The sequence below is a fragment of the Candidatus Falkowbacteria bacterium genome, from assembly GCA_016699775.1.
Classification (GTDB): Bacteria; Patescibacteriota; Patescibacteriia; order Patescibacteriales; family Patescibacteriaceae; genus Patescibacterium; species Patescibacterium danicum.
Window position 1 is genome coordinate 863,548 of sequence record CP065010.1, and the last position, 57,671, is coordinate 921,218.

Sequence of the window (57,671 nt, forward strand, 5' to 3'; positions counted from 1 at the left end):
TAAGGCGGTATTTTCTGACATTATTCGTGACGTTGAATCAAGAACCCCCAGTTGAGTTTGGGAAAGCAATAAACCAACTAGCAACAAGAACATCACTCCAAATGGCGAACCAAGCACCATCGCAATATGCTGACTTTGATTTTGTATAAAGGCAATACCTTCACTATTATCAGTAATACCAAAGGTTGAAGCATAGGCTAGCATCATTAATAAAGCCATAGCTACAAAACCAAGAACACCAAAAACCAAACCATGCTCCAAGTTAATCCGCTTCCACCAACTTTTATAATTTTTTATATTCTGTGGCGTACTATTAAATTTCTCACCTTCTAATTTTATTTCAGCATCAGTTTTTTGTTGATGAAATAATCCGCTAATTTTTTGACTATAAGCTCCCATACCATAGCCTTTTTCTTTAATATAAATAGATTGGGCTAAATTCAAATTTCCACCAGCACCGGAATAAGCAAAAGCAGCCAGAAAAGTTGCAAGACTAATGCCTTCGGGGATAAAGCGATAGCCTGGTCCAAAACCTTGCAACCCTTTCCAAAATTCTACAATATTTTCAAATCTGATTATCATTAAAACCAAAAATAACAAAATAAAAACTGAAAATAAAATAATTACTTTGGTTATTTTTTCCATTAAACCATAAATAGATTTACCCGCACTCAATATCAAACCAAACAAAATTAATAAACCAATTGCTAACCACTTAAATTCTTCAAACCCAAAAGCAAAAGAAAGACTTTTGGCTGCTGCCGCAATAATACCCGGCAAACCAAAACCAATAAAAGTTGAGGCAATAAACCAGTACGTTGCTTTTGGCAGATGGCGATGTAAACCAACAAAAACACTTTCACCTCGGACCAAAGCATAGCGTTCAATTTCCATATTAATAAAATACTGGCACATCAAACCAATCATAGCCGCCCAAACAATACCCAGGCCATAATTAGCTGTTAAATATGGCCATAGAATTAACTCACCTGAACCAAGGCCAAAGGCCAAAATAATAAAACTAGGGCCAATAATTTTTTTAAAAATAATTGGCTTTGGAAAGAGTTTAGTCGGGTTAGGCTTAGGCATAAAGAAAAATAATTGTTATACTAAAATTATAACATATCTCTGTATATTCACTCCTAGACTATGAATTTTTTTCAAGCTATTATTCTTGGGATTATTGAAGGATTAACTGAGTTTTTACCAATTTCTTCAACCGCCCATCTTATTATTGCTAATCGCTTATTAGCCATCTCAATCACTGACTTTGTAAAAAGTTTTGATATTATTATTCAACTGGGAGCAATCTTGGCTGTGGTAGTTCTATATGCTCGACGATTATTGTTAGATCGTCCGACCTTACAAAAAATAATTGTCGCCTTTATTCCAACAGCCATTATTGGTTTCTTTTTGTATCCCTTTATTAAAAATAACTTGTTAGAAAATATTCCTCTTATGGCCTATGCCTTGATCATTGGAGGAATTATAATGATTATTTTTGAATACAAAAAACCAACCCAAAAATTAGAAAAACATATTTCTTATTATAGAGCGTTACTAATTGGTTTTTTTCAATCTTTGGCCATCATTCCTGGTGTGTCACGTGCCGGAGCAACTATAATTGGTGGACAGTCACTTGGTATCAGCCGAAAAACGATTGTTGAATTTTCTTTTTTGCTAGCCATCCCAACCATGATTGCTGCCAGTGGGCTTGATGTAATAAAAAGTGATTTTAAGTTTACAACTTACGAATGGAGCTTACTTGCCGTTGGCTTTGTAACTGCTTTTATAACTGCCTTATTAGCCGTTCGCTTTTTTCTTCGTTATATAGAAAAACATTCTTTCTCTGCTTTTGGATGGTATAGAATAATTATTGGTTTGTTAATTTTATTTCTTTTGATGTAAAAATTTGTTGATTTTTCAAAAAAAATTAGCCCGATCTCTTCTAAAGACCGGGCTTTGCTCATATTTCAATTACTTCACATATTATATCGATCAATTTATTTTGATCAGCTACAATGTTTTTTTTACTTATAGAAGGCAGATTATTAGCGAGACTGCCATTTCCTAAAAGAGTAATAACACGCTGACCTGAACATAGCTTCTGACCAAACCAGTCATTACCATCATCTGAATTAACCAATGTTTTACAGCAGATGATAATATCATATAACTTTTTTGATAGTTCATTTTCCGCCTCTTCTAAAGTTTCAGAAAAGGCACCTTCAAAAATCTTATAAGGAAGTAATATATCCTCAATAATTTCCAGCCACTCTTCATTCTCATCAATTACCAAAATAGATATCTTCTTTCCTTTTCCCAGTTCAATTCTGACATACCAAGATAGAAACTGATTCAACACTGAATCAATATGTGGATTTTCCGAACAGCTTTCTGTAATAATTCTATGTGCGGTTGTTCGAAATGATTCAACTGATGCATCAGTACCGGAGAAGTTTATATATAATGAATATATTAATGAGAAAGCCTCGTTAAGATTCTTATCTGGAAAACCAATAAAAGCTACTAAATAATCACCATATAAAAAGCTACGTCCAAAATTATTAACAACCACACCTCCGTTAGATCTATGATCTAACGCTCTGAGTATTGATTCACTAATCAGCTGATTAACTTCTGAAAGATATTGAAGTTTATTACTCTTTGGAATTAGCCCAATGGGCTCAGTAATTAAAGTAAGCTGACTGAGATTAAATACAGAGAGAAAGCCACCCTTAATACCTTGTAATGGATTATTCGGCAGTTCCGAAATAATCTTAAAAAGTCTTTTTATAGCTCTTCCGTTTCGAAAATAAATAGATTGACAAGGATCCATTCCCCCTCCTTTTTGATTTTTATTTTTTTTACTGTTTAACTATTATATGGACAATTATTTTATAAGGCAAGGCTTTAGTCCGGAGTATAGACAAACCTTTGACAAACACCTTTGTATTTGCTATAAATATAATCTAGGCATTAACATCCCGTGCTGCCAAAAAGGCGGCTTTTTTATATGAAAAATCTAAGAAACATCGCAATTATCGCTCACGTTGACCATGGTAAAACTACCTTGGTTGATGCTTTGCTCAAACAATCAGAAACCCGTCTTAATAAAGAAACGGCTGATTCAACCTTGATTATGGACTCCAATGAATTGGAACGTGAACGAGGAATCACTATTTTTTCCAAAAATGCTTCTGTTGTCTATAAAGGCACAAAAATTAATATTATTGACACCCCTGGTCACGCCGACTTTGGTGGTGAAGTTGAACGTGTCTTAAAAATGGCTGACGGTTGTTTGTTATTAATTGATGCCAAAGAAGGTCCAATGCCTCAAACTCGATTTGTCTTAAAAAAAGCTTTGGCTCTTGGACTTCGTGTTATTGTCGTTGTAAACAAAATTGACAAACCAGGTGCTCGCACTGATTTTGCTTTAAATAAAACTTTTGATTTATTTGTTGAACTTGGTGCAACGGATGAAATTATTGATTTTCCAATTATCTACGCATCAGCAAAAAATGGTTTAGCTGGCGAATCAGATAATCTAAGCGACATGAAAGATATCACTCCAGTCTTTGAAATGATTCTAAAGCATATTCCCGAACCAGTTGGTGATGCCAGTAAGCCTTTACAAATGTTAGTCACCACAATTTCTGGTGATTCATTTAAGGGACGACTTGCAACCGGAATTTTATTTAATGGAAAAATAAAGATGGGCCAACAAATTACCCGAATTAAACATGATGGCACAACCACCAATCATCGTTTAGTATCTTTGATGACGTATCAAGGCCTTGAACGAGTTGACACTGAAGATGCACACGTTGGTGACATCATCGCAATTTCTGGAATTGCTGATATTAATATTGGCGAAACAATTGCTGATCCAAACAACCCCGAAGCACTGCCAATTCTTACAATTGAAGAACCAACAGTTCAGATGGTATTCACAGTTAATGATTCACCCTTTGCTGGCAAAGAAGGAAAGTTTTCTACTTCACGTCAAATTCGTGAACGATTAATGAATGAATTGGAAAATGATATGGCCTTGCGAGTTGAAGATCATTCATCTGGTGGTTGGGTAGTTTCTGGTCGTGGTGAATTACACTTAGCAATTTTGATTGAACGCTTGCGACGTGAAGGTTTTGAATTTCAAGTTTCTCGCCCACAAGTAATTACAAAAAATATTGAGGGCAGAACTCATGTTCCTTTTGAACAAGTCTTTATTGAAGTGCCGGAGGAATATTCTGGTACTGTCATACAAAAACTTGGAAGTCGTCATGCGGAAATGAAAGATATGCGCAAAGAAGGGATCACAGTTTTTCTAGAATTTATTATGCCAACTCGTGGTTTGTTTGGGTATCGCAGTGAATTTTTATCAGATACTCGCGGACTTGGATTAATTAACGCTAGCTTTCTTGACTATCGTCAGGATAGTGCGCAGTGGCCAGAGCGTGATCGCGGATCCTTGGTCGCTTTTGAAACCGGCACTTCAAATTTATATGGCTTGTTAAACGTTCAAGGACGAGGAACACTATTCTTTGGGCCTGGTATTCCAGTCTATAAAGGCCAGGTTATTGGACAAAATGCTCGTAGTGAAGATATTGAAGTTAATATTTGTAAAGCTAAACAATTGTCTAACATGCGCTCAAAGGGTGAAGGTGTCAGCGAACATTTCAAAGCTCCAAAAACTATGGACCTTGAAGAGTCTTTGGAATATATTGGCGATGATGAATTAGTTGAAGTAACTCCATTAAATATTAGAATACGAAAAATGACTCTTGATAAGGCATTAGCTCGAAAAAAAGAATTAGGGATTAAATAAAGTTGAAAGTAATGATGTTGTAAAGTTCAAAAAGTGAAATGATATACTTGAGTCATAATTATTAAAAATTATTTCAAATAAAAAACGGCCGGACTACTAGAGTCTGGCCGAGTTAAGATTAAGAAATTTATTTTTTTGTGTAAAGTTCGCGATACACACTTTGCACCGCGACACAAAGACTATTTACAAGCACCTTTGTTTGAAATTTAGGTGGACCTTTTGGGGTTCCAGTTGCGATTAAGTGATCACAACAATACCAAAATTCACCCTTTTTCTTGATCACTTCCATAATTCTTGGGTGACTAACTGGAAAATCCGAACCGGGTCTTCTCTTTACACCCATCATTTCATTGCCTTTTATTTTTTGCCCATAAAATACCATAACCTCTGCACCTCTTGCAAAAGCAAGATCACAAATCTCAAAAGGAGCATCGGTCATTTTAATACATACCGGGCTTTTTTTATCCGGAAGTAATGAAACTACCCGAGAGGAGTACATCTCCTTGGCTCTTATTTTCTGTTTTGCAATCTTTATTTGAGCGAGAAAAGGGAGTGCATAATGGGCAATTAAATCTTTCTGACCTTCATGACCATATCGTCTCAAATAAGATTTAACACCTTGTATCTGTGATTCTAAACTACCGGTTCTTAAAATATCCATATAATCTTGTGCAAAAGAAAGGTTACCCATATAATCACCGGCCAAGGTTTTTAATACGTCGCCAGTAGAATCAAATGTATCAACGTAACAAATGAAATCAGCTAAAGCTTCATTCATCTCCTTTGGTGCATATTTTGACATCACGCTATTGAAAGCTGAGTAAGTTTTCCCTTCAATAATCTCTCCTTTTATTCCTCTCCCTCCGGCATGAATATCAACAGCGATATTATTAGGTTTCATACCTTTACCATCCCAATTTGCTGGCTTAAGAACAATAACATCACGCCAATCTGAGTTTTGGAAAAATTTTATTAAATCCTTTATTCCTAGAAAAAAATAAATAATTGCTAAAGTTGAAAATATTGAATCTATATCCGGATCCTCATGAGAAATTATTATTACTTTTTTATCTCTCTTTTCCATTTTCTAGGCCTCCTCTGGCCTTGTTTTGTTTATGTTATTTAATAGTTATTCAAAACCAAAGAAACCAATTGTTACATATGGCCTTAAATAACTATTAAATAATGCTTTTTAACGAGCAAATTAATTTAGTATTATAGCATATATAGAATAAAATGTCAATGTTTTGAGGTAATATGCTCATATTTTGATGATTTTGTAAGAAAAATAGAAGAAATTAAGCTCCCCAGAATTGAACTCCCCACCCTCAGGGGCGAGGTTTTCTTGGTACTAATAAAAACAACAAAACCCAATGTTTTGCTGTTTTAAAGTCTTAAATGTATGCTTTCTATCTATCCCTCACCTAATTCTGTTTCAACCTGCTCCCACATACTCATTAATTGATCCTCAATAAACTCAATATTCTCATCATCATCAATTTTGCCACGTTCATTAAAATAATCAATTGTTTCTTCAACAAGCTGTTTATAGGCATCACGATTATAGGCTGCTTGTTCTCGCAACTTTACCAGGACTAATTCAAAGATTTCTTGAGCTAATGGTTCCATAGATTTTAATTTCACCCTATTTATACTCCTAAAAAAGCTAACTGTCAATGCTACCTTTACTTTTCTTAATGAAAATGCTAGTATTCATACATATTATTAATAAATTATTCAGTTATGCCTAATAAAAAATCAGCAGAAAAAGAACTGCGAAAAAGTATCAAGCGTGCGGTTAAAAATGCAAAAGTTAAAGATACAATTAATCTCTTAACAAAGAAAACTAAGAAAGCAATTTCAGCTTCAGAAGATGTTGCCAAGGATCTTTTGAAAGAAACAATGACTGCTATTGATAAAGCAGCTAAGACTGGTTTAATTAAAAAGAATACTCGCGACCGAAAAAAGTCCAGACTTCATAAAAAATTAAACGCCATGATTAAGGGGAAAAAATAACACTAGTGTCGTGCCTACTTCTTGTCATGCAGACAAATACAAGATCTCGTTTTTTTACCCGATGTAAATAAAACTTACATAAAAAAATCGTCTAGTCACTTGACTGGGCGATTTTTTTCTATAAACTCACCAAGACAACAGGCAACAACTCCTCCAACTTACCCTGCCCTGTCTTTGATTTAAAATCTAGATCAATTAAACGATTAATTGCATTTTGCAAACTAATCAAATTAAACTTTCTGACCTGATTAATACTTTTTTCTAAAACATAGGGATGCAAACCAAGCGACTTAGCTAACTCTTTTGAAGTCTTGCCACTATCAAGCCCCTGACGAACAGAAGCCAAGGTCTTAAATTGCCAAAGCATCATAGTCAGTAAATAGTGAGGATGAGCACCACCAATTATTTGCTCATTAAATAATTTCACAGCTAGACTTGCTTGTCGATTTCCCAAAGCATCAGTTAAAGAAAAAATTCCGTCAATTAATGATTGACTAACCATTTCTTTAACCATCTCATCAGTGATAGTTGCTTCCTCTTTTCCCGACGCCAGTGCATAGGCAGAGAGTTTATTTATTTCTTGTGATAATAACCAGAGATCTGTTCCAACCAACCCAGTTAATAATTGCAGTGTGGAATTTGAAATCCGGACACCGTTTTTTTTAATCATAGTGAGTAATAATTTTGTCAGATCACTACCAGACAATACATCAAAAAATTGCACAAACTGACTTTTTACCAAATAATCAAATAACTTTTTTTCTATTTTATTTAACGGCAATGTCTTGTTATCTGCTCCTGGCTTCATTATTAAATTTTTTCCGGCAATTTTCTTTTCAACAAAGTTTGGCTCATAGATAACCAAAATATTTTCATTGTTTTTTTCTTTTTGTAAAAACTCTCCTAGCTCTTCTAATATCTCAACTTGCTTATTATTCATAATATTAGACAGGGTAATAAAGCGACGCTTTGAAAAAAGCGAGGCAGGTCGATAGAGGGTTGAGAGTTCATCAATTGTCGTTTTTGCTCCATCAATCGAAACCACACTGGAACCGGTTGGATCCACTTCTTTGATAAACTTTTCCCGTAATTCGTTGATTTTTTGCTTAGCCCGGAAGTCATCAGGACCATAGAGAAAGATAATCATATCCTCACACTATACCTTAATTAGCCTGGCTTTTCCAGTCTACATACTATATCTAAGATACACTGTATAAATAAATTTTTACTCAACTAATTATGATTTAAACAGCAAAAAAATAACCTTCTTTGACAAAATAATTAAATTGATTTAACCTAAGAAAAAATCACTCAACCTTAAAAAAATGGAGATTCAAAATGAAAACAATCATTATTCTGGTTCTTTGTCTTGTCAGTTCTGTTCCAGTGGCACAATCAGTGGCACAAAAAATTTTATTTTTTAAAGTTACAAGTAATAGCTCTACAATCAAATATGAAGGTGACAAGGAATATTTCAACCATTCTTACAAAGGTTTATATTTGAACGAAAATGAAACGGATAACCTCATAGAATATGTTGACTATGATGGTTACCAAAAACATTATATTAGCTTGGTATTTGATAACCTAATCTATGTCATTAAATTTAATGATTTCAAAGAAGATGATGAGGGCTGGAATGTCATAGAAAAAGCTAGTATTGCTATAATAAATTGGCCTGGAACAAAATATGAAAGAAATATTTTTCAAACTTTGACTTCAGGAAAAATTAGATTTAATCAAAAAAAATCATCAATCTTCTTCAAGGAAACACTTTTTGAAGAGGATATAAGCCGAAAAATATGAGAAGCTTTAAAACCTTATTGTCTGATCCAAAGGACAATAAGGTTTTTTATTTGCGAAAAGAAAGCCTGGCCGATAATAGGGAAATTTTATTACCATAATTTCAAAAGAGATGCTATGATACAATATTATGAAAACTATCCTTGACCTCCATATCCATTCCAAATATTCACGAGCCTGTAGCCCTCAATTAACGCTTGAGAATATTGATACAACCTGTAGACAAAAAGGCATTGGCATTGTGGCGACCGGAGACTTTACCTACCCAGCTTGGTTTAAATCAATAGAAAATGAGTTGGAAGAAATTATGCATACAGGATTATATAAATTAAAAACACGAAACAATACTGATTTAAAATTCATTCTATCAACTGAGCTATCATTAATTTATAAAGATAACGGAAAGGTCCGACGAGTACATATTATGGTAACAGCTCCAAACCTTCAAGCTGTCAAAAAACTAAATGAATATCTTGATAAGCATTATAATATTCGATCTGACGGGCGACCAATTCTTGGTATGAGTTGTCCAGACTTAGTAAAACTCTGCTTATCAATAGACCCCCATTTTCTAATTTACCCAGCTCATATTTGGACACCATGGTTTGCTATGTTTGGTTCAAAATCTGGCTTTGACTCTGTTGAAGAATGTTTTCATGACCAAACTGATCATATTTATGCTTATGAAACTGGCATATCAAGTGACCCAACCATGAACTGGCGTTTATCACAACTTGACCATCTAACCTTACTTTCAAACTCTGATGCCCACTCACTGCCAAATCTTGCTCGTGAAGCCAACGTTTTTGATTTAAGTGATCTACCAACCTATCAAGAAATTTATAGCAGTATAAAAAATAGAGATACAAAAAAAATTCTTTACACCATTGAATTTTGGCCCGAGGAAGGTATGTATCATTTTGATGGACATCGAGCCTGTGGAATTAGTTTTACTCCCAAACAGTCACAAGAACATAAGAATCTCTGCCCGGTTTGCGGTAAATCACTTGTTATTGGTGTTCTTAACCGTGTAAATGAAATGGCAGATCGCACTGAAGGCAAAAAACCAAAAAAAGCCATCCCTTTTAAACAAACAGTTGAATTGGATAAAATAATTGGTGAAGCTCTTGGTATAAAAAATAGACAATCCACAAAAATTCAAGAGATATATCACTCAATGCTGACTTCACTGGGAACTGAATTAGATATATTATTAGAAATTCCCTTAAAACAAATAAAAAAATATACAACCAGCGAAGTTGCTGAAGGAATCCGCCGTGTTCGTGATGGAGAGTTATTCATTACACCTGGTTTTGATGGGCAATATGGAAAAGTAAAGATTTTTTCTCCGAAAGAAAAGATTTCCAAACAAAAAAGTTATTTTAAGCAATAAAAATAGTGGTTGCTTGGTGAAAAAAAATACGATATAATCACTACTACTATGTTACTTGCCTTAAAACGTTCATTTATTTCAAAGCCTCTCCTTGAATCATTACAAAAATTACCAGAACAAATAAGTTCTGTTATTAAAGATGAAAAAAATTTCGCTTTAAATTTTTCCGCTGGTGATATTGAGACTATAGTTATTAATGGCATGGGCGGATCAAACCTTGGTGGTTATGTTATTCAATCAATTTTCAGGGATCGTTTAAAAATACCTTTGTTAATTGAACCAGGTTATGATGTTCCTGGGTATGTAAACAGCAAAACCCTCTATATAATTTCTTCATATTCTGGTTCCACTGAAGAACCAATAGCCGCCTACAAAATAGCTAAACGTCGCGGGGCAATGATTATTGTTCTTTGCTCAGATAATGATAGCTCACTAAAAAAACTAGCCCTACGAGACAATGTAGCTCATTATTTTTTTGCAACTTCATCTAACCCTTCAAATCAACCACGCTTAGGTTTGGGATATGGGGTCAGTAGTTTATTAATGCTTTTCAAAAAACTAAATTTCCTTTCCATAAAAGACAAAGATCTAGAGATCATTATAAGCCAACTGAAACGAAAAAATTCTATATTATCAAAAAAAGGAAATGAGGCAGAACAATTAGCAAAAAAACTAGTAGGACATGAAGCACTAATAATTGGCGGGCAACTATTTGAAGGAAATTTACGAATAATGCGAAATCAATGGTGCGAAACCGGAAAAAACTTTGCTTCATATCTTGTTGTCCCAGATATGAATCACTTTTCGCTGGAAGGTCTTGGGAAACCAGTTAGTAACAAAAAACGTTTGGTAGCTATAGAAATTCAATCTTCTTTATATGATGCAAAAATTAAAAAACGTCTTGAGTTAACAAAAGAGATTATTAAACGACAAGGCATTAAAGTAGTATCATATTCACCATCAGGGAAAACTCCCTTAGCTCAAAGTTTTGACCTCTTGCAGTTTGGCTCTTGGTTAACGTATTATCTTTCTATACAAAATCACGTAGACCCTCTACCAGTCCCTTGGGTTGACTGGTTTAAAAAACAGCTATTAACTAAATAAAATATATGAAACATTCAGGAGGGGAATGGATCATGATCCGTTCAGTGTTGTATGTGCTTTTGTGCGTAAGCCTCTGGTCTTCGCACTTTTTTATTTCCCTAGCCGAACCTATACTGCCAAGTGACCTGGTAATTAGTCGTATCCAAATCACAGGGGGAACAGGAAAAACTGATAATGACTTTATTTCAATCTTTAATAAAACTAATTCAGCGATCGATCTCTTGGGACTTCGCTTAGTTAAACGAACACAATCAGGCACCACTGATACAACAATCAAATCGTGGGTAGATCCTTTTCTACTTAACCCTGGGGTTATATACACCTGGGCCAACTCAAATAATGGTTTTGCTATTTCTATTAACGCTGATACATCTTCAACACAAACAATTAGTAGTGATAATGGAATTGCTTTACGCCTTGGTTCTGAAAATACAGGCACTATTATTGATAGTGTTGGCTGGGGTGGAGCCCAAAATATTTTTGTTGAAGCCTTAGCTTTTGCGCAAAACCCAGGTGCTAATGAAATATTAGAACGAATAGACAATCAAGACACAAATAATAATTCTTTAGATTTTAGAATCTTGAATGGGGTTATGCCGCCAATCTGTGGTAATCATATTATTGAAACAGGCGAGCAATGTGATGACGGAAATAGTATTGATGGTGATGGATGTGATTCTTTATGTGCTTTTGAGGCTATTCCTAGTCTATGTGGAAACAATGTTATTGAAAGTGGAGAACAATGTGATGACGGAAATAGTATTACAGGAGATGGCTGCTCTGCAACTTGTCAAACTGAAATTTCAACAACAGGCGAAGTATATATTAATGAATTTATTGCTGACCCGGTGTCGGGTAGTAATGAATGGATTGAGTTATATACTCCCTCTTCAACTGCTATAAATATTACAGACTGGAGCATTGAAGATGGCGGTGGTAGCAAGACAAGATTAACTGGAAATATTGGTGGAAGTAATAGATTTTTAATTATCGAAAAACCAACAGGTAGTCTTAATAATGCTGGAGATACAATAATTCTTCGTAATAAATCTGGAACAATTATTGATCAAATTTCATACGGTGATTGGGAGGATGGGAATGTTAATGATAATGCTCCCACTGGTGAAGACCCAATGAGTGTGGCTAGACATATAGATGGCCAAACAACTCACAATGACTCGTTAGATTTTGCTATTACAACTTCGCCAACTAAAGGCCTAACAAATATTATTACAGCTCCAATTAATGAAGAGGAAATAGATAATGAACTTTATGATTTTACTAAGACTATAACTAATTCAGAAATTTTTTCTGACCCCCTTGGCATTGATGCTGAGGCTACCCAAGGAGAATATATTGAATTATATAACTTTGGTGATACTCCAGTTAACGTAAAAGGTTGGTATATAGAAATTGATGATGGGGAATATATATATGATTTTAAGGACTCAACAATCATAGACAGTAAAAAATATTTGATTATTCCGGGACCAAACTTTTTTAAGCTAAATAATGATGGTGGAAAAATTAAATTATTTCAGCCAACAAAATCAAGCGCCCTTCAAACAGTTAATTATAAAAATGGGACTGAAGGACAAAGTTATAGTTTAATAAACGAAAATAGTGTTACTAGTAAAAACTGGAAATGGACAAATCTTCCGACACCTCAAAAACCTAATGTTCATGTTGCGCCTCCACAAGCATTATTTAGTGCTCCGGCCACTGCTCTAGTGTCTACGCAAATACAATTTGATAGCTCTGATAGTAACACAGGCGGAATTCAAACCACCTATTCTTGGAATTTTGGTGATAACACAATGAGCCTACTATCAAATCCCCAACACTTATATAAAGTTACAGGTACTTTCACTGTTGTATTAACCTTAACTAATCAATATGGCTCTTCCACCTTATCCAAAAAAATAAAGATTACTAATAAAGCCGAAAAATTGGATGATTCAAATGTTGTCATAGCTTTAATGACCTCATCTGAAGTTGAGACCACTTCTGTAAGCGATAGAATTATTCTTAGTGAAATATTTCCTAATCCTCAAGGCAAAGATGAAGGTCAAGAGTGGATTGAAGTTATGAATAATGGAACAGAAATTATTAATCTCAAAAATTGGCGTGTTGCAAGTAAAACCAAAAAGGGGCCACTTATTAATGAAGATATAATTCTAGAACCAGGAGGAATTTCAATAATACCTGGCAGATTTTTGCCAATATTAGGGAATAATCAAGAAACTCTACAGCTCCTTAATACTAATGGAAAAATCATTGATCGTGTTTCTTATGAGTCTGCTCCCGAAGCGCAAAGCTATTCCTTAGTCAATGGAAAATGGCAATGGGTAAAAATATTTTCACCTGGAAAAATAAATACTCTAAACATAGAGCAAGCAACAAAAAATTTAGCTGGCGTAACCGTTAATCCAAATGATCCATCAAAAACAATTTTAACCGGAGTAATCGTGACGCTTCCGGGAATGTTTAGCACTCAATATTTTCATGTCAAACCTAGTAACTCTGAAGTATTATATCAAATCTATAGTTCAAAAAAATTATTTCCTGAATTAAAAATAGGACAGCAAATTACTATTAATGGAGAAATTAGTACAATTGATACTGGACAACGTTTAAAAATTACTACCGCTAAAGACATACAAATTATTGGTGAATCATCTATAACTGAACCTATGATAAGCAACTCACAAGAAATTACCAAACTTCCTCATCCACGTTTTGTACGCATTGAAGGAGAGATAACGAGCAAAAAAAGTCCTCGATTAATTATTACTGACACCACAGGAGATATTGAAGTTTATCTAGCCAAAGGCACTGGCCTTTCAATTTCTCGCTTTGCAGTCGGCGACAAAGTAATCATCACAGGTATTACTGAAATGTCTAATTCCACTCTCAAAGTTATGCCACGATCTGAGGCTGACATTACATTTCTTAATGATAGCTCAGGACCAGAAAATACGACGTCTTTAGATAAAATATCCGATAAGCTAAATACAAGTCAACGAGATAACAAAAGAAGTTTATTTATATATTTAATTATTGGTGGTATGGGCTTAGCAGGTTTAGCAGGATTCATATTTTGGAAATACGGGACAAAAAAATAAATTTTTAAATTATTTTCTGGTTTAAATAAATACACTGACCTTAATCATAAATAGCGCGTCAATCAAATAATATTTTAAAAAGAAGAAAACAAAAACTCCCCAGTCAAATGACTGAGGAGTTTTTTAGGTTTAATGACAAAGTCCTGGCGGCGACCTACTTTCCCAGGGCTTGGGCGGCCCAAGTATCATCGGCGCTGAAAGGCTTAACTTCTGTGTTCGGGATGAGAACAGGTGTGACCCTTTCGCAAGAACCACCAAGACTGTGCCATCAAACTAACAGAACAGTTAACGGAATATAGAATGATTTATCTGTCCATAGCTCAGAAAGAGCGTAGGAGGATAAACTAGCTCACAGCTTGCGCAGGAACTAGTTTAAAAACAAAAAAGTGGGAAAATCTGATGGTTTATTAGTACTCCTTGGCTTAACCCATTGCTGGGCTTACACCTAGAGCCTATCAAGGTCATATTCTCTGACCAACCTATGAAATCTAATCTTGAAGACAGCTTCACGCTTAGATGCTTTCAGCGTTTATCTTAACCGAAGGTAGCTACCCAGCAATGCCCTTGGTAGGACAACTGGCACACTAGAGCTTCGTTCTTCCCGGTCCTCTCGTACTAGGGAAGAGCCTTCTCAAATTTCCGCGACCATAGTGGAGAGGAGACCGACCTGTCTTACGCATGCTCTCTCACTTATTACTAAGTGCATTGGACTATACCATCATCCTACAACGCTTGTAGGAGGCCGACGTTTTAGCGTTATTTTCAACGCTCTGTTTCTTTCGAAACAAGTCTCTAAGGGGTCAACTTATGTTTGATACGTTTTTTAGAATAATTCAATTCGGCAAACTTATTAACTAAATTCATCAACTTAATAAAGTCAGCTTTATTTTTTACTAAAACTTTATTCTTTAATATTTTTTCTATTAAATTCGCTTGACGATTTTTTAAAATCAAATGCGGTTTAATCTTTTCAATTAAAGCTAAAATTTCTTCTTGTCTACCTATAGTATATTCTAAAATACCATCTTTTCTTTTTCGCAAATAACCACAACCTAACAGACTACAAATTTTCTTAAAATTTGCTTCATCTTTGGCTGATTGAAACAATATAATATATGGAGCTATTTGAAAACCATACCTATAACTACTGTTTGGTTTTAATCTCACATATATACTACCATCGCCATCAATAAATCCTGCTAAATAAGCTATTTGTGATTGCGTTAATTTTAACATAAGTGACTTCCCTCGGTATTATCCTAACATATGACAGGTTAAACTGGAATATGCTTAAGGATTTCACCGATATGAGTCAGCTTTTATACCAATACCAATTACTTGATATTGCCGCCGTAATTCGATGTCTGTTATCACTGGATTCAGAGTGTTTAAGAGCCAAATTAATTTAGCTTCTAAACGGTCTGAACCCAGCTCGCGTGCCGCTTTAATGGGCGAACAGCCCAACCCTTGGGAGCTTCTCCACCCCCAGGATGCGACGAGCCGACATCGAGGTGCCGAACCACGCCGTCGCTGTGGACGCTTGGGCGTGACTAGCCTGTTATCCCCGGAGTAGCTTTTATCCGATGAGCTTCCGCCGTTCTATTTCGTACGGTCGGATCACTAAGTTCTGCTTTCGCAACTGCGCGACTTGCGGGTCTTGCAGTAAAGCTGGCTTATGCCTTTACACTATCTCTCGGGTTTCCATCCCGAGATAGCCAACCTTTGTAAACGCCTCCGTTACCTTTTAGGAGGCATCCGCCCCAGACAAACTACCCACCAGATACTGTCCTCTATCCGGATTCACGGATCAAAGTAAGAATTAAGAATATATCAGGGTGGTATCTCACTGGTGCCGAAGCTCCCACCTATTCTGAACAGATATATCCCTAACCCAATATCAAGCTATAGTAAAGCTTCACGGGGTCTTTTCGTCCAACTATGGTTAACCAGCATCTTTACTGGTCTTGTAATTTCGCCGAGTCCCTCGTTGAGACAGTTTCCAAGTTGTTATGCCATTCGTGCAGGTCGGAACTTCATTATTAGCATCATATTACTATGATGATTAGACTATACTTTCATCTTGTTATCATCTTTAGGAGATCAGTTCGACGATACTTTTTATTACCATCGATATTTAATTTTTCACTTAACATAAGTATTTCCTCTAAGCCTACTTTAGAAAGATGATGATTTGAATATATTAATTCACAAATTTTTGCAAATCTTTCAAATTCATCTTTTTTAGCAGTCATTAAGGGATACTTCTTAAAATGAGGAATAATTATTTTTACTAATTCAGTAATATTCCTAACTTCATACTTATAGTTTTGATCTTTATTGGAGAATCTTACACCTCCACAACGAAAAAATCGTTGGAGGAAAAAGATAATATCTTGACTGCGCTTATGTTGACTAACAGAAAAGCTTGGTCTTACTTCTATACCTAATTTCATTTTACTCCGGAGAGAAAATGAAACTAAGAAACAACCTTCTCCATCTACAAAGCCAGTTATATATGAGTTAATATCCATATATTTTAGTTATTTCTCCGTGGATGACTATTTTTAACAAGAGCTGACGTGTTACTTCTTTACAGAAGTCTCATCTTTCGATTCAGTCGTTACGGGTCCCACTATTACATGGGTTCCCACGGTATTGTCCTCTTTTACAAGTAGGAGTTTCACCGTTATGAGTCAGTTTACTTGAACGCATTACTGCGTTTTCGGGCAAGTTATGTCTCTGTAAAAACAGAGTCCGACATGTTTACCCGACAAGGAATTTCGCTTGAGTTGTTACCATAATATATATATTATGGCGTCCTGATTATTTCAGAACCTGTATATCGCTATACAGTCCGGACTATATCTTTCCGTCTTAAGACGGATTTGGCATGTAGTCTCTGAGGATTCTAATTATACTATCTCGTGATTTTCTTCGATTCATTGTTGCGGCAATTTCTGCTATTTTTATTACTCCCGCTCTTGTTAAATGCTCACCTTGATTAATTATTTCTAAACATTTCACAAACTTTAAAAAATCTAAATTTTTTGAAGTTCGTAATTTATTTTCCATAAAAAAAGGAATTATCACATTTATTAAATCGATTCTTTTTCTTACCACATATTTCCATAAGTTTTCTGTATGATTGTCATGACGTTTATTAAGATATAATTTGCCTACTTGAAAAAAATTTTGTAATTCTTCTAAAGCAGATTTACTCTTTTCGCCCTGAGTCACTGAAAACTCATGAAAAACTTGATAACCAGTTGCATAGCCTCGTCTGATTCTATTCTGTTCTTCTCTATCTTGTTGCATAAAAATGCCAATAGAAAAACATCCTTCACCATCAACGAATCCAACTATCCAACCAATTAACATTAGTCTTCTTAGTCTTTCCTGCTGATTGTCTGCACGAGATACATTTTCACTTTTTATCATAAAAAAACTTTAAATTTTTATTATAAGAAGTAGTACTCGATACTACAGGTTTTTAACCACAGATTTTCCAGCATATAGCCAAATTTTAGGGACAACTATTTACATAGTTAGGCAGCATATTCAATCTACAACAGTCCTAGTCCTTCTGCTGCTTAATTTCTTAGGCAACAGAACCTTAGGACCGTTATAGTTACGGCCGGCGTTCATCCGCGCTTCAATTCAAAGCTTCTCTTCCCGAAGGAAAATGACCTCTCCTCTTAACGTTCGGACACTGGCCAGGCATCACCCCCTATACATCCTCTTGCGAGTTAGCAGGGAGCTGTGTTTTTGCTAAACAGTCACTTGGAATCTTTCGCTGCGGCCCGGATTGCTCCGGGCAGGTCTTATTGCTAACTTACGACCGCTGTTTTGCCGAGTTCCTTAACGAGGGTTCTCTCGTACACCTGAGGCTCCTCGCCTCATCTACCTGTGTCGGTTTGCGGTACGGTTACTGTAACCTTAGCCCTAGAGGTTTTTCTTGAAAATTTCTCCGCTCAAATTGATTCCACCCGAAGGCTTCATCTCCCGCCGACTGCTTAGACTAGTGATCCGGATTTGCCTAGATCAGTCCTTATAGCAAGCGACGTTCATACCATAGAAACGCTTGAACCTCAAAACTTTGTCCCCCCATCGGAAAATTACAGTAGTGCTGGAATATTAACCAGCTCATCCATCGACTACGCTGCCACTACAGCAGCCTCGCCTTAGGACCGACTCACCCTGGGTCGATTTGCGTTGCCCAGGAACCCTTAGATTTTCGGTGGGCAGGGTTTTCACCTGCCTTTTTGCTACTTATGCCAACATTCTCTCTTCTAATCCCTCCACCACGACTCACATCGTGACTTCAGCGGTATTAGAATGCTCCTCTACCAATCATCACTTGCGTGATGAGTTCGCATCTTCGGTAATAAACTTAGCCCCGGTACATTTTCGGCGCGAGACGACTAGACTAGTGAGCTATTACGCTATCTTTAAAGGATGGCTGCTTCTAAGCCAACCTCCTAGTTGTCGCAGTCACGACACCACCTTTTACACTTAGTTTATATTTAGGGACCTTAGATGGCGATCTGGGCTGTTTCCCTTTAGACTAATGGACCTTAGCGCCCATAGTCTGACTCCCGAGCTACACGCATAGGTATTCGGAGTTTGGTTGAAAACGGTACCTTGCGGCCCGTTTCCATTCAGTGCTCTACCCCCTATGTTAAGCGCTCGAGGCTAGCCCTAAAGCTATTTCGAGGAGAACCAGCTATTGCCGAGTTCGATTGGAATTTCTCCGCTAACCACAACTCATCCCAGAGTGTTGCACGACTCACGGGTTCGGTCCTCCCCTTGACTTTCGTCAAGGTTCAACCTGGCCATGGTTAGATCACCCGGCTTCGGGTCTTGTGCATGCGACCTTCTTACATATTAGAAAGACAACAAGCTGTTGCTTACGCAACAGAAGTTTATAAAGTAAAAAGTTATAAGGTTATAAAGTATGCATTAAAAATACAACTTTATAACTTTATGAACTTTATAACTTTTAACTAACTTGTTATCGTTTCTAATAAGTAAGAGTACGGGCTATTAACCCTCGCTTTCACTGTGACTTCTTCGCTTTAAGCGAATTAATCAAGCCGCATACAACAAACTCGTTGGCTCATTCTTCAATAGGCACGCCGTCACGCACTCCGCTTACGCGGCGCGAGTTTAAAAAGTTAAAAAGTTAAAAGTTTATAAAGTTTTTTTAAAAAATTTACTTTACAACTTTATAACATTATTACTTTTAACTCGTGATTCGCGAAAGCGAAGCACGCTCCGACTGCTTGTAAGTATATGGTTTCAGATACTATTTCATCTCCCTTACCGGGATGCTTTTCACCTTTCCCTCACGGTACTAGTTCACTATCGATCTCAAGAAGTATTTAGCCTTGGGTCATAGTCGACCCGGATTCTCACGAGATTTCACGAGTCTCGCAATACTTAAGAATATGTCATCATAACGCAGAAATTATTTTCGCTTACCGGGCTATCACCGTCTCTGGCCGAGCTTTCCAGCTCAATTCAACTAATAAAATCTGTCGTTACCTTACCGCATTAGGTAGTAAGCACGACCATCTTGCTACACCGCTAAAACATATGGACCTAATTCCTTCAGCATACGCGTCTCACAAAAGTGAAAAACATATACGTGGTTTTAATGGTTTGGGCTGCTCCCCTTTCGCTCGCCACTACTCGGGGAATCGCAATCTCTTATCAACATCGGTGAAAGGTCACCAATCTTGATAAAAGATCAAATTGTTCTCTTTTCCTCCGGCTACTAAGATGTTTCAGTTCACCGGGTTATCGTCTCACTCGCCTATGTGTTCAGCGAGCGGACATCCTGTCTTCAACAGGATAGGTTTCCCCATTCGGAAATCCTCGGGTCAAAGGTTGCTTGCCACCTTACCGAGGCTTATCGCAGGCTGCTACGTCCTTCATCGTCTTCTTGAGTCAAGGCATCCACCATACACCCTTACGAGATTTTCCCACACCTTTATTTTCAAAAAGTGCAAGAAATCTTTTTTATTTTCTTACTTATACTTACTTAGACTCTTAAAATTACAATATTTAATTATTTGAGTAATCAATTCTATATTCCGTTGTTAACGTTCTGGTGCTCCGATAAACTAGTTCTGCGGAGCTGAGGAATCACAAATTAATGATCCTTCAGCTTGGCACAACAATTAAATTTTCTCTTTAAGGACTAAAAAAACCGCTTTCTAGCGGCTAATTACACAAAAAAGCAGTGAAGGGATTAGCCACGTTTTATTTGATAACTATATAAGTATTTCTTCATAGATGGTTTCCTTATTATACAGGATTACGAAAGCCTGTCAAGAGATCTGACAGAGTGGGTGTCAGTTATATAGATAGAGCTAATATTAGCGAGAAAAATATCGTTCAAACTCACTTTCTGTTTCTTTATTTGATGAGCTTTTTTCAGACTTTTTTTCCTTTGGGGATGAAGTGGGGACAACCTCTTCGTCATCCAAGCCATTTTCATCAACTTCTTCGGTCATAAATTCTGGCACTTCACTTTCATTATTTGAATCATTCTGTTGATCATTATCATCAGAATCATCATTTTTTTCCTCATCATTCTCTTCTTCAATCTCATCATCAGATTCTTCAGACAACAAAGTATCATCATCACCTAAATAATTATCAGGAGCTTCTGCTGTTGCTTGATTATGCAAACGGGCACCAGCGACACCATCTTGAATCATGGCTTCATATTGTTCTTTAGTCACCATAATCTCTCTGGCCTTTGCACCATTTGATGGACCAATAATTCCTGACTCTTCAAGAATATCCAAAAGTCTGGCTGCGCGAGCATAGCCAATTGAAAGTCGGCGTTGTAAAAATGAAGCAGAAGCTTTTCCAGAATTAATAATTAATTCTTTAGCTTCTTGGAATAACTCATCGTCATCATCTGTTCCACCATCAATTCCAACTCCGGCAACACCCCGAACTTTTTGTCGTTCAACAATTTCTGTAATATAATTTGGCGAACCACTTTTTTCTTTTATATACGAAACCACACGCTTAATTTCTTGATCAGTAATCAAGGCACCTTGAATACGTTTTGGTTTTGTTAAAGCAACACTGGAAAAAAGCATATCTCCTCTACCTAATAATTTTTCAGCTCCCAATGAATCAAGAATAGTTCGTGAATCAATACCAGATGTTACAGAGAAAGCAATTCGAGCCGGCATATTTGCTTTAATTGTTCCAGTAATAACGTTTACACTCGGTCGCTGTGTTGCCAAAATCAAATGAATACCAACGGCTCTCGCCATCTGTGCCAAACGAACAATACCTGCTTCCATTTCTTTTGGTGCCACAACCATTAAATCTGCCAACTCATCAATAATAAAAATAATGTAAGGCATCTTTTCTTTATTAGACTGGTTGTAACCTTCAATATCTCGTTTATGAACTTGTGATAAGGTTTCAAAACGTCGATCCATTTCATTCAAGCACCATTTCAAGGCATTAATAGTTTTTGAAACTTCAGTAATAACTGGCGTTAATAAATGAGGCAAACCATTATAAACAGTTAACTCAACCCGCTTTGGATCAACCATAATAAACTTTAAATCATCAGGATTATTTTGATATAACAAACTAACAATCAATGTATTTAACATGACTGATTTTCCAGAACCAGTTGCACCAGCAACAAGTAAGTGAGGCATTTTATTTATACTATCTAACCATACTTTGCCCGCCACATCTTTACCCAAGGCAATCATTAAATTGTTATTCCGTCGTTTAAAATCTTCTGACTCCAAAACTTCACGAAGATTAACAATCGCCACAGTACGATTTGGTACTTCAATTCCTACCAAAGCCTTCCCGGGAATTGGCGCTTCAATACGAACCGGATGAGCTGCTAAAGCCATTGATAAATCATTATTTAATCCGGTAATACGAGAAAGTTTAATTCCCTCAGCTGGTTTCAATGTATATTGCGTAACCGTTGGCCCAACACTGACATCACCCATCTCAACAGGAATATTAAACTTTTCAAGAGTTGTTTTTATAATCTCAATATTACTTTTTATATCTCCTGACGTTGGTTTTGAAGGACGACTATTTAAGAGATCAAAAGGAATATCAATCTTTATATTAGTTGGCTTCCAACTCATTTTATCATCTTCACCCTTTGCCCTTCCTACATTTTTTAATTGCCTAGATTCATCTTTGATACTACGTAGATTAAAACTATCATCAATCTCGCCTTCAACCGTTGCTCCACTAGACAAAGCTTCTCCTTGTTCAGCCTTTTCATCATACTCACGAGCTAAAGCGCTATCTTTTTTACCGCTAAAAATTGACGAAAAGGGACGCGCCAATAATCGTGCTGGCATTGCACCACTTCGAAAAAGTGTGGCTAGGTTAGTATTAAACATTAACATCAAGCCAATAATTAATAACCCAAGAACCACAACAATTCCAGCCCAAAAACCAAACAGCTTAATAACAATTACAGCCAATGACCAGCCAATATGTCCGCCACCTTTTCCAAGTTCTAGAGCTTGATTCCAATTTTCAACATCAACAAATAATTGCAACATTCCCTGGAAGGACCAAAGAAATAAGAATATTCCAAAGTAACGTAATCCACCGTTACGACTGCCTCTTGTTTGATACAATTCCCAACCAGTTACTAGCAACAAAACAGGGATCAACCAATTTCCCCAACCAGAGAGCCAATCCATAGCCTTGCTCAAGTATGCACCCAAACTACCGGCCAAACCAAATATACTCAAAAAACAAATAATTCCCAGACTTAAAAAAAAGACTGCCCAGATACTTTGTTTTATATCAGCGCTCAAACTAAGACGAGGAATAGAAATATAATCTAAAGGATTTTTTTGTTTTCGGCGACGACCCATATATTCTTAATAATATCAAAAATCAAGGACTCTGCACTAATTAATTTAGTATATCACAGCTTTAGTTACAAAAGAATGCATAAAATAATTCTCTAAATTATCAAATTACCAACAAAAAAAACCGACGTTAATCGGATTTTTCTTTGTAGAAAATGTTTACTTAGCAACTTCCGTTTTTTCAGGCTCTTCAACAGCTGAGTTAATCATTTTATCAGAGGTTTCCGTTGGTAGATTTGTTCTAGAAACGTTGGTTTGATTTTGATGTAGGGTTGAAAGAGGCGTATGTTTTTTTAAAAATTCTTTCAGTTTTTCTCTTATTTCAACTCTCAAGGATTCATTTTTAGAAGTTGGTTGTTCAAAAGATGGTTTTTCTATAGACATAAATCTTTAGGCATTAAGAAAAGTTTTAATTAGAAAATAGAAAAATTTGATGGTTATTTTCTATGAATTAATAAACCATAGCATATTTAACTGATTTTTGCAAGTCAAGATTTCAAAACTACTCAAAAAAAAGAATCGTCTGTTTTTCGGACGATTCAGTTAGTAAGAAAAACATAAAACTTAGATTTGCTCTGACAGCCTATAAACTGTCATGTTTTCAAGAAAAAAGTTGCTTTCTCAATCTTCTTGAAAAAATTTCCTTGAAGAATATTTAGCAAATACAAAACTCCGACCTCAGAAAAATGAAGATCTTCCATTAGTCTGGTTTCTCCACTAATCTTAAGTATGTCAGAACTTTCTTGAGTCTCTTGGGCAAAAAGTAAGCTTTTAAATTTCTTATTTATATCAAGCAATGATGCATTATATATGCATTTAATCACTGATATAACTACATCAAGATTACTATGTGAACGAAGTTCTAAGTATCCAAGAACTCTAAAATATACTGGGATATAAAGTTCTTTTTGCTCCATTTTCCCCTCCTTTCCATTTTAGTTACATTTTTTTAATTATTTACCTACATTAAACAATATAGCCTCAAAAAAGTCAATTTTCGACTGTTGTCAGTAATTATGGTATAATTGACTTACAAAGGTCGAGGTTACGTTCTTATTACTATATATTTTGATTTTATGAAAAATCTTCATAGTATTACGTTTCTTCTCGTTATTATCGGTGGACTAAACTGGCTACTTGTTGGTCTTTTTAGTTGGGATGTTGGGCAGCTTTTTGGCGGTATGGACAATATGATTTCCCGCCTTATCTATATTCTAGTTGGTATTTCTGCGATTGTAGAAATAGCTCAACACAAAGCCAATTGCAAAGTGTGCGGAGACAAATCATCTCGTCCTGCTGCTTAATATTTAGTTACAGAAAATCAACCCGAAGTTTAGTGAAAAGTTATAATGTTAAAAAGTTCATAAAGTAATTCAAATAATGAATTCTACTTTTAACTTTATAACCTTTAACTTTATCACTGACTTCGGGTTGTTTTTTTATCTCTTTAAAAACTCAATAATGATGTTCATTCTTTTCTACAAAGTCCCACACCCATTTGGCAACATTATTCGATGGACCTTCAATTGGATCATGATGTAGATTAATAAATGGCACGCCATTACTTTCTATAATTCCCCATTTTTGTGTATGAGGTGATTGATCAATCTTTTCAATAATAAAATCAAAACCAATCATCGGATCACCAATAACTTCCGCAGCTACTTCAAGAATTTTAATAATTTCAGGATGAGTAATATGTGTATCTTCGGCACTATTACCACCATATGAAACACCAATCTTTTCTGATAAATCAATCGTCACACCGGCTGGTAAAATATCATCAAGACTTCGATTATTTCTGGCTAAAAAAATTCCCATCTCCGGCTTAATAATTACATTATGAATTTCTGGATGCTTATGTTGATTTTTTATATCAATTAATTCAAGAATTGTGTGTTCGCCATCACCGGTAACACGCGGCGGATCTCCGCGTAGATTTCCGGTAAACTTTCCGTCAATCATTGTGCCTCGGTACACACTACCAATTAAATGCTCTTCCATGACCACCCAATAACAAAGCTGTTTGGCAATTCTAAAAGCCTCTTTTAATTGTTTTTCATTATAAATAAAAGTAGTTGTGTGCCGACCACGTGAACCTAAACGCGGTTTAATTATTACTGGTTTTTCTAAACTCTGAAAAGCCTTTTTTAATTTTCTATAAGAGGAAAAACTTCCGCCCTTAGGCACAGGAATACCTGCCTCTTGTAACTTTCTTTTAACCAAGGCCTTATCATCCATCCACCATTCACCAGTCCCGGGCATATATTCGGGTCGTGGCAATCCTGAAAAATATATCCAGCGATCATTAATCTTGGCCCTATATGAATCATTTTCTTTACCAAAAATTTTCACACTTTGCATTGTAATTCCACGACGTTTAGCTTCTAACCAGAGCACCTCAGCACGTGAACTTGTTTTATCAGACAAGTCGTCAGCATACGTAATTAAATTTAGTTTTTCAAACAAATATACTAGGGGAGAAAATATAACACTAACATATTTAAAAAAAGATTTACCAACTTTTCCCCCAAATAAAAATTGATTCAGAGGTAACATAACAACTGAAACGGACTCATTAATCCAATTAACAAAATGAGGGGTTGGATTATTACCACAATATGCACATTTAGACATACATTAATTCAAAAATTAAAAATTAAAAACTTAAAAACTAAGAAATTTGAAAATTAAAAACCAGGGAAGTAATCTTTTTTTATATTACTTTTCTTTACGCCCACTGATGCCAATAAATTTTCATACCTTTCAACCATGGCATTTGGACCTGATAAATAACATACACGTTCGCAATAATCAGGAACATTTTCTTGCAACAGTTTTTCATCAATAAAACCAGATTGCCCCTGCCAATCAGTTGGAATATTATCTTTTTCTGTAATAATATAGACAACTTTTATACCAAGCTGTTTTTCTGCTTCTGCAAAAATATCCTGGTAAACAAAACTATCAATTGACCGAGAAGCATACAATAAAACTATATCTCTTGATTCATGATGGTCAAGTACGTATTTTATCATACTACGAAACGGAGTGATACCAATCCCGCCGGCAATAAATAAAAGTTTTGTGCTTGTATTATTCGGCAATGTGAATTCTCCAGTTAACTGTGAAGCCCAAATCTCATCTCCAGGCTTCATATTTACAAGCTCTTGCTTAAAACGGCTTCCCTTAGAAAATACTCGAACACCTAACCGAACATCTTCTTCAGTTGGCGATGAAGCTATTGTAAAATAACGTCGATTACCGCGATTTTCTAGAAAGAGTCTTGGCAATGTCCATTCAAAATATTGGCCTGCTTTAAACAAAACTTTTTTTGGTGCTTTAAAAACAAATTCATATATATCTTGGGATAGTGATTCTTTTGAAAGCAACGACAAACGTAGTTTATTCTTAGGACTAACTACATAAGAAAAAATATTTCCAAGGACTAAAGCTAACTCTGGTGTTGAGTATAAAGGACCCAAACTAAATTGCAGGGAGAATAAACAACCCACTAAGACAGCATACATTATTTGTAATTGTCGTGCGGGTGGAGTAGTCAATGGCTCAGTTAACATTATTGTTCCCAAAAAAATTAATGGCCATGAATAAAAAATTTCTGCTACACCATCCCAAGCCAGATTCCCACCCAATAAACGAGGAACAATTAGTAATATAAAACTTGTTAATACAAAAGTCCCAAATAAAGCAAAACGACGGATTTTCCTTACAACCAACAACCCAAAGATTGAGACAAATAATAATAGTGGCGAACTACTAACCCACCAAATAGCTAAACCAGAACCACTCAAACCTATTATTACTGCAGCAATGGCTGCTGGATTAAAAATATGTTTTTTATTAATTGCCAAAACATACTTTGAGAGCATAGCCAAAGTTCCGGCTGCAATAATCACAACATAATCAGAAAATACAATTGGTGGAACCAAGATTAAAGCTAATATTAAGGCTGTAATACTGGCTGATTCAATATTAACTGGGGCTTTATATAATTTTCCTATACCAAAATTAACCACGTTACAAACTATCAATAATACAATTGAAGAAACCAGAAGCTCAAGAGGGGCAAAAGGTAATAAACCGAGCCAAGATATAATAATAGAAATAACTAACAAAACTCCCAACCCATATATTAATAACCGATACATGGTAATTGAGTTTAGAAAATTATCAATAAATTTCATACAACAATTTTAAAATATTTCGCCTGGAAAATTATCTGAGATTTGAATTGAAAAATCTTGATGCACAATTAGATATTCAAATTGAAATTCTTTTTGAAGAATGGCTGGGTCAGTAAAAAATAAAGCGGTGGTTAACCCATCTGCCAGTAACGTGGTTTGAGCCACGACCCAAATGGCCAAAATATTCTGAGGTGACTCCAAAGTATGAGGATTAATAATGTGATGGAATTTCCCCCACTTTCGACGATTGCCTGCCGAACCACATAAACTTTGATTCAAAATAGTAGCCACGCCAATAACCTTAGTTGGATCAGTTGGATGTTCTAAACCAACTCGTAATGGTAGAGCACTATTATGATAAACCATATCACCACCAGCGTCCACGCAAAAAGAAGAAACTTCTTCTGCGCGAATAATATCAGCTACAATATCAATCAAATAACCTTTCCCAGCAGCCCCAAAGTCCAAAATTACAGGTTGTTTAACTAAAAGCTGTAAACCTTTTCGTTCCAGAACATCCTCCCAAGGCAAGGGAGAAATTATGCTTTTTGCTTCCAAAGAGTAACTTGCATCATAACCAGCATCTGACAATATGTTACCAATTAATGGCGTCACTGATCCCGCAGTCAATCGATATAAATTTTCATACAAGGAAAATAAGGCTTCAGCATCGGAAGGTAATGAATACCTGCCGGCATTTTTTGATATTTCAAAAACCAAGGAATCTTCACGAAAACGTGAATAGTGGCGATCAAAAATATCAATTCTATTTCTAATCTTTTGAAATATTTTTTCTCTTGTAGATACCGAAAGACCATCGGGAAGATCAATCTGCCAAGTTGTCCCGATGGCCTCAAAAATATATGGCTCTGGTGACCAGGCCATATGATATTAAGATTTTGCCTGCGCTTTAATTTTTGCTAATGCATCATTAAAGCCCTTTGGGGTCAAAGAAGACCCAGAAACTTTGGAAAGTTGCACTTCATCAATCTTTTTACCAACTACAAATTGCTTGTAGTCTCCTGCGAAAATTCCTTGAAATTTAACCGATGCTGGACGTTCAGCCTTGGCTTCAAAAGTAACTTCAGTAATAATATCATCTTGCAAAGTTACACTAACACCAACCTGTTCAGTTCCACCTGGTGAAGTATACTCTCCAACTGATGAATAGGTCCCGTTTTTATATGAAGCAGTCATTACTGCTGGCTCTTGAGTAGAAGTAGTTGGTTGCTCATCTAAAGGTATTAAAAACTCATCATCAATGACGGTTTTATTTGTTACAGCAATTTCAGGCTCTGGTGAAACAACAGGCTTGTTCATTGCCATGTAAGCCAAGATGCCAACCGGGATAGCAATTATCACTAACCACATCCAGATTTTACTTGGTTTATTTGAATTGTCTGAATTTATTTGTTCCATAAAATATGTATTAATTTTTATTTAAATATATGGTGTTGTTCACCCAGTATACGAAATAATATTATTTTAAGCAAGCCTATCTGCTAGAGAATTTACTTTCTCTTTTATTTTTTCAAAAATTTCTCTATCTTTTTGAAGCATCCTAGCTTTGCTACGAGCAGTTTGAAAAAATCCTGCTCCAATAACATCAGAAACATTCCAAATTTCAAACTGTGGTGGTATATAACGTAACTTTCTTTGAACAAAATTACTATGCTCCTCCTGCATAAAGATAATTAAATCATTTGCAGCCAAAAGCTCCTTAGTAGTTTTTGTCCAGGTTGGGAAAGTATACTGCCAAAGACCTGCTTCGTCTAAAATTATTTTTGTATACCAACAAATGTCTCCATTAAGATTGTCATCTGCATGAATACCACTTGAGGTAGCCGTGACTCCGGGTATTTGCTTTGAATTCATATATGCCTCCGCCATCCGACTGCGATTAGTATTACCACTACAGACAAAATGAATCTTCATATTTTAAGTTTCTTGTTCTTCTAAGGCTCGTCGCGTTGCAAGCAAGTCAGCTAACAATATTTTTAAGTCTTCTTCCTGTTCTTTTGAAAGTGTTGGATCATAGGTCAAACGAGCAAATTTATTTAAAAATAAGTGGTATAGATCATTAAAATGTGTGGCTAAGGCTTGATTTTTTTCTAAAGGACGATCGCGTAATAATCCTTCATAAAAAAAGACTCCCTCGTTGACCAAGCCGTCAAAAGCCGAGGAGAGTTGATAGGTTCTTGCCTCCATATATAGAATTAATAACCAGCATCAATACTGGCAAATTTATTTTTTCCAATAATTACATGATCAACCAAAGGAATTCCAATAATCTTACCTGATTCTATAATCCTTTTGGTGATCTCAATATCAGCCGCACTAGCAGTAACAATTCCAGAAGGGTGGTTATGAGCCAAGATCACAGCCACAGCTCCATATTCAATAGCAGGTTTAAATACTTCTCGAGGGTGAATTAAATTGGAGTTTATTGTTCCAATAGAAATAACCTCGTCATGAATTAAACGATGATGTGTATTTACATATAACCCGCGAAGATGCTCTTTGGATAACGTTCGTAAATCTTTTAAGTATTCATATACATCCTTAGCGGTTCTAATAATTACTCTTCCATATTCTCGGCGATCAAAAAATCTTCGTCCCAATTCAGCACAAGCAACAATTTGCAGAGCTTTTATTTCTGGGATCTGTAATTCTTGAGACAATGCTTTGGCATCAGTTTGGCTGGATAAAGTTTTCTCCCCATAATCACGAATCATTCGAGAAGCCATAGACATCACATCTTCCTTCTTAGTGCCAGTAGCCAAAACCACAGCTACCAATTCAGCGACAGTTAAAGCCGAAGGCCCATATTGGAGCAATTTTTCCCGTGGCCTATCTTCTGAAGGCATATCTTGAATACGCAAAATATACTCTTTAAAAGAGGTTGTGGTTTTTTCATCCAAAATTAAGTCTTGGTTTGTCAGCGTATATGATGTTCGCATATAGTTGAGTATAGCACGTTAATATATTAGGTAAAGTTATTGACAGAGTAAATTTTTTATATCATAAAAAGTCAATTTCTTTAACAAATTTTGGTGATCTGGTATTCCCTTAAAATTATCAAAATTTATTTATTTTTTATATTCTAAATACAAAAAACTACTTATTTTTACTAAATTAATAACTACTAAACTTGCTAATAACCAATAATCAAGCTGATGATTAAAAAGCTGGTATAAGATACCGAGAGAAATAACAATAGTTCCAGCAAGTAAGGCACCTCGATTAGCAATGTAACGGTGATGACTTTCACGTTCATCTGTTTGCTTGCCCTCTCCAACTAAAGAAAGTGTAATAACATAAAATACCAATAGAAAGCAGGAAATAATCATCATTGGCATAGTCATAGTATTTAGATTCTGATACCACAGAAAAACAAAAAACAAAACTATAAATAATAACAAGGCAAAATAATAACGAATAATTTTCATAATATTAAGCTAAAAAAAATAATTTTTCTATACTAACTTTAAAAAAATTTGCTAGTTGCATAGCTAGTAGTAAAGACGGGGTATAATTCCCTTTTTCAATAGCAATAATTGTCTGGCGAGAAACCTTAACTGCCAAAGCTAAATCCTCTTGTGTAACATTTTTTTCCAAACGCATTTTTTTGATGTTATTTTTCATCATCATACTATCCAAAGGTAAAAGTAAAAGCGGAAAATCCACTACCTTGAATCCTAATTTCAAGACTATGATCTTTGTAATCAGATGAATTAAAAAGATTGTATAATTCGGAATTTCTCACAATAATATCTGGTTGTTTTTGACCATCAACAATGATACTAAGCTTTGATTCTTGATCTGGATTACTCGCAACTAAGAAAACTTTTCCCGCCGAGAAACGTAGTTTTATAGTTCCTTGATCTCCGATTAATATAATTTTTTCTGAATCAAATTCCCATTTCCCTTCAAGAGCGAAATTATTCATTCGTAAATCTTTAGGTAAGGTGTAATCCAAAGGAGCTACTGAGGGAATTTGTTCTGGAGACAGATTAGCTAATCGATCAGTGCCAAAATATATTTCAGGAGTACTAATACTACCAACCAGATTCTTTTCTTCAAGATTGTTTGATATTTTTTCTAAGCCTAACAATTGGCGGATAGCATTTTCTGTTTCCATGTAACTGCCCTCTCCAAAATGTGTGTAGACTATTGTTCCGTTCTGATCTATAAGGTATTTGGCTGGCCAATATCTATTTGTATAGGCATTCCATGTCGCATAATCATTATCTTGGGCAACTGGATAATCAATACCATATTGTTTTAAAGCTCGTTCAACATTAGTAGATAACTTTTCAAAAGGAAATTCTGGTGTATGCACGCCAACAATAATCAAGCCTTTATCTTTATAAGTTTCATATAATTCTGTGATATATGGAAATGTACGAATACAATTAATACAACTATACGTCCAAAAATCTACCAATACTACTTTACCTTTTAATTGGGAAACAGTAAGAGGTTCTGAGTTTAACCAATTATCAATTCCAACAAACTCCGGAGCTTGTCCATAATTTTTAAAATCTATTGAAGATGCAAATGATGGCATCTTATCTTTTATTCCTTCTGACATTTCTGAAGTTTTATTTTTATCAAAAAAATCTAGAATTTTTGCTTGCAAAAACATATCATATTGAAAATATACTGCAATTGCTAGCAAAATAATTATCAATCCAAATAATTTTTGTAAGGATTTGGCATATTTAGCGATACTTTTCACTTTGGTAGTTAAAGCTTGGCCACCATAGGCAATAATAAGCATAGGAATCCCCGCACCTATGGCATAAGCTACCAGTAGAATGCCAGCCCGAGCTAAATCTTTTTGTTGAGAAATAAGAGTCAAGATTGAGCCAAGAATTGGTCCAGCGCAAGGTGCCCAAATAATTCCAATTAACATTCCAAGTAATAACCCACCAAAATTATTTTGTCCAACCTTTGTGCTTGCTTCACCTGCTTTGTTTATCAAGCTAGAAAGACGAATTGTGATTCGTTCAAAAATAGCTGGAACAATCATAAAGAATCCAAACACAAGCAACAAAACTGCAGCTCCATTACGTAAAGTTTGAGGATTTAAGCCAAGATTTTGCACTAAGAGGTTTAAGAACAAGGCCAAAGTAGCAAACGTTATAATAAAACCAAGAGTAATAAATAAAGGTCTGGCTCGACTTCGTTGACCAACTGAAGCTCCTAGCAAAATCGGTAAAGGCAATAAAATACAGGGTGCGGCAATAGTCAAAATTCCGGCAACAAAAGCTAAAAATAATTCAATCATATTATTTTAAATTGCTTTTCAAAGTATCAATATCTCCGCCTGTCCATTTTGAGATACCATTGCCATCGGTATCAATTTGTACAAATGTATGTTGGTAAGTTACTGCATATTTCTTCTTTAGATCTGAATTACTATCATAATCGGTTTTTAGCACTGTTACGCCTGAAGGGATTTCTGAAGTTCTATTATTAAAAGCTTGATCTGCAGATCGACAAAATGGGCACCAAGGAGCATAAAAAAATAATACAACCTTATTTCCCTTGGCTTGCTCTTCGGCCACTGTTGATTCGGAGTAATTTCCATACATTCCGGAAATATCTTTTTCCATAGAACCTTCTGAAGACTCATTTTCTATCATTTTCTTATTCTCAACTTCATTAGTGTTTAAATTATCAACCATCATTTTTTTATCACTTACTATTTCATTACTATTAGAACTGTTATTCTCCGACATAACTTTCTCTTGAGTACTTTCATTTAGAGAAGCTTTCTGACTTTGAACACTGAATATCCATATTAATACACCTATGGAAATAATAAGCACACCAGCAAACAAAAATTTATTTTTCATACATTTTTTTATTAATTAATAATTTCTATAATTAAGTATAATAAGCTCTTATGTTAATGTCAAGTTAACTTTACATTAAATTATATGCCAGCCTGAACAGTAGCCAGCTTTAAACATACTATAAGCTTCTTTAAATCAATTATCATAGGCTAAATATATACCTTTTATAATATAAATAAGTAAACATTGACCAAAATATCAGTTTTTGCTATAATTTTCGTATAAAAATACAAAAAATAAAGTCTCATTTCCTACTCTTTTTGTTATATTTCTTAACATTTTTTGCTGGGCAACAGATTATATTAAGAAGTTAACAATTTTTATTAATCTAATCCCTCCATATATGATTAGCCGTTTAAAACAAACGCGATATGCCATAGGTTTATTTGCGTTAGGTTGTTTAGCTTTACTTGTATTTTCATCAGTTTCTGCAGATACAATACAAAATGTTACAAAAAATGATAAAGGTATAAAAAAAGAAATATTAAACGATACTACACTTGTAGAGTCTGAAAAAAATTCAGAAGAAGTCTCCGATCTTAATGAAAATAAAGATTTAAGTTCTGAATTTACCTGTGGCAATACCATCACTGATCGAGATGGCTATACTTATGAAACTGTTAGTATTGGTTCCGAGTGCTGGATGGCAAATAATCTAAAAACTATTACCAAAGGAAATGGAGAATTATTAACAAATCGTGACGACAATTCACAACGAGATTGTATCAGCTCAACAAGTGATGAACGGGGTACCGAGGCTGATTGCCAAGCCGGAAGAACTTTATATACACTTGAAGCTGCCCTTGATGGTGATACGACCGAAGGAGCACAAGGACTATGTCCAGAAGATTGGCATTTGCCAACTGATTCTGAGCTACATAATTTAGAAATGGCATTATCAAACGATCCTTTAACTTGTGATGACGACCGGATTGGTTCTGGCTGTGCTGACGCTGGAACAGATATGCTAATTGGTGGTAACTCGGGCTTGAATATAGACTATACCGGTTTACGTTATAAAGATGATCGATACAGCAGATTTATCGGTCACAATAGTTTGGTACTTTTATGGAGTTCAACTCAAACCAGTCCAACAACTGCTTATGGACGATATATTGGAGACTGGAATCCAGCAGTAGTTGACCGTGGAATTTGGGGTGAAGGTACGGGAGACAATGTTCAGAGTGCGACTATTCGATGTATAAAAGATCAATCTCCAATTCACGTTTGTGGACAAACACTTCAAGACCGAGATGGGTATACATACTCAACAATCCAAATTGGTGATCAATGCTGGATTAATCAAAATCTGCGAACAAAAACCTACCCAAACGGTACTTGTATTAATGGAAGTGCTTTTCCTTGCACAGATGCTTCAGTAGCAGACAATTTTAAAAATCGATCATGCTATGATAACCTTGAAACTAATTGCGCTACCGATGGTGCTTTATACTCTTGGTATGGAGCTATGAATATTGCTGGTGATTGGGCAAATCCTGGTTTTAGCAAACCTATGCCAAATCCATATACCGTTTGGAATAACCATCAAGGTATTTGTCCAACCGGGTGGCACATTCCAACCCCAGATGATTTTACAACCTTAGCTCGTACAGCTTGCGCAACTGGGACTGGAGATTGCAGTGTTTTTCCATATGGACCAGAAGCAGTTGGAACCTTTGGCACAAACGAAGGAAATAAATTAATCTCTGGTACTATTGGTTTTAATGCAAAATTGTCCGGTATGCGAACTTCAGATTTTATGACTTCAATGCAAAAAGGACAAATTGCTTATCTCTGGGGAGCAGCTTTTAATGGCATTATTTCAAATCAAGCCTATCGTATTAGCTTGATCCAAGCACCCTATAGTACTGGCGTAGAAAGAAAATACACTTATCGTTTTCGTAACTACCCAGTTAGATGTATAAAAAATATATAGTTATTTAGAAAATAGTTGTTAGATAACAGTTTAAGAAAAAAGGCTCTTGTAAGAGTCTTTTTTCAAATTGTCAAAATTATGGTATAATCAAAAAATAAAATCAACTATCCCTCTATGATAGAAAAAGAAACAGAAAAAAAAGAAGAAAAAAAGCAGAAACATAAAGGCTTTACATTAATTGAGCTTATTGTTGTGGCTGGTATCATTGCTTTAATTTCCACTTTTGCAATTATTTCTGTAAGTAAGGCTCGAGTAGCAGTCCGTGACGCCAAACGCACTGACAGTGTTAGAACAACCGTCTTAGCACTAGAACAATATTATACTAAGCACAACTCTTACCCAACAGAGCTTATTTCTGGCGCTGAACTTATTGATAATGACGGGATTGTTTACATGTCAAATATCCCCTCTAACCCTACTCCACGTACTGACGGTGATTGTCCTGACACTGATTTTAACTATGAAACTTTTAATAATGGTCAAAACTACATGTTAACCTTTTGTCTTTCTAGTAAAACAGGTTCATTAAATCCTGGCATTAGTTATTACCAAAACAGTAGCTTAATCTCCTGTGGTATGCCAATCACTGATCGAGATGGCTATACCTATAATACAACTAATGTTGGTGGGCAATGCTGGATGGCAGAAAACTTAAAAACCAAAACTAAGCCTGACAGAACTCCTCTAACAAACCTTGAAGATAATTCAGAGCGAGATTGCATGTCCAGTACTTGGGATGAACGTGGTGTTGAAGCAGATTGTGACGCTGGTCGAGTTTTATACACAATCGAAGCCGCTACAAACGGTTTAATGGATGAAAAAGCTCAAGGTCTATGCCCTGATGGTTGGCACCTACCAACAGATTCAGAATGGCATACTTTGGAATCTTTCTTATCTGATTCAGGATCAGGCCCAGCCTGTGATCCAGAACGCTTAAATAGTGCTGCTTGTTCAGGCGCTGGAACAAAACTTCTAACCAATGGTTCTTCTAATATGAACATTTCATTTACTGGGATGAGATATTATGATAGTGGTGAACGGATTTATATGTTTATTGGCTGGAATAGCTTTGCTAAATATTGGAGCTCTACACATACAGAAAACACAACATATATCAGAGGTCTCGATGACTCTAATACTCTGCTTGTTTCACGTGATACATCGGATGCTATGTCTGAAAGTCTTCCTGTACGTTGTATAAAAAATCTTTAACTTTAATTTAAATTGTCAAAAATAAGAAAACTGAACCTTGAAACGGCTCAGTTTTTTACTACTCCATTTTCTGGAATAGTTTCTTTAAAAAAGTTTTTTATTTGGTCAAACTTATACATTCTTCTCTTATACGCCACATCATACAAGTCATTTATTTTATTATCATACAATCCAACATACATATATCTTTTCCCAAGATTATTTATCCTCTTAACAAGAGGCAAAATTTTTCTTCTTGAAGAAATGATAATTGCCGTATCATAAAGATCGTTAATAGCATCCTCAAATACGTCTAGTGTTAATAATGTATCAACACCTTCTTCTTGGAAATGACCGTTAACACGTATCTCTAAGCCTCCTTCTGGGACTTCATAGCCGTTATCTTTCATATAATCTATAAACTTCAATTTAGCTTCTTTAGCTTCTATTAAAGGTCGATTCTCTTGTCCTTGAAAAATTAACGGATAGCCTCGATAATATTTATTTAGGACACAATTTCTTCCCCCAGCAGCATCTTTCAAAAAAGATATGATATCAAATTTTTTACCTTGAAAAAAATTTTTCAGTTTTTCTGTTTCTCCTCTGAATGATTTAGAAGGGAATCTAACTTGTTGATTTATCATACTCTTTAATCTTTCTATATCTTCAAATAAGCTTTGCGAATCAACATACAAAGCATATCTTTCTACTGGAACATTTTCATTCCTTAGCTCAGTAGTGTCCTCCTTAACCGATTTCAAACTGCGATTTTTATACCGTAGTAGTGCAATTATAAAAATAGCAATTACATACAAAAAAATAATTAAGGCAAAAAATTTATGAGAAATTTGAAACTGTTCAAGCAAACTCAAATAACCTCCGATTGCCAGCAAATTATGTACCCACATTATATTATCTCCTTTTTGTTAAACAACATTTTTAAATTAATTATTAGACTACCAGCAATTCTAAACCCTGTCAATTTTTTTGTACCTGTACTATAAAACCGACTTTCAAGTCGGCTTTATTTTTTTCTGATATATCTTATTTTAATATAAAAATAATTCCTATATTTTTATACAGATTATTCTTTATTACTATTCACTGGTAATACCATCAAAATCTGACTCATTATTTACCGCTTCTTCTTTTGTTGATCGCACAATTCCGTCTTTATGATGAGCCGGTGAATAAATAGTATATAATTTTAAGTCCTCAGTTTCTGAAACATTAATTACGTTATGTCGAGCACCAGCCGGCACCACTACAGAAAAACCATCGTTAACTTCATACTCTGTTTCATCAATTATACATTTACCAGTGCCTTTCTCAAATCGGAAAAACTGATCATTGTCAGCATGTATTTCAAAACCAATCTCCTCCTTGGGAGGTAATGACATTAAGACTAATTGACTATGTTTTCCAGTATAGAGCACCTTACGAAAATTATTATTTGCAATAGTTTCCTTTTCAATATTTAAACAAAATCCTTTCATATAGTTATTATTTAGGTAATAAGAGTTCTCGACAACCGACGAGAAGCCAAAATTTAATTAATAAAGTAAAGAGATAAATGAAAGAGAGTAAAACATTACTAAGCTATTAATTCATGAAGCCTACATAATACCATATTCAACTATATATTCGTTAGGCATTAATAATTTCATCAGTATGAACAATCCGACGCTTTGAAGTTTTGATGGTGGGCAATCCGTTTAGTAATAAATAACCCTGCCATTTTTTCCCATCAAGTGAAAGCTGAAGATGTGGTAGATCAATTAAGTGAGGCTCATTAACAACATCAAATAATTTAAATTTTCCTTCAGCAAGAATATAGCTTTCCTCATCAGTCGTGTATCGTGAAAAAACTAAAATCTGGCCAATATGTTTTGCCCACAACCAGATATATCGTCGCTTATTTAAATACAAAATTGTGACATGGTGTTTTGTGCCAACTAATTGATACGTCCCTTGCTCAATAAGTTTGATCATAGATTTTACCTCCCAATTTTTTATCTATTAAATGTTATTTTTCTCTCTGCTCCAACTACCAATACTACCCCTTATATATCTAGACTTTTTTTGATAATTGCTGGAGTCTTCGTGTGGCCAAAATAAAAATTAAAATATAGAAAATTAGTCCATAGGCACAAGTGGGCAATCCAAGACTATATGCACTAGTACCATTAAATAGTCGAATAATTTCTGGAACCGTGAAGTAACCAGCAAATATAATTCCGATTAAGGAAACAACTATTTGAAACCAATATATTAATTTTGTTGATTCTTTCCATTGACTAATAATTGCCAAAATGAATAAAACTGTGAACATCCCAAAACCATACCAACACGCTGGGTAACCAAGAAAATATGGGCAAGGCTCATTAAGAGCACAAGTATTTGAAAGTAATTTTACCAAACTTAGATAACCTGAGAACAAGAAACCAGCTAATGTTAGAAAAAATATAGTCATATTGTTTATTTAACTTTCTATAGTAATTGTAGCACACCCCTGATAAATAGATAAAAGTTTCGGTTATTGTTTTTTCAAAAATAAATCAAATATTCTTGGAAAAACATTTTCGCGTACCATATAAGTTGGTCGGGTATCAACCTCAATCTCTGAAGTATTTGTTATTCCATTTTTTCGAGCCACTTGAGCTCGCTCATAACGTTGCACCAATAATAAGATAGCATTGCTAATTTCCGGATGTGCTTGAAAACCAATACCAGACGTATGGCCATTATCCTTATACTCAATAATCTGTGTTGAACATACATCATTAAAAGCTAACGATTCTGAACCGGGAGGAAGTTCCTGAAGATACTGACCGTGATTGCTCATGATAAAAAATTCTTTATCTAGACCACTGGTAAGAAATGATTTTTGGCCATCATTCAATGTGAATTTGACTATACCACTTTCAGTAGCCGGATAACCATATTTATCTTTAAGATTACGAACTATTGAACCAGTCCCGCCATTTTTTTCATGCAATAATTGACCAAGAATTTGATGGGTTGCGCAAGTGACTACAAAAGGAACTTTGGCACTCTGTGACAAAGCAAAAAAATCTCTGAGGGATTCCTTGGTTTCTAAATATTGAGGCTGAGTTTCAAAATCATTTATTTCACCACCAGTTCCAATAATCAAAGAATAATCTGATGGATCTTTTGGTAGCTGGTCACCGTATACCAAGGAAACTTTTTTAAAACGTTCATCATCCTTTTTAAAACCAAACATATATTCAAATACATAAGGAATATATTTTGTATAATCAAAATTTTTCTTTACATAGTTTCGTCCAGTCTGAATCTTTACAAAGTAATCTAGAAGTTCTGTGTCCATATCAGCAATCCAGTCCTGTCCCATCGTTCCCTTATCAGAGGCATTTATCAATAATACTGGTTTATGTTTTAATATTTCCAAACTCTCGACCCTAGCGTTCATTTTCTCATGATGTGATCGTGTTCGTTTTAACTCGAATTCTAAAAATTTACGCTCTTCAGCATTAATTTTTCTTTCAAGCTCACTTTTATAAGCTTGTTCTCTTATATTAACTCTTTCAATGGGAGAGGGTATCTCCTCTATAGTACTCATATAATATTATTCAAATAATAATTTCGTTAGAAAATTATAAATACATACTGCACTGAAATTTTAACTTTTTATAGACTATTTGAAATCTGCGCCAACAGCCTGTTCAATTGAAGTATAACCATCTCGACGTAACAAATCTACTAAACCTTGGTTAATTTGAGCAATAAGTTGTGGTCCTTGAAAAATCATTCCAGTAATTAACTGCAGTAAAGAAGCGCCGGCTTTTATCTTTTCATACGCATCATTTGCGGAAAATATGCCGCCACAGCCAATAATAATAAACTCCCGACCCGTCTTCTTATAAATATAAGAAATTAAATTAGTTGAAAGATCTTTAACAACCGCACCACTCAGACCACCGCTATCCGGAACATCATGATCTTTTATTTTTTTATTGTGACGATTTTTTGTTACATTTGAACAAATAAAACCCGTTATTTGATAGGTTCGTGCAACGTCAATAATACCATCAAGCATAGCGGGATAAATATCAGCCGCTAGCTTAATAAACCATGGCCTTTGATCCTGATATTTTAAACGAGCATCCGATAAAGCAGCTAACAATCGTGATAAGGCATCTGGTTTAAGAAAGGGCTGTCCGCCACAGGTATTTGGGCAACTGATATTAATGGTAACATAATCACCAACAGTCTTCTCGGCAAAATATGTATAGGCTTGAACATAATCAGCAATGCCAAGAACCTCATCAGTGGTAGCAACAATATTCGTTTTAGCAATACTAATACCGATAGGGATTTTAAATGTTAGTTCAGACAAGGCCGTTGATATAACTTCGGCACCGACGTTCTTCAAACCATAGTTAACTACAATACTTTTTGATTTTTTTAAGCGCCATAATCGCCGACCAGGATTCCCCACACAAGGGCGTCCAGTCACGGAACCAATTTCCGCAAAACCAAAACCAACTTCTGGGAGAATTTGGGTTAATCGTCCATCTTTGTCAAATCCAGCCGCCAAACCAATCGGATTTGAGAAAAAAATTCCTTTAATCGTCTGACTTAACTTTGGGTTTTGATACAGAAAGGCTAGGCGGGTTAATTTCCTGCCAATGATTGAGTTTCCTAGCCAAAAACCAACAGCGAGCATGCTATCATGTACTTTTTCCGGATCTAGCAAAAAAAACAAGGGCTTGAGAAAACCACGATATACTATTGAAAAAAGATAAGCACGTAGACGAAAAAAAAATTCCATATATAGTTATTCATTTCAAATGCAACCACAAGTGCTTGTGTATAACTTCTAAAATGTCCATTTTTATTGCCTAAAAAATATCCTCGACTGATGCATTCTTGCTTGCTATAATAGTTTCACTGTTTCGATACTAATAAACTAACATAAAATTCTATGTCTGTCACGCCCTCAACTTCTAATAGTTGGTTTAAATTCCTAATTGGGTGGACACTTTCATTTTTGTTACGTTTAATTCCCTTTCGTCCCCCTAACATTGAACCAATTTTAGCCGTCCAGACCCCCTTCACAAAACAGTTCGGCTTTATTATTGGTTTTTTGTTTGCCTTTGTAAATATTGCCCTTTATGATTTCATTACTGGAAAAATGGGAATCTGGACGGTGATTACAGCTGGTTGCTATGGCTTCTTAGCACTTTTTTCCGCTTGGTATTTTAAACATCGCTCTGGAACATCTTTACAATATGCAGTTCATGCAATCTACGCAACTTTGATCTATGACGCCATCACGGGATTAACAATTGGACCATTATTTTTTGGTCAATCATTTCAATCAGCTTTAATTGGTCAAATCCCTTTTACCGCATACCACCTTATTGGAAACGTGACCCTTAGTGCCTTAATTAGCCCAGCCATATATCGCTGGGTAGTAACCAATCCTCACTTTGAAATAGCTAATTTAAAAAAATTATTCGTTCAGCCAAATTCAAATATATGAAAAAAATCCTTAGTGGCTCTATTGAAAATATAAAAAAGCGCGATGGAAGAGTAGTTCATTTTGATAGTACCCGAATTGAACAAGCAGTTGTAAAAGCTTTTATAGCAGCCGGTCAAGCCGCTGATGGATTTCCAAAAAAAATAGCCAAACATGTTCTTACTGACCTCGCTCGTTTAAAAAAAATTTCACAAGACAAAAATTTTCTACCAACCGTTGAATTAGTTCAAGATATAACTGAAGAAGCATTGATGACTCAAGGTTTTCATCAAGTAGCTAAAGCTTTTATCTTATACCGTCAAGAACGAACAAAATCTCGTCGCCACAAAGGCATTATTCCAGAACACGTAAAAAAATTAGCGGCCGAAAGTAAAAAATACTTTAAAAATCCTTTAGCTGAATTTATATACTATCGAACCTACGCCCGCTGGATTGAAACTGAGCGACGACGAGAAACATGGGTAGAGACAGTTAATCGGTATATTTCTTTCATGCAAGAAAATCTTGGTAATAAACTTAAACCTAGTGAATACAACGAGCTTCGTGAGGCAATATTGAAACAAGAAGTAATGCCTTCAATGCGACTATTGCAATTTTCTGGTCCAGCTGCTCGAAAGACAAATGTCTGTGCCTATAATTGTTCATATATCGCTCCACAAAATTTCCAAGATGTGGCTGAAATTATGTATATTTCAATGTGTGGAACAGGTGTAGGCTGGTCAGTTGAAAGCCAAAACGTACAACGATTTCCTCAAATTGAAATTCAAAACGGGAAAAAATTAAAACTCCATGTTGTGGCTGATAGTAAAGAAGGTTGGGCTAATGCCCTTGTCCTTGGAATGCGCACCTGGGCTGATGGGGCTGATATTGATTTTGATTTTTCAAATCTTCGTCCCGCCGGTGCACGATTGAAGACTATGGGAGGCAAAAGTTCCGGACCCGAGCCATTACAACGATTATTAGAATTTACACGACGAAAAATAATGAGTAGACAAGGTAAACGTCTACGAAATATTGATCTACACGATATTATCTGCATGATTGGTGACTGCGTAGTATCTGGTGGAGTACGTCGCAGTGCCATGATTTCATTATCAGATCTTGATGACCAAGATATTCGTGATGCGAAAAAAGGCCAATTCTATATTACTGAACCGCAACGATCTTTGGCTAATAATTCAGCCGTATATACTCATAAATCTTCTAGTGAAGAATTCTTGGAAGAGTGGATGGCGCTTGCAAAGTCTGGTTCTGGAGAACGAGGTATTTTTAATCGCGGATCTTTAGCAAAAACTCTTCCAAGTCGTCGTATAAAAGTTCTCAAAAAACACAAAGGCTATTTTGATATTTCAGGTACTACTATTATTGGTTTAATTGGAACTAATCCTTGTGGAGAAATTATTCTTCAATCAAAACAGTTCTGCAATTTATCCGAAGTTGTAGTCCGAACTGAAGATACTCGAGCAACGTTACTAAAAAAAATTCGTCTAGCAACTTTAATCGGAACTTACCAATCTTCTCTGACACATTTTCCATATTTATCAAAAGAATGGCAACAAAATTGTGAGGCTGAAAGATTACTAGGAGTTTCAATTACTGGTCAATGGGATTCTCCAATTATTCGACAAGAGGAAATTCTAAAAACTCTTAAGCAAGAAGCAATCCGATCAAATCGTCTATTTGCAAAACGCTTTAATATGAAAGCATCAACCTGTATTACCTGTGTTAAACCCTCAGGCACAGTTTCTCAATTAGTAGACTGTGCTTCGGGTATGCATCCTCGTCATGCGCCGTTTTATATTCGTCGCGTTAGAATTTCCGCCACTGATGCTTTATTCAAAATGCTTCGTGATCAAGGAGTTCCCTATCAACCAGAAATTGGTCAATCCGAAGAAACAGCCACAACATATGTTTTTAGTTTTCCAGTAAAATCACCAGCTGGATCAATTTATAAAAATAATCTTTCAGCGCTTGATCTACTAGAATATTGGAAAGTTGTAAAACTACACTATACAGAACATAACCCTTCAGTAACTATTTCTGTGGGTGAAGATGAATGGATTAGTGTAGCCAACTGGGTTTATGAAAATTGGGATATTGTTGGTGGTCTTTCATTTTTACCACGTTCCAATCACGTCTACCAATTAGCTCCGTATGAAGAAATTGACGAACAACGATATGAAACTATGAAGCAAAAATTTGTAGGCATTGATTTTGCGAAAATTGTCTCTTATGAAGCTGAGGATGAAACTGAAATGAAACGTGAACTTGCCTGTACAAGTGGCAGTTGTGAATTATGATAAAGTCTTTTTTTACTGGAAAAGGTGATGACGGAACAAGTGGTTTGTTTAAAATATCTCAGCGCCTTCCCAAAAATGACCCCATCTTTGATTTGCTAGGAACATTGGATGAACTTAACTCCTGGCTTGGTTTATGTAAGGCATACTGCCAAAATCTTAAGACCAAATATTCAGAACTGATCAAAAGTATACTTGAACAAACCCAAGAACATATTTTTATTATTCAAGCTGAAATTGCCGGGTCCAAGAAAGCATTAACCCACTCTGACCTTGAAACAATTGAAAGATTGATACACGAGATCGGTAAATCCCTAACTCCAGCACAAAGTTTTTTCCTGCCTGGTGGATGTGTTTTAAGTTCATATTTTGATATTACTCGAACAATTGCTCGACGATGCGAACGAATATTTATTAAAGCTCATGAAGGACATAATTTTAGTAATTACACTGTACTAACTGCCTACCTTAATCGATTATCTAGTCTTCTATATGTACTCGTCCGCTATATTAATCAAGCCGAAGATATTACGGAAAAATCACCGACCTACAATTCTTGATTTTAATTGTGATGCAACCTATAATTTCAATATATTGAAACTGCCTAAACTAATAATATGAAACCTGTTTTACCAAAAATCGCTTTTGAAACGAAATGCCAAAATATATAGAGTCCTCGCTAATGAAAAACGATTAGAGATTCTTAATAATATAAAACATCGTGAACTCTCAGTTGAGCAATTACTAAAAATTACCCGACTACCAAAAGCTAATCTCTCGCAACACTTAGCCTTACTTAGACATAGTCATCTTGTCCGAACTCGAAAAAAAGGCTTAAATGTTTTTTATACTATTATTGACGCAAATATCATTGAGCCGTGTGCTATTTTGCATCGTCTACGTCGAGAGAAAAAATTAATTTAAATTATTGAAAAAATTTTATATACAACAAGAGAGATAGTTTTACCTGAAACTATCTCTCTTAATTTTCTACTTATTTTCTGTTGATGCTTCTCGCAAATACAAATAAAAAGGAAATGCAAAGGCCAAGCCAAAAATAAAACTCCCAACAATTGGCACCCAAAAATATGTAAGGGGATTTTTCTTTTGCTGAATTAAAATATATATAATCAAAACAACCGCCGCTAGTAATGCATCAAGGGCAATCCCAGCAGCAATCTGGTTTACAAACATAGCTTGTCCCATTTTTACCAAGTCCATTCCGTTAACCATTGTCCAGGGCACAAACTGAGAGTAGGGCAAAATTATTCCTAAAAGTGCCAAAAAAAGATACAGATATTTCATATAGATAAAAATAAATTATTAGGTACATTAAATTAGGCTACTTCTTTCTTTGTTATCGTCATCCACCGATGTTTTCTCCAGGCAAATAAAGCCTTCATTCCAAGCCAAATAATTGGCGCCATAAGTCCGGTAGTAAGTTCAAGAGTTTCATCATAACGAGTACCTCCTTCTTCATCCTTGCTTAATACAACACGATGGTCCCAGAGTTTAATGGAAAAACCGGGTCCGCTATCAATAAGGACGGCTCCAGCGTCAGTCCAACTGGATTGTATAGAAAGCTCTTGCCAACCAAGGGGCAAAAAACCAAACAGAAACATATTCATACGATAATTACCACCATTCTGCCAACGCTCAGGAAACTCTGCCGGCTTAACTGCTTTAAAAACAACCAGTGGCCAAGCTACCCTCTGCATCATTGACGGAGCATTTAGTGCCTCAAAAACGCGCTCAATCTTCCAGGGTAGTAGTAGATTTGTTTTAAACATCATATAAGGAAGCAAAGATGAATTAGCTACTACATTTTTCTAAATAGCACTTTTGTATGTTACTAGAAAACGACGCATATCTTTAACTAAGACTGCATTCGGATTACACTTCAAAACCATACCATCAAGATACATAAGACTGCGGATAATTGAAAAAATACCTTTCTCAAATTCCATCCCAGAGTTAACACCAAGCTTAATCGTCAACATCATCTGCTTGGTAAGTGACACCTGACTAACAGTACTGTTGGTATAGTCTTTATAGAGATCAATAAAATCATTGGTGAACTTCTGAAAAATTGCCCCCTCAAGGCGTTTATCAGCCATTTCATTAAGCCAATGAGCACACTCGGGATAATCATAACGTGACAGTGCCTCAAAGAAATAGAAAAGTCCTTTACGTATTCTATCTCCAACTTGCCCGACAAAAGCTGTGTCTACAAAATAAAATGTCTGGCCATCATATAAAACATTTCCTGGGTGAATATCGCCGTGAAACTTACCAGCAATAAAAATATAAAAGCCTTGAATATAAAAGAGCTTGAGCATGTCATCATATGAGAACAAACCTTTGGTAAGTAATTCATCAACACTCGGCGCATTAATAAATCCGGAGACCATTACATTTTCGCTTGTTAGTTCAGAATATTGTTTTTGAAAGGAGAGCATAGAAAGATCAAACGTATCAGCATACTCGGAAGCAATCTGCTTTAATAGTTCTCCACCCCGGGCTTCATTGCGCAAGTCCAATTCAGCAATTGTATATTCCTCAACATCATTAAGAATCCCAATCGGATTACCAACTTTTTTTAATTTAGGGTAAAGCGATAATACAATCTTAAAAAATCTCCTGACGCGATGAACATCTTCTTCAAAACGTTCCTTGAATCGTGCTTTGATAAATTTAATTACCACCAAGTCACCATTCAAAAGTGTCGCCTTATACACTTGTCCAACTGAGGCTGTGGCTAATGGTTTCTCATCAATCTGAGAAAATTTATTTCTAAAAGTATCTCCCCCTTGTTCTTTGATAAGCGCATTAACATCTTCAACCGAAATCGGATTATTGCTTCGATACAATGTAGACAAATGCTGACATTTTTCCGGTGATAAAAAATCCAATCGCAGAGCATGAATTTGCCCTATTTTCACAGCCAATAGACCAAGTGATTGAATCTTATTTAAGTCAGGTAAGCCTTTTTTAAAATATAACTCTTTAATAAGCCAAAGCGACTGTAACGTATTCATACTGATTTTGAAATTAGATCAGCCGCAATACGACCTGACTCAATAATGGTTGGCAATCCACTACCAGGATGGGTACCTCCACCAACAATATATAGCCCAGGAATATCCTCAAATTTATTATGTGGTCGCAAATAAAGCATTTGCCCAACAGTATGAGATAAATTAAAAACGGCGCCCTTGTAAACATTGATCTTTTGCTCCCAGTCTTTTGGCGTAATAACACGCTCAACTTCAATATGCTTCTCAATATCATGCATCTCTGTTTTCTCAGCAATCTTTTTAATAACTTTATCACGATATTCTTTCTTAATCGCATCCCATTCAATTGGTGCATCAAGGTTTGGAACCGGAACAAGCACATAAATTGTAGACTTACCGGCTGGTGCCAAAGTTGGATCAGTTACTGAAGCATTTTGAATATAAAATGAAGGATCATCGGGTAAAACTTTATTGGATATCTCATTAACATTGCGATGATAATCCTTGGCAAAAAAAATGTTATGGTGAGGAATGTCGTATTTGATATCCAAGCCCAAATAGAGCATAAAAGTTGAACAAGAATATGATCGCTTTTTAAGTTCGGCATCGGTCCATTTTCCACGTGCAGCTTCAGGAATTAATTGAGTCATACCAGCTGCAAAGTCGGCATTCATAATAACATAATCAGATCGATCAACCGAACCATCTGCAAACTGAACACCAACCGCTTTACCTTTTTCTATCAAGATCTGTGTGACTGGTTTATTCAATACCACTCTGCCGTTCTCTTCTTCAACAATCTTGGCCATGGCTTCAGTAATTTTATGAACGCCACCAATTGGATGATAAATACCAAAAGCGTGTTCCATAAAAGATAGGATTGAAAACGAACCCGGACAATTCCAAGGTGACATGCCAAGATACTTTGCTTGAAACGTCATAACAATACGCATATCTTCGTGTTTGAAATACTTAGACAGCACTTTATACAAGGAAGTAAAGTTTTGCATAAACGGTAACGCCTTAAGCAATTTTGGTCTAAAATAATGATACCAACGTATATACGGTACTTTAAGACAAGGATACATAAGGTTAAATTTTCGGTTTTCTGCCTTATACCATCGATCATAACCATTTTCATCGCCGGGGAATAAACGAATAATTTCCTGTTTTAGTTTCTCTTTATCAGAATGCACCAAAAAATTTCTACCATCATCAAAATTTAAACGGTACATTGTATCAAGACGTTTCATCTCCAAATAATCTCCAACCTTCCGACCGGCAGCCGCAAATATTTCTTCAAAAGCCTGAGGCAACATGACAAATGTTGGCCCCACTTCAAAAATATAATCACCTGCCTTAAGAGCTGAGGTCCTACCACCAACCTGTGCTTGTTTTTCATAGACCACAACCTCATACCCTTGATGAGCTAAAATCATTGCTGAAGACAGCCCTCCAGGACCAGCACCAATAACAATTACCTTTTTTTGAGAATTATTTTTTTTCATATTGTATCGGACAAGTATTTTTACCAATTAAAGCATAAAAACCACACCAACCCACGAGTGCTTCAAAAACAGTGAAAGCACCTAGTAAGGCAGTAATTACCCGCAATTCCAGCGAAAAAGGGGCTAATAGAGCTAGTAACAATAACCCAACACCCATAGCTAGACGCAAATAACGATCAACTGAACCAATGTTTTTTTTCATATATATAATTAAGCAATCATTATAATAACACAGATAGTCAAAATAGATAAGATAAGCAAAAACTGAATTTAAGTTCAGTTTTAACTAATGCTGGGAATTATAAGGTAACATATTATAATTGACTCTACTATTAGTAATGAGAAAAATACTAAAATTATACCTATAATTAGCACATAATCATATGCCGAAGACGGTAAAGCCATCTAAAAAAGCAGGACATCTATATTTGACATTTTAAGAAATTTTATCTAATCTAAGGCTAGAACTTTAACATTTTCCAAACTTAAATAAATAATCATGAAAGAGATTAAAGAGTTTATTAAAGAGTTTATAGAAATAACACAAGTTCCTATTGGAATTGTTCCTAAAACAATAAGTCAATCTTGGCTAGGAGCAAAATTACCACTAACAAGCACAACAAATCAGGTCGGCAAAAACAATAATGATTTCTACATAGTCTCAACTGACGATGTCATCTCTGCCCTGAGAGCCCAAAATAAAAAAGATCTTGCCGAATATTTGGAAAAAAATAAAGACATTATTGGGCCAGATCGAGTTTTCAGAAAAAAACATTGCAAAAAAAGATTTGCTATGTTTCTTTCGCTACACTCTCATCTAAAAATAATCAGCAATCCCTCAGATTTAGCAATTTGTCTTTTCGCTAATGATGATGATCCACCCAATTATGGCTTTGTTATAACTCTTGGTCCAAAAAATAAGCATGAGATTATATGTGATTGTCCGCCTGCATTATCAAGAGATGAGGCATGCTCCGCTGTCAGAGACCTTCTTGAAATTTCATTAGATACATATAATGAGGTAATGAAAAAAGGTGAAAACAAAGAAAATGATTTAGTTAATTCACTTTATGTTGAGTCGCTTCAAGGTGACAATGAAGAACCGCTTTCCGATATATCTTACTTAAATCAGGAAAGGATAAATAAAATTATTGCTTCGTTGGAAAAAAACAATCAAGTAATAACTTATGATGGGTCGCTTGAAAATTTCTGACACGAGAAAAGTGAAAAAACTAGAATATTCTAAACAATGGCTCCGAAACTTCGGGGTCATTTATTTTTTATACATAATTCTCAAAATAAAAAATATAAATAAAAGTAAACAGATTATTACGGTGACAGCAATGTTTGGATATTGCCCAGCAAAACCACCGGCCGATTGATGCTTAAGTAATATACCAAGATAAGCCCATACCAGAACTAAACCATAAACAATATTTCTATCTTTATTCATCCGTACTATTCCAATAAGTGCACCAACTAACAAAATAATACTTGTCCAAATATAATCGGCCATACCAAATCCATTCCAGCCAGTGCTCACTAAAAATACCGTAACATTGGCAATCGTCGCCACAGTGATCCAACCAAAGTAGATGCTAAAAGGAGCCCAAATAAATATTTTTTCTATAAAACTAAATTTTTGCGTGCGTATAATATCAGCAATCTTAATAAGAAGAATTAAGAGTACTGCCATGATCATCACTGAAAGTCCGATATAATCATAGTGCCAGCTAAATATCCAAGAAATATTTGCTATAGAGGTGGCAATAAAAAGCGGATTAATCTTATTTAAAAGTTCTTCCTTCTTTTGACTACTTTTTATAAATTGGTGAACTACATATCCTACTAGTAACAGATAAATTAAACCCCAAATAGAAAATGTCAGACCAGCCGGCGCGAAAAGGTTAGGATAGGCATCAGAAATTTCGCCTGTTGAACGATTATTAATTGGCAGTCCGTTAGCTAGAAAATTAACTACAACCATAGCAATATAAGCAATGGTTGCAAAGATCTTGAGAAATATTCCTTTCATATATTTTTATTAGTGTAATACTACCTTAAGTCTGGTGTTTTTTGAGGTAAAAGTCAATTAGCTGCGTTCTTAATAGTATAAGAATCCAAATTTCTTTGGATTTGACAAATACATTAGATCATCTTAATCTATAGTCAAAATAAAAAAACTAAATGAAAGGAATGAAATAATGGACTTTTACAATGAAATCGCAATATCAATCAAAAGATACAGAAGCCTTTTTATGTTCTTGATCAACTTAGGATTGGGATATGTCGAATATCTTCTCGTATCCTATTTTATCAAGATCTTTAGCCTCTATTTGAGAAATAATCACGCCGAGGAGCTCACTTTTGTTATTGCATTAGGCATCATTATGCTTATTGTTTTAATAACAATTGTATTCTACCAATGGGCAGTAACATTAGTCCTAATATTTAGAGGAACTATAAGATCGAAAGAGGAAACTGGTCTTAGATGGATTTTTGAAAACTCTTTTATTATTGGAACATCATGCTTCTTTATTTCGTTCTTGATAATGGAAATTTGTATTTTCCTGTTTTTTCTTTTTAATGAAACTCTCAGCATATTCTGGGAAGTACCTTTTTCTCTATATGCAATTTTTTTGCTTTATGGGCTAATAAAAGGTATCAAAAAAGAATTCACAGATTTGAAATATAAAGATAGTATGTAGCCTCCTCAAGAGGAGGCAAGAATCAGGGACAAAAAAATTTTGCTCTTAAAACAAAGGCCAAATATAGCAATATATCTGGCTCTTTTTTTTAAAAATAATATTATAACTGTCTATAGTTTTAAGTCGAAAACTACATAAAAAATAAAAATAATATTTTATCAAGTTTACAGTTTTACAAACTATTAAAATCAGTATTGGAAATACCCATCCCTACATTTCGCATAATATAAAAAGCATCACTTGGTCTGCCGAGAAAATATCGCTTATTATCTTTTGGATTTATATACCAAGCTTCGCCTTTTCCTTCAACCTGAAGTAATATTCGACCGCGTTGAGCTTTCATAAAATTTGTATCTACTGATAATTTTCCTGCTCCCAAAGGATTGTAGTTGCCTAATAGTTCTGTTCTATCACTATGACCATCATCATCGGAATCAGCCTTATTCTTATTAGTACCAATTGCATCTTCAAATAAATCAGATAAAGCATCGCCATCTTGATCCGCTCCGGACATTTGTTCAACACCAATTGTTATTTTTTTTAAATTATTATTTGTAATTCCAACACCTTGCTCTCTCATAATTACAAAAGCGTCATGGGGACGTCCCAAATAATATATATTTTTACTACTTGGATGGACATAGTAGGCTTTTCCTAGATCTTCAGTTTTTAAAAGAATGTTTCCCTTCAAACGATTATATAACGCAACATTCTTGATCGCCCTTGATTCAAGTTGAGAAGCCGGAGTTGGCGTAACTTCAATAACTGGAGGGGTTGGTGTTGGAGTAATACTACAGGTTCGAGATAAAAGAGCTGTTTGATTGGTGGTCAATGTGCAAGAAGTTGGAGTGCGCGTAGCTACAGAACGAATTTGGGTACCGGCTGAACAAGCTCCCCACTCTCCATATGTAACGGCAGAACAACTTGGAATCACAATCTCTGTTGAACAAACAGTTGTGACTGGTTCTACTATATATACGGCAGCTTCTGTCGGTAAAGTTACATAGCTCGTTCCTGGGGTAGTATTATTTGAACACACAACAACCAAGCCACTTTTTTTAACTTTAAAAGATTTAACAGCTGTAGTATTAGCACCAACTTTAAATATTCCCGGGTTGGTAACAAAAAGCTGTCCACTATTAACAGACATATCGTTCGAAGTAGAGCCAGAAAAAATAATAAGACTGGTTGTTCCAGAATCAAGTGTAATATTAGAAATAGTAATATTACTATTGGCAGTAAAAGATGCCGACACAAAACTTGGTATTATAACTAAAATACCAACTAGTAAAAAGCTAAGACGTCGCATATATTTAGTAAATTACTCGCCAAGCATAGGATCCACTACCATCCTTTGCGCAAACTGTAACAGAGTCTGGACCCCCGGCATCAACTTGCGTAAACCAAAATGTTCCACGTACCGAAGAATCACACAATGGTCTTGATGTGGTTGTATTTAATTTTATCCCTCCATTTACTTCTAATCGTTGAGTTGGTGTTGATGTCCCAACACCAAACCGTGCCTCATACATACCGCCATTAGCGGCATTAATATATGAATCTCCAACGGTTGAAAAGGAAAAAGCTCCCCCAGGGGCTGAAGCGCTAATTAATCTTTCACTCAAAGCAAGAAAAGAAGTCCCATCGTCATACTTTCTAATATTAAGAAAAGCAACATCAGGACCTAATTGAATATCAGGGTTCATTACGCCACTGAATCTTAGATTGCCTTGATAAATTTCTAAACTTTGGCTTGGATTATTAGTTCCAATACCAACATATTCTGTATTATTCTGACGCTTAATAACAAAGTTTCCATTATGGACACTAACATCACCTTTCAACGAAGTAACTCCTTCTACAAGCAAAGTGCCGGCAGTAGCAATATCATTGCCTATGGTTGTTCCCGCCTGCACGACCATAAAGCCAAAAAGAAATATTGCAGCACAAGCTGAAAATACGATAACTTTAGTATTTACAAATAAATTTTTTATTTGCTTCATATGTTAAATTTAATTAACCCCTACAAGGGATCATATTATTTATATACTATCACTTTTAGAAGAATATGTAACCTTAGTAAAATCAAAAAACATTAATGAGATATAATTTTTATACGGCAAAGCATATTTAATAATACCTGTTATAAACACATAGTCGAAAAGATGAAAACTTAAGAACCTTTTGAGGGCTTTAGTGAGCAAAAAATTATCAATGAATAAACCCAACTCTTTTGTTGTGAATCGGGTTTTTCTATCTAGCAGAAATTTATGAGCTTAGAAGAGTGAATTAAAATCTTCATTTGTTATCCCAAAGGACATTTTTTTCATAATATTGAAAACATCAGTCAGTCTACCAAGAAAGTAGCGTTTACTATCATTAGGATTTAAATACCATGCCTCTCCTTTTCCTTCAACTTGGAGAACAAAATGACCCAAGTGTTGTTTGACAAATTTTAGATCAAATACTTGTTTGCCTATTCCAAGTGGGTCATAGCTATTTTCTATTTCAATCCTATCAACATAGCCATCACCATCACTATCCGCTTTTGTTTTATCAGTACCTAAAGCATCCTCTAAGATATCAGTTAACCCATCATTATCTTGATCCAAACCACTCATGGAAGCCACACCAACGGGAATTTTTTTAAGATCAGCATTGGAAATACCCACTGCTTGTTGACGCATTACTTCAAAGGCATCATTCGGTCTACCTAAGTAAAATATTTTTTTATCACGATGATGGACATAATAGGCTTTACCCGAATCATCAACTTTAAGTAAAATTTTTCCTTTTAATAAGTTATACAAACTATTATTGGAAAAATTAAACGACTCAAGTGGTTCATCAGGCGCAATAGGGGGATTTTGAATAACGGTCGGAGTTTGATTTTCAACCACTGAAATCTCTGTACTTTGATAGTTAATAGTTGCGGATAAAATAGCACTTGAGCCCCCTGAGGAAGTATAGAATTTTACATACACATTTTTTGAACCATAAGCACAGGGTGAGACTAATGAAGATCCACCAATAGAACATACATTCCAGGATTTAGTAGGAGAATATAGTTCAAGATTAGTGTTAGAAAAATCAACTGAATTTGAAACTACTACATGAGTTATATCCGGACCAGTATTAAATGAAAGCACTACATCTGGAGAGCTAGTACTTATAGCACCGTTGTTTATTTGAACAACAAGCCCACCTTCAGGAATGCGAGGAGGGTTAGAGAAAATAATCGATCCTCCACTAGGTTTTATATAAGCTATAGAATTATCAGTGGAGTCACTAGAAAAAAATATACCATTAGACGGGTTTAATACACCGCCGTATCCATTTGGTACACCCGAAAATTTTGTAACATTGTCACTACCACCGTTAGTAGTATAGATAATTGCATTACTAACTACATCTATTCCTTGTGGGTTAGATCCAGTTATTCCAATAATGCTCGATTCACCATCCTGTGTTATTTTACTAACGTTATTACTACCAGTGTTAGATGTATATACATTTAGACCGTCACTGTCTATATCACTCGGGGATGAGCCGGTTGTACCAAGAACGGACGACATACCACCCGGGGTTATTTTTGTAACATTGTCACTGCCAGAGTTGGCCGTATAAATATTGTCGCTACTATCAATCGTTATTCCTAGTGGACTTGTACCTGTTGTTCCAAGAATAGTGGAAACACCACCAGGAGTTATTTTTGTAACATTATTACTACCCGTGTTGGCAGTATAAATATTGTCACTACTATCAATAATGATATCACTCGGGGATGAGCCGGTTGTACCAAAAACCGACGACACACCACCTGGGGTTATTTTTGTAACATTATCACTGCCAGAGTTGGCCGTATAAATATTATCGTTAATATCAATCGCTATCCCTAGTGGATTTGATCCTGTTGTTCCAAAAATACTGGAAACACCACCGGGGGTAATTTTTGTGACATCATCACTGCCAGAGTTTGCAGTATAAATATTTCCACTACTATCAATGGCTATATCAGCTGGAGAGGTGCCGGTTGTACCATGAACTGAAGAAACACCACCAGGCGTAATTTTCGTAACACTGTCACTAGAAAGATTTACTGTATAAAGATTGCCTAAATTATCGAACGTTATGTCCTGTGGATTTGAGTCTGTTGTTCCTAAAATACTTGGTGTAAAAATCAATTCTGATATAGGGATAGTGGCAACTATTGTCCCACTGCCAGTAGCTGAAATCGCAACATCAAAACTTCTGTTATTAAATGGGGCAACTTCTGTGATAGATTCAACTGTTACGCCTGGCGCTGTAGATTGCGAGGTATTAATGTCTGAAATAGTGAAAGTGGAAAGATTAATAGCTGTTGCAAAAACTACTCTGAAAATCACTGGCACTGAGGAAGTTGGGTCAGCCTGACCTGATTTTTGATTAATTGTTACTGTAGGAATAGTCAAAATAGCTTGTGAATTATAGCCAAAACTGAACATGAACATTGAAAGTAAAAAAATTACTTTTATTTTCCTCCGTTTACTCATGATAAAATTGACCTTCATATATATTTACAATAATACCATATATTTTAGGTTGTTTCATCCTAGTGTCGCTCCAAAAGACATCCCCTTATTTAATTAGTACTAATCAATAAAAGCCATTCATAATTCGTTTAAATGATGCCCAAATCCGAATACTCAGCTACTTATTTTGGGTAAATTCGGTAAGTGTTTTTAAGGGTACTAGATGCTTAATTGTTGATAATTTAGCCACTTATTTATAAGCCAAAACAAGACGTTAGAAGATTATAAGATTAATGAATGATTGCGCTATAACCCCTTGCAATATCAAGTCTTTGAAGTGCATTATATTTACAAGATTCTTTAGCTTCTTGTGTTTTTGCTTCACTACATATCTTCAAAGTTATTTTAATTGATTCGGATTCAGGGAAATATTGTCGGAATGAGCCTTGAGAGCCATAACAAATTGTATAATCGTTATCAATAAAGTTATCGCAAGAAATACTATTATACGTATGTGGCCTTTGATAATAATTTTCATGTCCCATTCCTTCTCCTAATTTTGAATTTTCATGAAACAAACCACTTACACAGGCAGCATATTCTAAATCAGAATAATTCTTACAAAAAGATTTTATAGCTTGATCCACAGATTGATTATTAAATTCTAAATAACTATGACCAAGAGCATGGGTACATCCTAGTTTTATTCTTTTAGAAGTAGCTGTGCTGCATAATTTTATTCCTTTTTGTAAATCATTTTTGTTTATGAATTCCATTACATACCCATGGACACAACCATCTTTAATCAAAGCAGGGCAAGTATCTTCAATATGATCAAAAGAATATTGATTCAAAAAAAATTTATGACCAAGACGGTGAAGTGAAGCCGAATATATTCGAAAATCACCTCCCACCAAAGATAATCTTCTTAATGAGGAAAATTGAAAAAGAAGGGTTGCTGCTTTTTTTTGATTTGTATCAATTTCATTATCTATCTTTTTAGTAACACAAGTATTATCAACAAAAAAACTTCTACATTCGTAAACTACTTTTACTGCCTCAAAATGAACAATAGTTACAAAGGAAAGAATAACTACAATAAAAATTGAGAAAAATAGTAGCACCCTTTTCATAGAATTACTAAAAGACTATGGATGAAAAAACCAACTAATACACTAGTTACGTTTAATATTAACGAAATAGTAAGAGCCTGACGATAGTTCGTGTTCCTTGAAAAATAAAATATGAATTCAAAAATAATAACAGCTAATTCAATCGGCCAAAGATTAATAAAAAACATTCTATGACCTATCTGGGCAAGAGGATTTGATATACTATTGGCTATAATTACTTTATTAGTTGGGATTCTAAAATCTTTATTTTTAAATAAAAATTTATTTGCCGCTACTTCAACTAATATAGTTATAATCAAATTAATCAAGAAAATTAACATTCTACCTTCGATTTTTGAAGTAATTAACAACTAATAAGACTACAATAACAATTGTTATCGTAACAAAAAATAGGATAATTGGACGATCTAAAACTAATGATACATATGAATCAGCATAGGGGTCACTATTACGATTCCAGGGATCATCATATGGACCAGTGGCCAAATCAGCAAAAGACGCTAAAGGAAACATTGATAGTACTGCAAATAATAATTTCTTCATATTAATTAATTATATCAAATTTTAATACTATATAAAATATTTAGACGCTAGGGATTCTAAAAAAGAGA

52 protein-coding genes and 2 rRNA genes (1 of these 54 running past the window's edge) are annotated in these 57,671 nt (G+C 35.2%); 15 read left to right on the forward strand and 39 right to left on the reverse strand.

Features of this window, described 5'->3' with window-relative positions:
* Positions 1 to 1,089, reverse strand: the 5' portion of a protein-coding gene (locus IPN41_04265; GenBank protein QQS60296.1) for an Nramp family divalent metal transporter. 315 nt of this gene lie to the left of the window's left edge; 1,089 of the gene's 1,404 nt are visible here — the first part of the coding sequence; the start codon lies at positions 1,087 to 1,089; its stop codon lies beyond the left edge, outside the window.
* A gap of 60 nt (positions 1,090 to 1,149) precedes the next feature.
* Between IPN41_04265 and IPN41_04270 the strand changes: the two genes are divergently transcribed.
* Entirely contained in the window at positions 1,150 to 1,908 is a 759-nt protein-coding gene (locus IPN41_04270) for an undecaprenyl-diphosphate phosphatase (protein QQS60297.1), read from the forward strand.
* 58 nt (positions 1,909 to 1,966) lie between these two features.
* Here the strand turns inward: IPN41_04270 and IPN41_04275 are convergent, their stop codons facing one another.
* On the reverse strand, positions 1,967 to 2,839 hold the full coding sequence (locus IPN41_04275) for a hypothetical protein (protein ID QQS60298.1): 873 nt from the start codon (positions 2,837 to 2,839) through the stop codon (positions 1,967 to 1,969).
* 177 nt (positions 2,840 to 3,016) lie between these two features.
* On the opposite strand from IPN41_04275, the gene typA reads away from it, so the two are divergent.
* Positions 3,017 to 4,828, forward strand: a complete 1,812-nt coding sequence (gene typA / locus IPN41_04280) for a translational GTPase TypA (GenBank protein QQS60299.1) — start codon at positions 3,017 to 3,019, stop codon at positions 4,826 to 4,828.
* 127 nt (positions 4,829 to 4,955) lie between these two features.
* Here the strand turns inward: typA and IPN41_04285 are convergent, their stop codons facing one another.
* Both IPN41_04285 and IPN41_04290 read right to left on the reverse strand, forming a co-directional pair.
* Positions 4,956 to 5,912 (reverse strand): DHH family phosphoesterase, encoded by a 957-nt coding sequence (locus tag IPN41_04285; protein QQS60300.1) that lies wholly within the window; start codon positions 5,910 to 5,912, stop codon positions 4,956 to 4,958.
* A 329-nt stretch (positions 5,913 to 6,241) separates the two neighbouring features.
* Positions 6,242 to 6,457, reverse strand: a complete 216-nt coding sequence (locus tag IPN41_04290) for a hypothetical protein (GenBank protein QQS60301.1) — start codon at positions 6,455 to 6,457, stop codon at positions 6,242 to 6,244.
* 114 nt (positions 6,458 to 6,571) lie between these two features.
* On the opposite strand from IPN41_04290, the gene rpsT reads away from it, so the two are divergent.
* Positions 6,572 to 6,844 carry a 30S ribosomal protein S20 gene (gene rpsT / locus IPN41_04295; GenBank protein ID QQS60302.1) on the forward strand — a complete coding sequence of 91 codons (273 nt, stop codon included), beginning with the start codon at positions 6,572 to 6,574 and terminating at the stop codon, positions 6,842 to 6,844.
* Positions 6,845 to 6,962: 118 nt separating this feature from the next.
* Here rpsT and holA read toward each other — a convergent pair whose 3' ends face one another.
* A complete protein-coding gene (gene holA / locus IPN41_04300) occupies positions 6,963 to 7,991 on the reverse strand; it encodes a DNA polymerase III subunit delta (GenBank protein QQS60303.1) in 1,029 nt (342 codons plus the stop codon).
* A 191-nt stretch (positions 7,992 to 8,182) separates the two neighbouring features.
* Between holA and IPN41_04305 the strand changes: the two genes are divergently transcribed.
* From IPN41_04305 to IPN41_04320, 4 genes are all read left to right on the forward strand, one after another.
* Positions 8,183 to 8,650 (forward strand): hypothetical protein, encoded by a 468-nt coding sequence (locus tag IPN41_04305; protein QQS60304.1) that lies wholly within the window; start codon positions 8,183 to 8,185, stop codon positions 8,648 to 8,650.
* A 127-nt stretch (positions 8,651 to 8,777) separates the two neighbouring features.
* A complete protein-coding gene (locus tag IPN41_04310; protein ID QQS60305.1) occupies positions 8,778 to 10,040 on the forward strand; it encodes a DNA helicase UvrD in 1,263 nt (420 codons plus the stop codon).
* 48 nt (positions 10,041 to 10,088) lie between these two features.
* On the forward strand, positions 10,089 to 11,144 hold the full coding sequence (locus IPN41_04315; protein ID QQS60306.1) for an SIS domain-containing protein: 1,056 nt from the start codon (positions 10,089 to 10,091) through the stop codon (positions 11,142 to 11,144).
* Between the two features lie 5 nt (positions 11,145 to 11,149).
* Positions 11,150 to 14,269 (forward strand): lamin tail domain-containing protein, encoded by a 3,120-nt coding sequence (locus tag IPN41_04320; GenBank protein ID QQS60307.1) that lies wholly within the window; start codon positions 11,150 to 11,152, stop codon positions 14,267 to 14,269.
* A gap of 141 nt (positions 14,270 to 14,410) precedes the next feature.
* Here IPN41_04320 and rrf read toward each other — a convergent pair.
* The 5 genes from rrf to IPN41_04345 all read right to left on the reverse strand — a co-directional run bounded on the left by rrf (position 14,411) and on the right by IPN41_04345 (position 24,083).
* Positions 14,411 to 14,528, reverse strand: a 5S ribosomal RNA gene (gene rrf / locus IPN41_04325).
* A gap of 128 nt (positions 14,529 to 14,656) precedes the next feature.
* A 23S ribosomal RNA gene (locus tag IPN41_04330) occupies positions 14,657 to 20,254 on the reverse strand.
* A 395-nt stretch (positions 20,255 to 20,649) separates the two neighbouring features.
* Complete coding sequence (locus IPN41_04335) at positions 20,650 to 23,169, reverse strand: DNA translocase FtsK 4TM domain-containing protein (protein ID QQS60308.1); 2,520 nt, start codon at positions 23,167 to 23,169, stop codon at positions 20,650 to 20,652.
* Positions 23,170 to 23,325: 156 nt separating this feature from the next.
* Positions 23,326 to 23,550 (reverse strand): hypothetical protein, encoded by a 225-nt coding sequence (locus IPN41_04340; protein QQS60309.1) that lies wholly within the window; start codon positions 23,548 to 23,550, stop codon positions 23,326 to 23,328.
* A gap of 209 nt (positions 23,551 to 23,759) precedes the next feature.
* Entirely contained in the window at positions 23,760 to 24,083 is a 324-nt protein-coding gene (locus tag IPN41_04345) for a hypothetical protein (protein ID QQS60310.1), read from the reverse strand.
* Between the two features lie 159 nt (positions 24,084 to 24,242).
* On the opposite strand from IPN41_04345, the gene IPN41_04350 reads away from it, so the two are divergent.
* On the forward strand, positions 24,243 to 24,470 hold the full coding sequence (locus tag IPN41_04350) for a DUF378 domain-containing protein (protein ID QQS60311.1): 228 nt from the start codon (positions 24,243 to 24,245) through the stop codon (positions 24,468 to 24,470).
* A 151-nt stretch (positions 24,471 to 24,621) separates the two neighbouring features.
* On the opposite strand, the gene IPN41_04355 is transcribed toward IPN41_04350, so the two are convergent.
* From IPN41_04355 to IPN41_04405, 11 genes are all read right to left on the reverse strand, one after another.
* A complete protein-coding gene (locus IPN41_04355; GenBank protein ID QQS60312.1) occupies positions 24,622 to 25,803 on the reverse strand; it encodes a hypothetical protein in 1,182 nt (393 codons plus the stop codon).
* 53 nt (positions 25,804 to 25,856) lie between these two features.
* Positions 25,857 to 27,371, reverse strand: a complete 1,515-nt coding sequence (locus tag IPN41_04360) for an oxidoreductase (GenBank protein QQS60313.1) — start codon at positions 27,369 to 27,371, stop codon at positions 25,857 to 25,859.
* 9 nt (positions 27,372 to 27,380) lie between these two features.
* Positions 27,381 to 28,256 carry an FAD:protein FMN transferase gene (locus tag IPN41_04365; GenBank protein QQS60314.1) on the reverse strand — a complete coding sequence of 292 codons (876 nt, stop codon included), beginning with the start codon at positions 28,254 to 28,256 and terminating at the stop codon, positions 27,381 to 27,383.
* 6 nt (positions 28,257 to 28,262) lie between these two features.
* Positions 28,263 to 28,790, reverse strand: coding sequence for an FMN-binding protein (locus tag IPN41_04370; GenBank protein ID QQS60315.1), 528 nt, complete (start codon positions 28,788 to 28,790; stop codon positions 28,263 to 28,265).
* 66 nt (positions 28,791 to 28,856) lie between these two features.
* Positions 28,857 to 29,306, reverse strand: a complete 450-nt coding sequence (locus tag IPN41_04375) for a hypothetical protein (GenBank protein ID QQS60316.1) — start codon at positions 29,304 to 29,306, stop codon at positions 28,857 to 28,859.
* Positions 29,307 to 29,309: 3 nt separating this feature from the next.
* A complete protein-coding gene (locus IPN41_04380) occupies positions 29,310 to 29,579 on the reverse strand; it encodes a hypothetical protein (protein ID QQS60317.1) in 270 nt (89 codons plus the stop codon).
* A gap of 8 nt (positions 29,580 to 29,587) precedes the next feature.
* Positions 29,588 to 30,331: a DNA repair protein RadC gene (gene radC / locus IPN41_04385; protein QQS60318.1), complete on the reverse strand. Its 744-nt coding sequence runs from the start codon at positions 30,329 to 30,331 to the stop codon at positions 29,588 to 29,590.
* Positions 30,332 to 30,460: 129 nt separating this feature from the next.
* Entirely contained in the window at positions 30,461 to 30,820 is a 360-nt protein-coding gene (locus IPN41_04390; protein ID QQS60319.1) for a hypothetical protein, read from the reverse strand.
* Positions 30,821 to 30,824: 4 nt separating this feature from the next.
* Positions 30,825 to 31,016: a helix-turn-helix transcriptional regulator gene (locus tag IPN41_04395; GenBank protein QQS60814.1), complete on the reverse strand. Its 192-nt coding sequence runs from the start codon at positions 31,014 to 31,016 to the stop codon at positions 30,825 to 30,827.
* 7 nt (positions 31,017 to 31,023) lie between these two features.
* On the reverse strand, positions 31,024 to 32,664 hold the full coding sequence (locus tag IPN41_04400) for a cytochrome c biogenesis protein DipZ (protein ID QQS60320.1): 1,641 nt from the start codon (positions 32,662 to 32,664) through the stop codon (positions 31,024 to 31,026).
* A 1-nt stretch (position 32,665) separates the two neighbouring features.
* Positions 32,666 to 33,235 carry a redoxin domain-containing protein gene (locus IPN41_04405; protein QQS60321.1) on the reverse strand — a complete coding sequence of 190 codons (570 nt, stop codon included), beginning with the start codon at positions 33,233 to 33,235 and terminating at the stop codon, positions 32,666 to 32,668.
* A gap of 343 nt (positions 33,236 to 33,578) precedes the next feature.
* Here IPN41_04405 and IPN41_04410 point away from each other — a divergent pair, with 343 nt between their 5' ends.
* A complete protein-coding gene (locus IPN41_04410; protein QQS60322.1) occupies positions 33,579 to 35,171 on the forward strand; it encodes a hypothetical protein in 1,593 nt (530 codons plus the stop codon).
* Between the two features lie 114 nt (positions 35,172 to 35,285).
* Positions 35,286 to 36,383 carry a prepilin-type N-terminal cleavage/methylation domain-containing protein gene (locus IPN41_04415; protein ID QQS60323.1) on the forward strand — a complete coding sequence of 366 codons (1,098 nt, stop codon included), beginning with the start codon at positions 35,286 to 35,288 and terminating at the stop codon, positions 36,381 to 36,383.
* A gap of 47 nt (positions 36,384 to 36,430) precedes the next feature.
* Here the strand turns inward: IPN41_04415 and IPN41_04420 are convergent, their stop codons facing one another.
* The 6 genes from IPN41_04420 to IPN41_04445 all read right to left on the reverse strand — a co-directional run bounded on the left by IPN41_04420 (position 36,431) and on the right by IPN41_04445 (position 41,175).
* Positions 36,431 to 37,270 carry an NYN domain-containing protein gene (locus tag IPN41_04420; GenBank protein QQS60324.1) on the reverse strand — a complete coding sequence of 280 codons (840 nt, stop codon included), beginning with the start codon at positions 37,268 to 37,270 and terminating at the stop codon, positions 36,431 to 36,433.
* A 189-nt stretch (positions 37,271 to 37,459) separates the two neighbouring features.
* Positions 37,460 to 37,858 (reverse strand): cupin domain-containing protein, encoded by a 399-nt coding sequence (locus tag IPN41_04425; protein QQS60325.1) that lies wholly within the window; start codon positions 37,856 to 37,858, stop codon positions 37,460 to 37,462.
* A gap of 151 nt (positions 37,859 to 38,009) precedes the next feature.
* Positions 38,010 to 38,354, reverse strand: coding sequence for a hypothetical protein (locus IPN41_04430; protein QQS60326.1), 345 nt, complete (start codon positions 38,352 to 38,354; stop codon positions 38,010 to 38,012).
* Positions 38,355 to 38,433: 79 nt separating this feature from the next.
* A complete protein-coding gene (locus IPN41_04435; protein ID QQS60327.1) occupies positions 38,434 to 38,835 on the reverse strand; it encodes a hypothetical protein in 402 nt (133 codons plus the stop codon).
* Between the two features lie 63 nt (positions 38,836 to 38,898).
* A complete protein-coding gene (locus tag IPN41_04440) occupies positions 38,899 to 39,963 on the reverse strand; it encodes a hypothetical protein (GenBank protein QQS60328.1) in 1,065 nt (354 codons plus the stop codon).
* A gap of 75 nt (positions 39,964 to 40,038) precedes the next feature.
* Positions 40,039 to 41,175 (reverse strand): quinone-dependent dihydroorotate dehydrogenase, encoded by a 1,137-nt coding sequence (locus IPN41_04445; protein QQS60329.1) that lies wholly within the window; start codon positions 41,173 to 41,175, stop codon positions 40,039 to 40,041.
* Between the two features lie 153 nt (positions 41,176 to 41,328).
* Between IPN41_04445 and IPN41_04450 the strand changes: the two genes are divergently transcribed.
* The 4 genes from IPN41_04450 (at position 41,329) to IPN41_04465 (ending at position 45,107) form a co-directional block, all read left to right on the forward strand.
* Positions 41,329 to 41,889, forward strand: coding sequence for a hypothetical protein (locus tag IPN41_04450; protein ID QQS60330.1), 561 nt, complete (start codon positions 41,329 to 41,331; stop codon positions 41,887 to 41,889).
* Positions 41,886 to 44,186 carry a ribonucleoside-triphosphate reductase gene (locus tag IPN41_04455; GenBank protein ID QQS60331.1) on the forward strand — a complete coding sequence of 767 codons (2,301 nt, stop codon included), beginning with the start codon at positions 41,886 to 41,888 and terminating at the stop codon, positions 44,184 to 44,186. Before IPN41_04450 ends, IPN41_04455 begins: the two co-directional genes overlap by 4 nt.
* Positions 44,183 to 44,743, forward strand: coding sequence for a cob(I)yrinic acid a,c-diamide adenosyltransferase (locus IPN41_04460; protein QQS60332.1), 561 nt, complete (start codon positions 44,183 to 44,185; stop codon positions 44,741 to 44,743). Before IPN41_04455 ends, IPN41_04460 begins: the two co-directional genes overlap by 4 nt.
* Before the next feature lie 85 nt (positions 44,744 to 44,828).
* Complete coding sequence (locus IPN41_04465) at positions 44,829 to 45,107, forward strand: winged helix-turn-helix transcriptional regulator (GenBank protein ID QQS60333.1); 279 nt, start codon at positions 44,829 to 44,831, stop codon at positions 45,105 to 45,107.
* Positions 45,108 to 45,173: 66 nt separating this feature from the next.
* Here the strand turns inward: IPN41_04465 and IPN41_04470 are convergent, their stop codons facing one another.
* From IPN41_04470 to IPN41_04490, 5 genes are read right to left on the reverse strand one after another with little or no spacing between them, the layout of a single operon-like run.
* Positions 45,174 to 45,488, reverse strand: a complete 315-nt coding sequence (locus IPN41_04470; GenBank protein ID QQS60334.1) for a DUF2834 domain-containing protein — start codon at positions 45,486 to 45,488, stop codon at positions 45,174 to 45,176.
* A gap of 32 nt (positions 45,489 to 45,520) precedes the next feature.
* Entirely contained in the window at positions 45,521 to 45,976 is a 456-nt protein-coding gene (locus tag IPN41_04475; protein QQS60335.1) for a hypothetical protein, read from the reverse strand.
* Positions 45,977 to 46,012: 36 nt separating this feature from the next.
* Complete coding sequence (locus IPN41_04480) at positions 46,013 to 47,221, reverse strand: AarF/ABC1/UbiB kinase family protein (protein QQS60336.1); 1,209 nt, start codon at positions 47,219 to 47,221, stop codon at positions 46,013 to 46,015.
* Positions 47,218 to 48,708: a phytoene desaturase gene (gene crtI / locus IPN41_04485; GenBank protein ID QQS60337.1), complete on the reverse strand. Its 1,491-nt coding sequence runs from the start codon at positions 48,706 to 48,708 to the stop codon at positions 47,218 to 47,220. Before crtI ends, IPN41_04480 begins: the two co-directional genes overlap by 4 nt.
* Positions 48,695 to 48,910 (reverse strand): DUF2892 domain-containing protein, encoded by a 216-nt coding sequence (locus IPN41_04490; protein QQS60338.1) that lies wholly within the window; start codon positions 48,908 to 48,910, stop codon positions 48,695 to 48,697. Before IPN41_04490 ends, crtI begins: the two co-directional genes overlap by 14 nt.
* A 297-nt stretch (positions 48,911 to 49,207) precedes the next feature.
* On the opposite strand from IPN41_04490, the gene IPN41_04495 reads away from it, so the two are divergent.
* On the forward strand, positions 49,208 to 49,921 hold the full coding sequence (locus IPN41_04495) for a hypothetical protein (protein ID QQS60339.1): 714 nt from the start codon (positions 49,208 to 49,210) through the stop codon (positions 49,919 to 49,921).
* A 60-nt stretch (positions 49,922 to 49,981) separates the two neighbouring features.
* Here the strand turns inward: IPN41_04495 and IPN41_04500 are convergent, their stop codons facing one another.
* The 7 genes from IPN41_04500 to IPN41_04530 all read right to left on the reverse strand — a co-directional run bounded on the left by IPN41_04500 (position 49,982) and on the right by IPN41_04530 (position 57,603).
* Complete coding sequence (locus tag IPN41_04500) at positions 49,982 to 50,743, reverse strand: tryptophan-rich sensory protein (protein ID QQS60340.1); 762 nt, start codon at positions 50,741 to 50,743, stop codon at positions 49,982 to 49,984.
* An 845-nt stretch (positions 50,744 to 51,588) separates the two neighbouring features.
* Entirely contained in the window at positions 51,589 to 52,725 is a 1,137-nt protein-coding gene (locus IPN41_04505; GenBank protein ID QQS60341.1) for a hypothetical protein, read from the reverse strand.
* 4 nt (positions 52,726 to 52,729) lie between these two features.
* Entirely contained in the window at positions 52,730 to 53,419 is a 690-nt protein-coding gene (locus tag IPN41_04510) for a hypothetical protein (protein ID QQS60342.1), read from the reverse strand.
* 273 nt (positions 53,420 to 53,692) lie between these two features.
* A complete protein-coding gene (locus tag IPN41_04515) occupies positions 53,693 to 55,966 on the reverse strand; it encodes a hypothetical protein (GenBank protein ID QQS60343.1) in 2,274 nt (757 codons plus the stop codon).
* 251 nt (positions 55,967 to 56,217) lie between these two features.
* Positions 56,218 to 57,060, reverse strand: coding sequence for a hypothetical protein (locus IPN41_04520; protein ID QQS60344.1), 843 nt, complete (start codon positions 57,058 to 57,060; stop codon positions 56,218 to 56,220).
* Positions 57,057 to 57,359 (reverse strand): hypothetical protein, encoded by a 303-nt coding sequence (locus IPN41_04525; GenBank protein ID QQS60345.1) that lies wholly within the window; start codon positions 57,357 to 57,359, stop codon positions 57,057 to 57,059. Before IPN41_04525 ends, IPN41_04520 begins: the two co-directional genes overlap by 4 nt.
* A 22-nt stretch (positions 57,360 to 57,381) precedes the next feature.
* On the reverse strand, positions 57,382 to 57,603 hold the full coding sequence (locus IPN41_04530) for a hypothetical protein (GenBank protein ID QQS60346.1): 222 nt from the start codon (positions 57,601 to 57,603) through the stop codon (positions 57,382 to 57,384).
* Positions 57,604 to 57,671: the final 68 nt, after the last annotated feature.

Coding starts and splice junctions, on each gene's coding strand:
- IPN41_04270 (QQS60297.1), top strand. CDS start 1,150: ATGAATTTTTTTCAAGCTATTATTCTTGGGATTATTGAAGGATTAACT.
- IPN41_04275 (QQS60298.1), bottom strand. CDS start 2,839: ATGGATCCTTGTCAATCTATTTATTTTCGAAACGGAAGAGCTATAAAA.
- typA (QQS60299.1), top strand. CDS start 3,017: ATGAAAAATCTAAGAAACATCGCAATTATCGCTCACGTTGACCATGGT.
- IPN41_04285 (QQS60300.1), bottom strand. CDS start 5,912: ATGGAAAAGAGAGATAAAAAAGTAATAATAATTTCTCATGAGGATCCG.
- IPN41_04290 (QQS60301.1), bottom strand. CDS start 6,457: ATGGAACCATTAGCTCAAGAAATCTTTGAATTAGTCCTGGTAAAGTTG.
- rpsT (QQS60302.1), top strand. CDS start 6,572: ATGCCTAATAAAAAATCAGCAGAAAAAGAACTGCGAAAAAGTATCAAG.
- holA (QQS60303.1), bottom strand. CDS start 7,991: ATGATTATCTTTCTCTATGGTCCTGATGACTTCCGGGCTAAGCAAAAA.
- IPN41_04305 (QQS60304.1), top strand. CDS start 8,183: ATGAAAACAATCATTATTCTGGTTCTTTGTCTTGTCAGTTCTGTTCCA.
- IPN41_04310 (QQS60305.1), top strand. CDS start 8,778: ATGAAAACTATCCTTGACCTCCATATCCATTCCAAATATTCACGAGCC.
- IPN41_04315 (QQS60306.1), top strand. CDS start 10,089: ATGTTACTTGCCTTAAAACGTTCATTTATTTCAAAGCCTCTCCTTGAA.
- IPN41_04320 (QQS60307.1), top strand. CDS start 11,150: ATGAAACATTCAGGAGGGGAATGGATCATGATCCGTTCAGTGTTGTAT.
- IPN41_04335 (QQS60308.1), bottom strand. CDS start 23,169: ATGGGTCGTCGCCGAAAACAAAAAAATCCTTTAGATTATATTTCTATT.
- IPN41_04340 (QQS60309.1), bottom strand. CDS start 23,550: ATGTCTATAGAAAAACCATCTTTTGAACAACCAACTTCTAAAAATGAA.
- IPN41_04345 (QQS60310.1), bottom strand. CDS start 24,083: ATGGAGCAAAAAGAACTTTATATCCCAGTATATTTTAGAGTTCTTGGA.
- IPN41_04350 (QQS60311.1), top strand. CDS start 24,243: ATGAAAAATCTTCATAGTATTACGTTTCTTCTCGTTATTATCGGTGGA.
- IPN41_04355 (QQS60312.1), bottom strand. CDS start 25,803: ATGTCTAAATGTGCATATTGTGGTAATAATCCAACCCCTCATTTTGTT.
- IPN41_04360 (QQS60313.1), bottom strand. CDS start 27,371: ATGAAATTTATTGATAATTTTCTAAACTCAATTACCATGTATCGGTTA.
- IPN41_04365 (QQS60314.1), bottom strand. CDS start 28,256: ATGGCCTGGTCACCAGAGCCATATATTTTTGAGGCCATCGGGACAACT.
- IPN41_04370 (QQS60315.1), bottom strand. CDS start 28,790: ATGGAACAAATAAATTCAGACAATTCAAATAAACCAAGTAAAATCTGG.
- IPN41_04375 (QQS60316.1), bottom strand. CDS start 29,306: ATGAAGATTCATTTTGTCTGTAGTGGTAATACTAATCGCAGTCGGATG.
- IPN41_04380 (QQS60317.1), bottom strand. CDS start 29,579: ATGGAGGCAAGAACCTATCAACTCTCCTCGGCTTTTGACGGCTTGGTC.
- radC (QQS60318.1), bottom strand. CDS start 30,331: ATGCGAACATCATATACGCTGACAAACCAAGACTTAATTTTGGATGAA.
- IPN41_04390 (QQS60319.1), bottom strand. CDS start 30,820: ATGAAAATTATTCGTTATTATTTTGCCTTGTTATTATTTATAGTTTTG.
- IPN41_04395 (QQS60814.1), bottom strand. CDS start 31,016: ATGAAAAATAACATCAAAAAAATGCGTTTGGAAAAAAATGTTACACAA.
- IPN41_04400 (QQS60320.1), bottom strand. CDS start 32,664: ATGATTGAATTATTTTTAGCTTTTGTTGCCGGAATTTTGACTATTGCC.
- IPN41_04405 (QQS60321.1), bottom strand. CDS start 33,235: ATGAAAAATAAATTTTTGTTTGCTGGTGTGCTTATTATTTCCATAGGT.
- IPN41_04410 (QQS60322.1), top strand. CDS start 33,579: ATGATTAGCCGTTTAAAACAAACGCGATATGCCATAGGTTTATTTGCG.
- IPN41_04415 (QQS60323.1), top strand. CDS start 35,286: ATGATAGAAAAAGAAACAGAAAAAAAAGAAGAAAAAAAGCAGAAACAT.
- IPN41_04420 (QQS60324.1), bottom strand. CDS start 37,270: ATGTGGGTACATAATTTGCTGGCAATCGGAGGTTATTTGAGTTTGCTT.
- IPN41_04425 (QQS60325.1), bottom strand. CDS start 37,858: ATGAAAGGATTTTGTTTAAATATTGAAAAGGAAACTATTGCAAATAAT.
- IPN41_04430 (QQS60326.1), bottom strand. CDS start 38,354: ATGATCAAACTTATTGAGCAAGGGACGTATCAATTAGTTGGCACAAAA.
- IPN41_04435 (QQS60327.1), bottom strand. CDS start 38,835: ATGACTATATTTTTTCTAACATTAGCTGGTTTCTTGTTCTCAGGTTAT.
- IPN41_04440 (QQS60328.1), bottom strand. CDS start 39,963: ATGAGTACTATAGAGGAGATACCCTCTCCCATTGAAAGAGTTAATATA.
- IPN41_04445 (QQS60329.1), bottom strand. CDS start 41,175: ATGGAATTTTTTTTTCGTCTACGTGCTTATCTTTTTTCAATAGTATAT.
- IPN41_04450 (QQS60330.1), top strand. CDS start 41,329: ATGTCTGTCACGCCCTCAACTTCTAATAGTTGGTTTAAATTCCTAATT.
- IPN41_04455 (QQS60331.1), top strand. CDS start 41,886: ATGAAAAAAATCCTTAGTGGCTCTATTGAAAATATAAAAAAGCGCGAT.
- IPN41_04460 (QQS60332.1), top strand. CDS start 44,183: ATGATAAAGTCTTTTTTTACTGGAAAAGGTGATGACGGAACAAGTGGT.
- IPN41_04470 (QQS60334.1), bottom strand. CDS start 45,488: ATGAAATATCTGTATCTTTTTTTGGCACTTTTAGGAATAATTTTGCCC.
- IPN41_04475 (QQS60335.1), bottom strand. CDS start 45,976: ATGATGTTTAAAACAAATCTACTACTACCCTGGAAGATTGAGCGCGTT.
- IPN41_04480 (QQS60336.1), bottom strand. CDS start 47,221: ATGAATACGTTACAGTCGCTTTGGCTTATTAAAGAGTTATATTTTAAA.
- crtI (QQS60337.1), bottom strand. CDS start 48,708: ATGAAAAAAAATAATTCTCAAAAAAAGGTAATTGTTATTGGTGCTGGT.
- IPN41_04490 (QQS60338.1), bottom strand. CDS start 48,910: ATGAAAAAAAACATTGGTTCAGTTGATCGTTATTTGCGTCTAGCTATG.
- IPN41_04495 (QQS60339.1), top strand. CDS start 49,208: ATGAAAGAGATTAAAGAGTTTATTAAAGAGTTTATAGAAATAACACAA.
- IPN41_04500 (QQS60340.1), bottom strand. CDS start 50,743: ATGAAAGGAATATTTCTCAAGATCTTTGCAACCATTGCTTATATTGCT.
- IPN41_04505 (QQS60341.1), bottom strand. CDS start 52,725: ATGCGACGTCTTAGCTTTTTACTAGTTGGTATTTTAGTTATAATACCA.
- IPN41_04510 (QQS60342.1), bottom strand. CDS start 53,419: ATGAAGCAAATAAAAAATTTATTTGTAAATACTAAAGTTATCGTATTT.
- IPN41_04515 (QQS60343.1), bottom strand. CDS start 55,966: ATGAAGGTCAATTTTATCATGAGTAAACGGAGGAAAATAAAAGTAATT.
- IPN41_04520 (QQS60344.1), bottom strand. CDS start 57,060: ATGAAAAGGGTGCTACTATTTTTCTCAATTTTTATTGTAGTTATTCTT.
- IPN41_04530 (QQS60346.1), bottom strand. CDS start 57,603: ATGAAGAAATTATTATTTGCAGTACTATCAATGTTTCCTTTAGCGTCT.